Here is a 56,562-nt window from a genome sequence, read left to right on the forward strand (position 1 = left end):
GGTTGCGGCCGGTGCGGCCCGCCCCGGCGTTCGGGGGGCGGGCCGCACCGGGCTCAGCGCTGGTAGATGGCCTCGACGTCGGCCGCGAAGTCCTTCAGCACGACGTTGCGCTTGAGCTTGAGCGAGGGCGTGAGGTGCCCGCTCTCCTCGGAGAAGACGGTGTCGAGCAGGCGGAACTTCTTGACCGCCTCGGCGTGCGAGACGGCGGCGTTGCCGTCGTCCACCGCGGTCTGGACCGCGGCCAGCAGGTCCGCGTCCTCGCGCAGCTCGGCGATGGTGGCGGTGGCCGGCTTGCCGTTCAGCTCCTTCCACTTGGGGAAGAAGTCCTCGTCGATGGTGACCAGGCAGCCGATGAACGGCTTGCGGTCGCCGACCACCATCACCTCGCCGATCAGGGCGTGCGCCCGGATGCGGTCCTCGATCACCGCCGGGGCGACGTTCTTGCCGCCGGCGGTGACGATGATCTCCTTCTTCCGGCCGGTGATGGTGAGGTAGCCCTCGTCGTCCAGCGAGCCGAGGTCGCCGGTGGCGAACCAGCCGTCCCGCAGGGCGTCCGCGGTGGCCTGCGGGTTGTTCCAGTACCCGGTGAAGATCTGCGGGCCCTTCAGGAGCACCTCGCCGTCCTCGGCGATCCGCACGGCCGAGCCGGGCAGCGGCTGGCCGACGGTGCCGATCTTCGGCTTGTCGTTCGGGTTGAACGCGGTGGCCGCGCAGGTCTCGGTCAGGCCGTAGCCCTCCAGGACGGTGAAGCCGATGCCCCGGTAGAAGTGGCCGAGGCGCTCGCCGAGCGGCGCGCCGCCGGAGATCGCGTGGGTGGCCCGTCCGCCGAGGGCGGCGCGCAGCTTGCTGTAGACCAGCTTGTCGAAGACGGCGTGCTTGATCCGCAGGACCAGGCCCGCGCCGCCGGCGTCCAGCGCCCGGCTGTACGCGATCGCGGTGTCGGCGGCCTTGTCGAAGATCTTGCCCTTGCCGTCGGCCTGGGCCTTGGCGCGGGCGGTGTTGTAGACCTTCTCGAAGACTCTGGGCACGCCCAGGATCAGCGTGGGCCGGAACGACGCGAGCTCGGCCGTGACGTCCTTGATGTCCGACACGTGGCCGAGCTTGATGGGCGCGATCGCGGCGGCGATCTCGGCGATCCGGCCGAGCACGTGCGCGAGCGGGAGGAACAGCAGGACGGAGCCCTCGCCGGTCCGGAACAGCGACTCCATACGAGCCGTCACGTTGCCGAGCTCGGCGAGGAAGTTGCCGTGGGTGAGCTGACAGCCCTTGGGGCGGCCGGTGGTGCCCGAGGTGTAGACGATGGTCGCGACCGAGTCGGAGCCGGCCGCCCGGCGGCGCTCGTCGACGGTGGCGTCGGAGACCTGCTGCCCGGCCTCGGCCAGCGCGGCCAGGGCGCCGCCCTCGATCTGCCAGGTGTGCTTCAGCTCCGGCAGACGCTCGCGGACCTGCTCGACCACCTCGGCGTGCCGGTCGGTCTCGGTGAGGACGGCGACCGCGCCGGAGTCGCCGAGGATCCACTCGACCTGCTCGGCGGAGGAGGTCTCGTACACGGGCACGGTGATCGCGCCGGCCGTCCAGATCGCGAAGTCCAGCAGCGTCCACTCGTACCGGGTGCGGGACATGATGCCCACCCGGTCGCCGGGGCCGATGCCGGCGGCGATCAGGCCCTTCGCGGCGGAGTGCACCTCCGCCAGGAACTGGGTGGCGGTCAACTCCTGCCACTGGCCGTCCACCTTACGGCTGAGCACCGCGACGTTCGGGTGCCGCTCGGCGTTCTGGTGCACGAGGTCGGAGAGGTTACCGCCGCTCGGTACCTGGTAGAGGGCCGGAAGGCTGAAGTCGAGCAAGACTGCTCCTCGTTCGCGACGCTGCGGGACGGCAGGACGTTACTGCCCGGTAGGCAGCTTCGACCAGGGGGGTCGGCTCCGGTGTTCGAAGTGTCACACCTTTACCCGGTCCGACCAGGCCGTGACCGGGTCGTTCGAATGGCACCCTACGGCAGCGCCGGGGTGACCGACCGGTAGCCCGTCGCGGCACCGGAGCGCAGGCCCCGGTGCCGCGGCGGGCCCACCGAGCCCCGGGCCGGACGGCGTCCCCGGGCGCGATAGCCTGCTCCGGGCGCACCCGACCGAGCAGGCTCGGCCGGGCCGGCAGCAAGGGACGACGCGGAGGGCCATTCCATGGCGGAGCACACCAGGTCGAGCATCACCATCGACGCGACCCCGGCGACGGTCATGGCCGTGATCGCCGACTTCGCCGCGTACCCGGCCTGGACCGGCGAGGTCAAGGAGATCGAGGTGCTGGAGACCGCCGGGGACGGCCGCGCCTCCCAGGTGCGCCTGCTGCTCGACGCCGGCGCCATCCGCGACGAGCACGTCCTCGCCTACACCTGGGACGACGACCGCGAGGTCAGCTGGACGCTGGTGCGCAGTCAGATGCTCCGCTCGCTGGACGGCTCCTACGCGCTCGCCCCGCTCGGCGGCGGCCGGACCGAGGTCACCTACCAGCTCGCCGTCGACGTCAAGATCCCGATGCTCGGCATGATCAAGCGCAAGGCCGAGAAGGTCATCATCGACCGGGCGCTGGCCGGCCTGAAGAAGCGCGTCGAGGGCTGACGCCCGGAAAGCGGGGCAGGACGGCATGACGGCCACACGCACCATCCTGGTCAGCGGCGACGCCGCGGCGCCCGTGGTGGCCGCCGCCACCGCGCTGCACGCCGCCCGGCAGGGCCGCCGCACCCTGCTGCTGGCCGCCGACGACCCGCACCGCGCCCTCGACGCCGTCCTCGGCACCCGGCTGGAACCCGGACCGGCCGTCTACGAACCGGGGCTGACCGTGGCCCGGATCGACGAGCAGGCCGCCTTCCGGCGCGCGCTCGGCGAGATCGGCGGCAGGCTGGCGCCCGCCCTCGACCTGCTCGGCGCCGAGCCGCTCGACCCCGAGGAGCTCACCGCCCTCCCCGGCACCGCCCGGCTCGCCCTGCTGCGCGCCCTGCCCGCCGCCGAGGCCGACGTCCTGGTGGTGCTCGCCCCTGCGCCCGCCGAGCTGATCGGCACGCTCGCCCTGCCCGAGCAGCTGGAGCGCTACCTGGCCCGGCTCGTGCCCGGGCAGCGTCAGGCCGCCCGGGCGCTGCGCCCGCTGCTGGCCGGCCTCGCCGGTGTCCCGATGCCCGCCGACTGGCTCTACGAGGGCCGGGCCAAGGCGGCCGCCGCGCTCGCCGAGGCCCGCGCCGCGATCACCGCGCCCGGCACCAGCGTCCGCCTGGTGACCGCCGCCGACGGCCACCCCTTCGACGAACTGGGCCGGATCCGGGCCGGGCTGGCCCTGCACGGGCACCGGCCGGACGCCGTGGTGGTGCACGGGGCGCTGCCGGACGCGGCCACCGGCTCGCCCGACCCGTGGCTGGCCGGGCTGGCCCGCCGCCGGCAGGAGGAGCTGGCCGCCCTGGCCGCCGCCGGCGACGTGCCGGTGCTGGTCACCGGCCTCGCCGAGGTCACCCTGGAGGCCGTCGCCGACCGCCTCTACGGCACCGGGCCGGGCCCGGCGCCGCTCGCCGCCGGGCCGTGGCCGGTCGAGGACCGGCTGGCCGAGGAGGGCCTCCTGGTCTGGCACCTCGCCCTGCCCGGTGCCGACCGGGCCGACCTGGACCTGGTGCGCCGCGGGGACGAGCTGGTGGTCGGCCTCGGCGCCCACCGGCGTGTGCTCACCCTGCCGTCGGCGCTGCGCCGCTGCACCGTCGCGGGCGCCGCCCTGCACGACGGGGTGCTCGCCGTCCGTTTCGCGCCGGACCCGGCGCTCTGGCCGCGCGGCTGAGCCGCCCGGACGCCTCCGGGACCGCGTCCCGGGTCGGGTAGCGTCGGGGCCAGTGGCCGCAGGGGCGGCCGGAGCCGAGGAGACGCCCGCGATGAGCACTGCCGACGACCGCACCGAGCAGGCCGCCGAGCACCCCTTCGGCCCGGAGCTGGGCCCGCTGGTGGACGAGGTGCGCCGGTTCGCCACCGCCGCCGGCCGGAAGGCCCAGGAGGCCGGTGCCGAGACCCTGATCTCGCTGGCCGGGCTCGCCGACCGCCTCCGTGAGAACCAGCCCGACGTGTACGGGCACCTGGCCAACGCGGGCAGCGGGCTGGCCGCGGCCGGCGGCGAGCTGCTGGCCGCCTACCGGGCCGCCGTGGCCGGTCACGAGCGCCGCTGGACCGCCGGCGAGAGCGCCCGCAGCGAGCGGATCGACCTCGACACGCCTGACGGACCGTCCGACAAGCAGTGAAGCCCTGATCCCGAAAGAGTGACAGTCTGGCTCCGTGCTGCGACGGAGCGGGTAGGAATGTACGACTTTTGAAGGGGATCAGCGAGGTCGGCCGCAAATTGTCTTCGGTTAATGTATGCGACGGTGTATACGGGGGCCGGGTTGGGCGGTACGGTTCCGTCCAGCGGGAACGAGTGAATAGCTGAGGGACACATGGCTCTGACCATCGGCGTCGACGTCGGCGGGACCAAGATCGCGGCAGGCGTGGTCAACGAGGCGGGCGAGATCCTGGCCCGGACCAGGGTGCCCACCCCGGCCGACCCGCAGTGGGCGGTCGACGCCATCGCGCAGGCCGTCCGCGAGCTCAAGGAGCAGTACCCCGACGTGGTCGCGGCCGGCGTCGGTGCTCCCGGGTTCGTCGACCGCAACCGTTCCACGGTGATCTTCGCCCCCAACATCGACTGGGAGGACGAGCCGCTGCGCACCCGGATCGAGGAGCTCACCGGCCTGGACACCGTGGTCGAGAACGACGCCAACTGCGCCGCCTGGGCCGAGTTCCGCTTCGGCGCGGCCGCCGAGCACGAGGACATGGTGCTGATCACCGTCGGCACCGGCATCGGCGGCGGGATCGTCCTGGACGGCCGGCTGCACCGCGGCCGGTTCGGCGTGGCCGGCGAGATCGGCCACCTCAACATGGTCCCCGACGGCCTCGCCTGCGGCTGCGGCGGCAAGGGCTGCTGGGAGCAGTACGGTTCGGGCCGGGCGCTGCGCCGCTACGGCCGGGAGAAGGCCGCCGCCGACCCGATCCGCGGCCAGCGGATGCTGGAGCTCAACGACGGCGTCGCCGAGACCATCCGCGGCATCCACATCACCCAGGCAGCCGAGGAGGGCGACCCGCTCGCCCTGGAGTGCTACGCCGAGCTGGCCGACTGGCTGGGCCGGGGCATGGCCGACCTCGCCGCGCTCTTCGACCCGGGCGTCTTCGTGCTCGGCGGCGGCGTCTCCGACTCCGGCCGGCTGCTGCTCGACCCGGTCGCCAAGGCCTTCGAGCACTACCTCACCGGCGGGGTGCACCGCCCGCGCGCCGAGGTGGTGCTCGCCTCGATGGGCTCGGCGGCCGGCATCTCCGGCGCGGCCGACCTGGCCCGCACCGCCTGATCCCCACCACGCGCACGCCGGCGGCGGCGCGGCCAGGGCCTGCGGGCCCCGGCCGCCGTCGTGTTCCCCCGCCGCGCGGCGGCGCCGCTGCCGTACGGTCGTCAGCGGAGCACCACCGGACACAGGGGAGGACCGCCATGACCAGTGGACCGGCGAACGCCGGACCGGCCGAGCTGCCGCCGCCCGGGCCGGGGCGGCTGAGGCTGCTCGGCTACAACGTCCGCTCGCTGCGCGACGACCGGCACGCCCTGGTCCGGGTGATCCGGGCCTGCGCGCCGGACGTGGTCTGCGTCCAGGAGTCGCCGCGGTACTGGCGGCCGCAGGGCCAGGCCGCCTGGCTCGCCCGGCGGACCGGCACCGTCGTCCTGGCCGGCGGCGGCCGGACCGCCGCCGGCCCGCTGCTGCTCGGCCGGCCCGGGGTGGAGGTGCTCGCCGTCCACGACCGGCTGCTGCCCAAGACCCGCGGCCTGCACGCCCGCGGCTTCGCCGGCGCCGTCGTCAGGGTGGCCGGCTCGGTGCCGTTCTCCGTCACCGCCTGCCACCTGAGCCTGGACCCGGCGGAGCGGTACGGGCAGTTCGAGCTGCTGCTCGACCAGCTGCGGATCGCCGGACCCGGCGTGGTGGCGGGGGACTTCAACGAGCACCCGGACGGCCCGGGCTGGCGGCTGCTGGCGGGCCGGCTCCAGGACGGGTACGTGGCCGCGCCCTGGGGCGGCGAGTTCACGTCCGTCCCGGAGAACCCCTACCAGCGGATCGACGCCGTCTTCGCCACCCCCGGCGTGCGCGTCCTCGCCTGCGGCGTCCCGCACGGGCTGCCCGGCGTCACCGAGGCCGACCTGCGGGCCGCCACCGACCACTTGCCGGTGCTCGCCGTCCTGGAGCTCCCGACCGGCTGACGAGGGGTCAGACGACCGCGCCGCCGTGCGGGTCCTCGGGCTCGTCCTCGTCGCGGTCCTTCATCCGGACCACCAGGGTCACGAAGCCGCCGAGGAAGGCCGACACCCCGACCCAGGCCGGCCAGCCGGAGACCTCGCGCCAGACCACCGCGTCGAACAGCAGCAGCGCCGGCCCGCCGAGGACGGCCAGCCAGGCGAACTTGGCGGTGACGTCGGCGGCGGGCAGCGGCGGCGGCTCCGGCGGGACGAAGTGGCCCTCGTCGGCCTCCTCGGCCAGCTCGAAGTCGCGCGGGCCGGGGGAGGCGGCCGGCATCACCGGTCTGCCGGAGCGCGGTCGCGGCTGCGGCGCGAGGTCCGAGAGGTCGTCCGGCTCGTCGCGGCGCCCGGCGGCGTCCTTGAAGCCGCCCTTCAGCCCGCCGCGCGCCCGGAGGTCCTCGATCTCCGGCCAGTCCGGGTTGTTGAGGTCGACGGGGTCGTCGAACTGGGCGACCAGCGCGGCGAAGATCTCGTCCTGTTCGGCCTGGCTGCGCTCGGGCGCGCGCCGCACCCGGGGCGGCTCGGCGGCGCCTGCGGCCTCCTTGCGGGCGTCCGCACCGGGGCCGGCGCCCGTGCCGTTCGCCGTGGCGCCGTCGGCCTCGGCGGCGTCGGCCTTCGTGTTCTCCGCGTCCTCGCGGGGCGCCTCGTCCTCGCCGCCCGCCGTGCTGCTCTCGTGCACTTCCGGCCCTTCAGCCTTGGTGATCGTCGGATTCGACCCGGGTGACGCCCGCCGTGTGCGCGGGAGCCAGCCGTCGGATGAAGTCCTGGCTGGCCGCGAATATTTCCGGCGCGTCGTGGTCCAGCGTCGCGACGTGGTAACTGCGCTGGCACAGCCGCTCCGTCACGTCGGTCGAGGATATCCGGGCCAGCACCAGCTCCGAGTTGGCCGCGGAGACGACGTGGTCCTGCGGGCTGCGGAAGAGCAGCACCGGCTGGGTCACCTGCGGCAGCCGCCCCTGGACGTCCTTCCAGAGCCTGGTCAGCGACCAGGCGGCGTGCAGCGGGGTCCGGTCGTAGCCGAGCTCCACCAAGCCCGGCCGGGCGATGTCGTCGGCGATCCCCGGCAGGCTCGGCACCAGGTGACGCAGCACCGGCAGCAGCACGCTCGCGGGGTTGTCGGAGCGCACCGACGGGTTGACCAGCACCAGCCCGGAGACGGCCGGCCCGTGCAGCGCGGCCAGCCGCAGCGCCAGCGAGGAGCCCATCGACAGGGCGAGGACGAAGACCTGCTCGCACTCGGCGGACAGCGCGAGCAGCTCGCGCTCCACCTCGGCGTACCAGTCCTCCCAGCGGGTCACCTGCATGTCCTGCCAACGGGTTCCGTGCCCCGGCAGCAACGGCAGCGTGACGGTGAATCCGGCCGCCGCGAGGTCCTCGGCCCACGGCCGCAGCGACTGCGGCGAGCCGGTGAAGCCGTGGCAGAGCAGTACGCCCACCGGACCGCCCCGGTGGCGGTAGGGTTCGGCACCGGGCAGCGGCGGCATGGCGGGCTCCTTCGCGGGCGGGGACGCTGGAGGACGAGGACGCGGGCCCGACGGGGTCGGCCGGGGTCGGCGCCGGAACGGCAGGCTGCGGGAACCCGATCGTCCCACGGGCCCGCCCGCGTCGTACAGCCCCACCGGACGCCCCGCCGGGGCGGGGCGGGGCGCGGGCGGCCGCCGCGGGGCATTAGGATCGACCGGTCCGCATAACAGGAGGCCCGGGTTGTTCTACCGACTGATGAAGATGATCGTCGCGCCACTGCTTCGGATCTTCTTCCGGCCGTGGATCGAGGGCGAGGAGAACATCCCCGCCGAGGGTGGCGCGATCATCGCGAGCAACCACCTCTCCTTCTCGGACTCCTTCTTCTTCCCCGCGCTGATCAAGCGCCGGGTGACCTTCATCGCCAAGGCCGAGTACTTCAACACGCCCGGCGTGAAGGGCAAGCTGACGGCCGCCTTCTTCAAGGGCGTCGGCCAGCTGCCGGTGGACCGCTCGGGCGTGCGCGGCGCCGGCGAGGCGGCGATCCGCTCCGCGATCGCGGTGCTGGACCGCGGCGAGCTCTTCGGCGTCTACCCGGAGGGCACCCGCTCGCCCGACGGCAAGCTGTACCGCGGCAAGGTCGGCGGCCTGGCCCGCGTCGCGCTGGCCACCGGTGCGCCGGTGATCCCGGTCGCGATGATCGACACCGAGAAGGTGCAGCCGCCCGGCCAGGTGATCCCCAACTTCGGCATCCGCCCGGGCATCCGGATCGGCCGGCCGCTGGACTTCTCCCGCTACCACGGCATGGAGAACGACCGCTTCATCCTCCGTTCGGTGACGGACGAGGTGATGTACGAGATCATGCGGCTCTCCGGCCAGGAGTACGTCGACATCTACGCGACCGCCGCCAAGCGGCAGATCGCCGACGACAAGAAGCGCGCGGACGCCGAGCGCAAGGCGGTCCAGAAGGCCGAACAGGCCGCCGCCAAGGCCGAGAAGGCCGAGGCGGAGAAGGCCCAGAAGGCCCTGGAGCAGGAGCAGAAGGCCGCGGAGCAGGAACAGAAGGACAACGGGCCGGCCTGAGGCCCGCCGCCGGGGGAGGGGCAGGGACGATGACGGACGGGAGTAGGACCGGCGCGGTGGGCGGGGCGGTCGCGGCCGGCGGCATGTCCGTCGAACTGCCGCTCTGGCGCGCCATCTCCTTCTTCCGGGTCCTGGCGCTCTGCTACGCCCTGCTGCGTTTCCTCAACTCGTACCTGGAGTTCCTGCACCCCGTCGCGGGCTGGATCTACCTCGGTGCGCTGACGCTCTGGACGCTGGCCAGCACCCGCGCCTTCGCCGGGCCGCAGCGCTGCACCTGGTACGTGCTCGGCACCGACCTCACGCTCGTCGTCACCGGCATCGTGATGAGCGGCCTCACCGACTCCCCGGCCAGGATCAGCCACGGCGCGCCCACCCTGCCCACCATCTGGGCGGCCGGCACCGTGCTCGGCTTCGCGGGCAAGGGCGGCTGGCGCTGGGCGGCGGCGGCCGGTTCGGTGATCGGGGTGGCCAACATCCTCGGTCACGGCGGTCCGACCGGCGACAACATCCACAACATCGTGCTGCTGATGGTGGCCGGCTGCGCGATCGGCTACGTGATCGAGCTCGCCCGGGCCAGTGAGGCGACGCTCACCCGGGCCCTCCAGGTGGAGGCGGCCACCCGGGAGCGCGAGCGGCTCTCCCGGGACATCCACGACGGCGTGCTCCAGGTGCTGGCGCTGGTCCAGCGCCGGGGCGGCGAGCAGGGCGCGGGCCGCAGCGGCGACTTCGCCGAGCTCGGCCGGCTGGCCGGCGAGCAGGAGCGCGCGCTGCGGGCCCTGATGAGCGGCGGCCCGCTGCCGGCCCAGCGCGCGGCCCTGGAGCCGCAGGACCTGCGAACCCTGCTCGGCCCGTACACGGACGAGCGGATCACGCTCTCCGCCCCCGGCACGCCGGTGCTGCTGCCCGCCCCGGCCGCCGGTGAGCTGGCCGCGGCCGTCGGCGCCGCCGTGGACAACGTCCGCAAGCACGCCGGCTCCGGGGCCCGCGCCTGGATCCTGGTCGAGGACGAGCCGGAGGCCGTGACGGTGAGCATCCGCGACGACGGCCCGGGCTTCGCCCCCGGGCGGCTCGGCGAGGCGGAGCAGGCCGGCCGGCTCGGCGTCTCCCAGTCCATCCGCGGCCGGCTGCTGGACCTCGGCGGCACGGCCGAGCTGTACTCGGTGCCCGGGGAGGGCGTCGAGGTGGAACTCCGCGTCCCGCGTTCCGAGGAAGGCCCCCGATGACCGACCAGCCGATGACCGACCAGCCGACGACCGGCGCGCAGGCCGAGCGGCCGGTGCGCGTCATGGTCGTCGACGACCACCCGATGTGGCGCGACGCCGTCTCCCGCGACCTCGCCGAGGCCGGGCTGGACGTGGTGGCCACCGCCGGCGACGGCGACGAGGCCGTCCGCCGGGCCCGCGCCTGCGCCCCGCAGGTGGTCGTGCTGGACCTCAACCTGCCCGGGCTCTCCGGCGCCGAGGCCTGCCGCCAGGTGGTGGCCCAGGACCCGTCGGTGCGCGTCCTGGTGCTCTCGGCGAGCGGCGAGCACGCGGACGTGCTGGAGGCGGTGAAGTCCGGCGCGACCGGGTACCTGGTGAAGTCGGCCGGCCGGGACGAGCTGCTGGACGCGGTGCGCCGCACCGCCGTCGGCGACGCCGTCTTCACCCCGGGCCTGGCCGGCCTGGTGCTCGGCGAGTTCCGCCGGCTGGCCGCCGAGCCCGCCGCGCCGACCGCCCCCGCCGTCCCGCAGCTGACCGCGCGGGAGACCGAGGTGCTGCGGCTGGTCGCCAAGGGCCTGTCCTACCGGCAGATCGCCGACCGGCTGGTGCTCTCCCACCGCACGGTGCAGAACCACGTCCAGAACACCCTCGGCAAGCTCCAGCTGCACAACCGGGTCGAGCTGGTCCGGTACGCGATCGAGCAGGGGCTGGACGACGAGATCTGAGCGGTGCGCCGCCGCCCGGGCGGCGGCGCACCGGCCGGGGGGCCTCAGCCGCGTACCGCCGCCGCCTCCCGGAGCAGCCCGGCGACGATGTCCACCCCGTCCCGGGTGAGGACCGACTCCGGGTGGAACTGCAGTCCGGCGAAGCCCGGGCCGCGCAGTGCGTGGACGTCGCCGGTCAGCGGGTCGCGGGAGACCCCGACGCCCTCGGCGGCCAGCCGGGCGGCGTCCTCGTCCGAGCAGCGCGCGGTGAACGTGTTGTAGAAGCCGACGGTGCGCTTCGTCCCGAACAGGTCGACGCTCTCCTGCGCGCCCTGGAACGGCACGGCCTTGCGGGCCAGCGGCAGCCCGAGGGCGTCCGAGAGCAGCTGGTGGCTGAGGCAGACGGCGAGCAGCGGCGCGGTGCGGGCGCCGGAGCGGACGGCGGCCAGTGCGTCGGCGACGACCGGGCGGAGCACGGCCATCTTGGGGTCGTCCGCCGCGGCCGGGTCGCCCGGGCCGGGGCCGAGCACCAGCGGGCCGCGGTGGGCGGCGACGCGCTCGCGCAGGCCGGGCTCGTCGAAGCGGGCGACCGTGACCCGGTGGCCGAGCGAGGTCAGCAGGTGGGCGAGCATCGAGGTGAAGGTGTCCTCGCCGTCCACCACCAGGGTCGGCTCGGCCTCGGTGACCCGGGCCGGCTCCTGCATCCGCAGCCAGAACGGGGCCAGGTTGGCGCGCCGGGCGTCCAGCGCCGCCTGGACGCGGTGGTCGTCGGCGAGCCGCGGGCCGGAGCGCTGCGGGTGCCGGCCGGGCGCCGGCCGGGCGCCGATCGCGGTGAGCACCCCGGCGGCCTTGGCGTGCGTCTCGGCCACCTCCGACTCCGGGTCGGAGTGGCGGACCAGGGTCGCGCCGACCCGGACCACCAGCCGGCCGGTGGCCGGGTCGATGTCGGCGGCGCGGATGCAGATCGGGGAGTCCAGCTGCTGGCCGCCGCTGGCGGAGCGGCCGATCAGGGCGAGCGCACCGGCGTAGTAGCCGCGCCCGCCGCGCTCGTACCGGCTGATCACCCGGGTGGCGTTCTGCACCGGGCTGCCGGTGACGGTGGCGGCGAACATCGTCTCCTTCAGCACCTCGCGGACGTCCAGCGAGGTGCGTCCGCGCAGCTCGTACTCGGTGTGCGCGAGGTGGGACATCTCCTTGAGGCGCGGGCCGAGGACCTGGCCGCCGAGGTCGCCGACGGTGCACATCATCTTGAGTTCCTCGTCGACCACCATGGTGAGCTCCTCCAGCTCCTTGGGGTCGTGCAGGAAGTCGATCAGCGAGTCGAGGTCGGCGCCGCCGGCCGGATAGCGGTAGGTGCCGGAGATCGGGTTCATCACGACGGTCCCGCCGCTCTGCCGGACGTGGACCTCGGGGGAGGCGCCGACCAGGACGCGGTCGCCGGTGTGCACCAGGAAGGTCCAGTACGCGCCGCGCTCCTGCTCCAGCAGCCGGCGGAAGAGCGAGAGCGCGAGCTCCGGGGAGAACCGGTCGAGCGTGGCGGTGAAGTCCCGCCGGATCACGAAGTTGGCGCCCTCGCCGCGCCCGATCTCGTCCTCGATCACCCGGCGGACGATGCCGGCGTACTCCTGGTCGTCGATGTCGAACGCACCGCCGGCGAGTGAGACCGGCAACTGCGGCAGTACGGGCATCAGTTCGGACAGCGGGAGGGCGTACTGCGAGGTGACGGAGAGGGCCTGCAGCGGGGTGGCGTCGTCGTGCGCCTCGAAGCCGCGCTCGCGGATCTGCCGGTAGGGGACCAGCGCGAGCAGGTCGTGCACCGGGCCGCCGGCCGGCACGCCCTCGCGGACCGGCAGGTCGGCCAGCCGCTCGTACGCGTCGACGGTGCCCAGCAGGACCTCGACGGTGTCGGGGGCGAGGCGCGGGGTGCGGCGGTGCAGCAGGGCGAAGGCGGGGGCGTCCGGGCCGGTCAGTCGGGCGAGCAGGTCGGTGGCGGTGGTCACGGTGGCGGCTTCCTTCCGGGTGGAGGCGGGGTGCGGTGCTGTGGTTCCGCTCCCGGGAGGGCCGTCTGCTCATACGCCGACGGCCGCCCCGAGGGGCGGCCGTCGTGTTCGCTCAGGAACGCGCGATCTGTGGGCCACCCGAGGGGTCGGCCCACCACCAGGAGAAGGTGTGCGGCGTGTTCATGCGTCGAGAGTAGCGGATGCGGCGGACCGGGTGAGGCCGGTCACGCGATTGTCCGGCATGTGTCTCACCCATCGGGCATCGGTCACAAATCGGTTGTCGCACCCCGTAGCCTTGGCCGTGTGACCGTGACGAATCCCCACCCCTGGCAGTCCCTGCCCGCGGCGCAGCAGCCTGAATGGCCGGACCAAGAGGCTCTGCGCAAGACCCTTGCGGAGCTCGCCTCCTATCCGCCGCTCGTCTTCGCCGGCGAGTGCGACCAGCTGCGCGCCCGGCTCGCTGCCGTGGCGCGTGGTGAGGCGTTCCTGCTGCAGGGCGGCGACTGCGCCGAGGCCTTCGACGGCGTGTCGGCCGAGCACATCCGCAACAAGCTGAAGACCCTGCTCCAGATGGCGGCCGTGCTGACGTACGCCGCCTCCGTGCCCGTGGTGAAGGTCGGCCGCATCGCCGGCCAGTACTCCAAGCCGCGTTCCAAGTCGACCGAGACCCGCGACGGCGTGACCCTTCCGGTCTACCGGGGCGACTCGGTCAACGGCTTCGAGTTCACCCCCGAGTCCCGCATCCCGGACCCGGAGCGCCTGAAGCGGATGTACAACGCGTCCGCCGCGACGCTCAACCTGGTGCGCGCGTTCACCACCGGTGGTTACGCGGACCTGCGTCAGGTGCACGCCTGGAACCAGGACTTCGTGCGCAACTCGCCGGCCGGCCAGCGCTACGAGCAGCTCGCCCGCGAGATCGACAACGCGCTGGCGTTCATGAACGCCTGTGGTGTCGCGCCGGAGGAGTTCAAGACGGTCGAGTTCTTCTCCTCGCACGAGGCGCTGATCCTCGACTACGAGACCGCGCTGACCCGCGTGGACTCGCGCACCGGCGAGCTGTACGACGTCTCCGGCCACATGGTGTGGATCGGCGAGCGCACCCGCCAGCTGGACCACGCGCACATCGAGTTCGCCTCCCGGATCCGCAACCCGATCGGCGTGAAGCTCGGCCCGACCACCTCGGTCGACGAGGCGCTCACCCTGATCGAGAAGCTGGACCCGGAGCGCGAGCCCGGCCGGCTCACCTTCATCACCCGGATGGGCGCGGGCAAGATCCGCGAGCACCTGCCCACCCTGGTGGAGAAGGTCACCGCCTCCGGTGCGCAGCCGGTCTGGATCTGCGACCCGATGCACGGCAACACCTTCGAGGCCTCCAGCGGCCACAAGACCCGCCGCTTCGACGACGTGCTCGACGAGGTCAAGGGCTTCTTCGAGGTGCACCGCGCGCTCGGCACCCACCCGGGCGGCATCCACGTGGAGCTGACCGGCGACGACGTCACCGAGTGCGTCGGCGGCGGCGACGAGGTGCTGGTCGACGACCTGCACCAGCGCTACGAGATGCGACCCGCGGCTCAACCGCAGCCAGTCGCTGGACCTCGCGTTCCTGGTGGCCGAGATGTACCGCGGCGGCCAGTGAGCCGCGGGGCCGCCGCGGCCCCGGCCCGGCCCGGTCGGGCCTGATCGGCGCTGGTCGGCCCTGATGTGACGAAGGCCCCTCCGGATTCGGGATTCCCGAGCCCGGAGGGGCTTTTTCACGCCAGGATTGCCGGGTAAGGTGAGGCTTAGTGAGCTAAGGCAAGCCTTAGTCAAGATCCACTCCGCTGCACCCCCCGGGAGAGACCGCGATGTACGTGTGCATGTGTCATGCGGTCACCGAGGCCCAGGTGAGGAACGAGATCGACGCGGGTGCCAACTCCCCGCGCCAGATCGCCAAGGGGTGCAAGGCCGGAACCGACTGCGGCTCCTGCGTCCGGCGCATCCAGGCCCTGCTGGGCGAGCACGGCGCGCGGCCCTGCCCGACCGCCCGGCTGGCCGCGAAGCTGGGGCTCGCCGACCCGGAGGCCGCGCCGTCGGAGGCCGCACCGTCGGAAGCGGTGCCGCTCGCCCCGGTCGCCCCGCTGCGCGCGGCCTGAGCGCCCGGGCGCCCGGCGGGGTCCGGCGCGCCGGACGGGCTCAGGACTCCGGCTGCTCGATCAGCTGGGCGAGGTAGAGCGCCTCCCCGAGCTTCTCCAGCAGCTCCAGCTGGGTGTCGAGGTAGTCGATGTGGTGCTCCTCGTCCTCCAGGATGGCCTCGAAGATGTTGGCCGAGGTGACGTCGTTCTTGGCGCGCATCACCACGATCCCGCGCTTGAGCCGGTCGATCGCCTCGACCTCGACCTGGCGGTCGGCCTCGAACATCTCCTTGACGGTCTGGCCGATCCGGACGTGGAAGAGCCGCTGGTAGTTGGGCAGCCCGTCCAGGAAGAGGATCCGGTCGGTGAGCACCTCGGCGTGCTTCATCTCGTCGAAGGACTCGTGCCGGGTGTACTTGGCGAGCTTGGTCCAGCCGAAGTTCTCCTGCATCTTGGCGTGCAGGAAGTACTGGTTGATGGCGGTCAGCTCGGCGGTGAGCTGCTCGTTGAGGAATTCGATGACCTCTGCGTCGCCCTTCATGGCGCTGCCTTCCTGCTGTGCGTCGGGGAACCTCGGCCGTGCCCGCGGCTGGAACGCATCCTGGCACCGCGATGGGAAGAAATTCCAGTAAGTTCACACTCACTAGGACATGTGTCGGAATATCTGATTTGGTCGGTTATTGGCCCGTACGGGCGGGCGTACGGCACCGGAAAGGGGCGCGCACCGGGCGTTGTCCGCCGTCTGTCACCATGGAGCCATGGGTCAGCCCGAACAAGAACCGATCCCGCCGTCTGACCCGAGGCTCCCTCCGGGACAGCGCCCGCAACGCGGCTGGCCCGCCCTGCACTACGGACCGGTGCCCCGCTTCAAGCCGCTGGCCTGGGACTTCCAGGTGTTCGGCGCGACCGCCTCGGCGGAGAAGCACAGCTGGGACTTCGCCGGCTTCAACGCCCTGCCGCGCACCACCGTCCGGGCCGACCTGCACTGCGTCACCAAGTTCTCGATGCTCGGCAACGACTGGACGGGCGTGTCGGCCGCGGCCGTACTGGCGCAGGTGCCCCCGGCGCCCGACGTCACCCACGTGATGGTCTGGGCCGAGTACGGCTACAGCGCCAACCTGCGGCTGGCCGACTTCGCCGACCCGCGGACCGTCTTCGCCACCCACCGCAACGGCGAGCCGCTCACTGCCGAGCACGGCTTCCCCGTCCGGCTGGTCGTCCCGCAGCTCTACGCCTGGAAGGGGCCCAAGTGGGTCCGGGCGGTGGAGTACATGCGGGCCGACCGGCGCGGCTTCTGGGAGGAGCGCGGGTATCACAACCTCGCCGACCCCTGGCGGGAACAGCGCTACTCCTACCAGGAGGAGCCGGGCGACGGGCCGCTGCGGTAGCCGTCAGCCCCGGATGTTCTGGTTGAGGTGGAACAGGTTGCCGGGGTCGTACCGCTGCTTCAGCTCCACCAGGCGGTCGTAGTTGCCCCGGTAGTTGGCCTCGATCCGGTGCTGGTCGTCGTGGTCCATGAAGCCGATGTAGCCGGCCTCGTCGGAGTGCGGGGCGAGCGCGGCGTAGTAGTCGCGCACCCAGGTCGTGTTCCGCTCGTTGTCGGCGGGGTCCGGCCAGACGCCGGCGATCACGGTGGCGAAGGTCGCGTCCCGGTGGGAGAAGGCCGTCGCGTCGGCGGGCACGCGGTGGCAGGCGCCGTTGATCGGGTAGAGGTGTACCGCCGAGTTGACCGTCGGCACCCGCGGCCCGTACTCCACGTGCGCGGCGATCGCCCCGTCGGTGAGCTCGGTCGCGAAGACGCCCTTCCAGTACTGCTGGAGCCCGGGCGGCAGCAGCGGGTCGAAGGCGGCGGCGAACGCCGGGTACGGTGCCGGGCCGACACCCTCGGCCACCACCGGCGCCGCGTCCCGCAGCGCGGCGAGCACCTTCTCCGCCTCGGCCGGCGGCCCGGCCCAGCAGGGGACCAGCAGGATGAAGGGGTCGCCGACCCGGTCCTCCGGTACGAACGGCAGCGGTGGGGCGATGTGGAAGCCGGGGAAGAGGCCCAGCTGCTCGGGGGCGTCCTGGATGTACTCGCGGTAGAAGCGCAGCACGTCGGCCGCGTGCTCCAGCTCGTAGACGAACGGCCCGGCGACCACGTCGGCGACCGGACTCAGCCGGTACTCGAAGGACGTCACCGCGCCGAAGTTGCCGCCGCCTCCGCGCAGCGCCCAGAAGAGGTCCGGCTCCTGCTCCGCGCTCACCGTGCGGAACCGGCCGTCGGCGGTGACCACGTCGGCCGAGATCAGGTTGTCGCAGCTCAGGCCCAGTCCGCGGGCCAGGTGGCCGAAGCCGCCGTTGAGGGTCAGCCCGGCGATGCCGGTGGTGGAGATGATCCCCCCGGTGACGCCGAGACCGAAGGCGTACCCCGCGGTGTTGAGGTCGCCCCAGGTGACGCCGCCCTCGCACTGCGCGGTCCGGCGTTCCGGGTCGATCCGCACGCCCCGCCGCGCGGAGAAGTCGATCACCACGCCGTCGTCGCAGGTGCCGAAGCCGGGCGCGCTGTGGGCGCCGCCGCGGACCGCCAGGTCCAGCGTGTTGTCCCGGGCGAAGTCGACGGTGGCCATCACGTCCCCCGCGTTGGCCACCCGGACGATCACGGTCGGCCGGCGGTCCACCATGCCGTTGTAGACCCGGCGCGCCTCGTCGTAGCCCTCGTCCGCAGGGGTGATCACCGCGCCCCGCACACGCTCCCTCAAGCCGTCGACGGTGGGTCCGCCCATGACGACCACATCCTCGGGTACCGGCCGCCGCGCAGCCCCGTCCGGAGGTCCCGGTGCCGCAGCCCTCCCGGCTGTGGCGGGCGGGGCCGGGCAGGCCTGGTTCCACGCTACGCCGGGTGCGCCCCGGGGGCCTGTCCGTCGGACACGCCCCCGGGGCCGGAAAGTCCTCAGAGGAAGGGGAAGTTGACCGTCACCACGGTGTGCTGCGGCCGGCGTTCGCCGGCGGCGGGGGACTGGCTGGAGACCCTTCCGGTGCCGAACAGGTTGACGCCGCTGCTCTGCATCGCGAACCCGGCGGCCTGGAGCGCCTTGGCGGCGTCGTCCTTGGACATCCCGGTGACGTCCGGGACGGCCACCATGCCCCTGCTGACCACCAGCGAGACCGGCGAGTTCTCCGGCAGCTGCTGCCCGGCCGCCGGGGAGGTGCTGATCACCGCACCCTCCGGCACGGTGTCGCTGTACGTCTGGGTGACGTTGCCGCCGGCCAACTGGGCGGCGGCCAGCGCGGCGACGGCCTGGTCGGCGGGCTTGCCGGCCAGCTCCGGCACGGCGATCCGCTTAGGGCCGCGGGAGACGGTGACGGCGACCGCGTCGCTCTTGCGGGCCCGGGCACCGACCCCCGGGTCGGTCGAGATCACCTGACCGGCCGGGACGCTCTCGCTGTACACCTCGCTGAACCGCCCGTGCATGCCCGCGCCGTCCAGGATCCGCTGCGCCTCGGCGCGGTCCTTGCCGAGCACGCCCGGCACCGTCGTGTACAGGGCGCCGGAGAGCGCGTACGTGGTGCCGCCGACCAGCAGCACCAGGGCGGCCAGCACGCAGGCCCAGACCAGCGGCTTGCGGGGGAGGCGGCTCCACGGGCCGGGGCGGCGGGTGCGCGCCGGCGGCGGCTCGTCGTAGGGGCGCGGCTCGGCGAGCAGCTGCTCCATCACGTCCGGCGGGACGTCCAGCACGCTGGTCCGCTCGACCGGCGGCGCGGCGTCCGGGTCGGGGGCCGCCGCGGAGACGGCCCGGGCGGTGACGGCGGGCCGGAGCACCGAGGTCGGCTCGTTGGCCGGGTACTGCGGGGTGTCCAGGGTGGAGGTGGGCGGTTCGGCGTCCAGCTGGGCCGGGGTGAGCGTGCGGCGCACCCGCTGGAGGGCGGCCAGCAGCTCGACCGCGTCGTACGGGCGGGCCTGCGGGTCGCGCGCGCAGGCGCCGGCCACTATGGCGTCCAGCCCGGGGACGACGCTCGGCACGGTGAGCGAGGGCGCGGGGACGTCCTCGTGCAGGTGGCGGTACATCACCTGGACGGGGTTCTCGCCGGTGTGCGGGCGGTGGCCGGTGAGCATCTCGTACAGCAGGATGCCGGCGGCGTAGACGTCCACCCGCTGGTCGGTCTCGTCGCCGGGGCGGATCTGCTCGGGGGCGAGGTAGGAGACGGTGCCGAGGACGGTGCCGGAGGTCGCCGTGGTGGAGGTGGCCGCGCCGTCGGCGGCGTTCAGGACCCGGACCAGTCCGAAGTCGGCGACCTTGACCAGGCCGCCGTCGGTGATCAGCACGTTCTCGGGCTTCACGTCGCGGTGGACGAGCCCGGCCCGGTGGGCGGCGCCGAGCGCGGCGAGCACCGGCTCCAGGACGTCCAGGGCGGCGCGGATGGAGAGCGCGCCGCGGTCGCGCAGCAGGTCGCGCAGGGTCCGGCCGGGGACGTACTCCATGGCGAGGAAGACGGTTTTGCCGTCCGCACCCTGGTCGAAGACGTTGACCACGTTGGGGTGCGCGAGCCGGGCGACGGCCTTGGCCTCGCGGATGAACCGGCCGGTGAAGCCCTCGTCGCCGGCCAGCGAGGGGTGCATCACCTTGAGCGCCACGACCCGGTCGAGCCGGGTGTCGGTGCCGCGGTAGACGGTGGACATCCCGCCGGCGGCGATGCGCTGCCCGACCCGGTACCGGCCGTCGAGCAGGGTACCGATCAGAGGGTCGTGCAATGCCATGTCCGCCTTGTCCACCCGGCGAGTCTAGTGGCGCATACGGGTGAGGGCCCCGGGAGACACCGCTCCCGGGGCCCTCTGTGCCCGGCTTGTGACACGCCCCCCGGGGCTCAGAACGCCGGGTGTTCGCGGGTGTCGAGGTCGGCCCGGCCGGCCATCGCGGAGGAGGCCTCGGCGTGGAAGCGGCGCGGGATGCGGCCGGCCCGGTGGGCGAGCCGGCCGGCCTCGGCGGCGTACCGCATCGCCTCGGCCATCAGCACCGGGTCCTGGGCGCGGGTCACCGCCGAGGCGAGCATGACGGCGGCGCAGCCCAGCTCCATCGCCAGTGCGACGTCCGAGGCGGTGCCGGCGCCCGCGTCCAGGATCACCGGGACGTTCGCGCTCTCCACGATCAGCTGGAAGTTGTGCGGGTTGCGGATGCCCAGGCCGGAGCCGATCGGCGAGCCGAGCGGCATGATCGCCGCACAGCCGGCGTCCTCCAGCTTCCGGGCCAGTACCGGGTCGTCGTTGGTGTAGGGCAGGACGGTGAAGCCGTCGTCGACCAGCGTCTCGGCGGCGTCCAGCAGCTCGATCGGGTCGGGCAGCAGCGTCCGCTCGTCGGCGATGACCTCCAGCTTCACCCAGTCGGTGCCGAGCGCCTCGCGGGCCAGCCGGGCCGTCAGCACGGCCTCCCCGGCGGTGAAGCAGCCGGCCGTGTTGGGCAGGATCCGGATGCCGTTGCGGGTGAGCACGTCCAGGACGGAGCCCTGGGTGGTGGCGTTGACCCGGCGCATCGCCACGGTGGTCAGCTCGGTGCCGGAGACCCGCAGCGCCTGCTCCAGGACCTCCAGGCTGGGGGCGCCGCCGGTGCCCATGATCAGGCGCGAGCCGAAGGTGGTGCCGGCGATGGTGAGCAGGTCGTCAGCCATGGTCAGCCTCCCTGCACGGCGGTGAGGATCTCGATCCGGTCGCCCGCCGAGAGCTGCGTGAGCGGCCACGAACCACGCGGCACCACGGTCTCGTTGAGCGCGGCGGCGACGCCCGAGGAGGACCGGCTGAGGGTGGCCACCACCTCGGCGAGGGTGGTCGCGGCGGGCACCTGGCGGGGCTCGCCGTTGACGGTGAGGGGGATGTCGCTCATGCGGGGACCTTCGTCGTGGAGCCGGTGGGGGCGAAGCGGGTGGGGGAGAACGGCGCGGCGAGGTCCGGCGTCGTGCCGGTGGCCAGGTAGCCGGCGACCAGGTCGGCGGTCACCGGGGTGAGCAGCACGCCGTTGCGGTAGTGGCCGGTGGCGGCGACCAGGCCGGGCAGGGCGGTCGGCCCGAGCAGCGGCGCGTTGTCCGGCGAGCCCGGGCGCAGCCCGGCGGCGGTCTCCACCAGCGGCAGTTCGGTGATGCCGGGGACCAGCTCGTGGGCGTCGCGCAGCAGCTCGTACACGCCGCCGGCGGTGACGGTGGTGTCGTACCCCTGCTCCTCGGTGGTCGCGCCGATCACCAGCTCGCCGTTCTCGCGGGGCACCAGGTAGAGGTGCTGGCCGCGGACCACCGCGCGGACGTTGCGGGACAGGAAGGGCCGGTACGCGGGCGGGACGTGCAGCCGCAGGATCTGGCCCTTGACCGGGCGGATGGCCGGCAGCACTCCCTCGGGCAGCCCGGGCAGCAGGTGGCTCTGCGGCCCGGCGGCCAGCACGACCTGATCGGCGGTCACGGTCCCGCCGGTGGCGAGCCGGGCGCCGGTGGCGCGGCCGCCGTCGACCACCAGAGCGGTGGCCTCGGCGCGGTGCAGCCGGACGCCGGCCCGCTCGCAGGCGAGGACGAGGGCCTTGGCGAGCCGTCGGCCGTCGACCTGGTGGTCGCCGGTGACGTGCAGGCCGCCGCGGACGCCCGGGGCGAGCATCGGTTCGAGCCTGCGGGCCTCGCGGCCGGTGAGCCACCGCGAGTCCAGGCCGAGCCGCTGGTGGAAGGCGTGCAGCTCGCGGAGCTCCTCGCGGTCGTCCGAGTCGAGGGCGATGGCGATCGTGCCGCACTGGCGGTAGCCGGTGTCCTGGCCGCCGCTGGCCTCGGTGAGTTCGGCGGCGAAGGCCGCGTACCGCTCGTTGGAGGCCATGCCGAGGCGCAGCAGCGGCTCCTCGCCGTACTGGAGTTCGGTGACGGGTGCGAGCATGCCGGCCGCGACCTGGGCGGCGCCGCCGCCGGGCCGGGGGTCCGCCACCACGATGTCCTTCAGCCCGTGCTGGGCGGCGCGCCAGGCGACGGCGAGGCCGATGATGCCCCCGCCGATCACCAGCACGCCGGCGTGGGCGTCCGGTGCCGAGCGTGTCAAAGTCGCTGCTCTCCCTTCGCCGGTATGACCCGGATCAGGTTCGGACGGTCGCAGGCCGTGTCAGCCCGCCTCTCAGCCCGGTCCGCCGGGCTCCCGTGATGGTGCCCCCACCTTAACGCCGGGGGTCGGCGCCGCCGAAGGCGTGTACGAGGGGTGGGACGGCGCCCGGCGCCCCCGGCGGGCGCCAGTACAGTGACGGCGTGGCAGAGCTGAGCGGGACGGATCAGGTGGTCGTGGTCGGGGCCGGGCTGGCCGGGGCGCAGTGCGCCTCGGGGCTGCGGCGGGGCGGCTGGCCGGGGCGCATTGTGCTGGTGGGCGACGAGCCGCACGCGCCGTACGACCGGCCGCCGCTCTCCAAGGAGGTGCTGCTCGGCAAGGCCGACGCCACCACCCTGGACATCGACTTCCCGCACCTGGGCATCGAGCTGCTCACCGGCCGCCGCGCCACCGGCCTCACCCCCGGCGTGCTGCACACCGACGGCGGCGACCTGCCGTACGGCGCCCTGGTGATCGCCACCGGAGCCGTCCCGCGCGTCCTGCCCGGCGCCGAGCGCGCGCACCTGCTGCACACCCTGGACGACGCCCTGGCCCTGCGCGCCCTGCTCCGCCCGGGCCTGCGCCTGGTGCTGGTCGGCGCGGGCTGGATCGGCGCCGAGGTGGCCACCGCCGCCCGCGCGGCCGGCTGCGAGGTGACCGTGGTCGAGGCGGGCCCGGCGCCCGTCCCCGGCGCGCTGCCCACCGAGGTCGGCCGGGCGATGGCCGCCTGGTACGCCGAGGCCGGGGTCGAGTTGCGCTGCGGCGCCGCCGTCGAGGCCGTCGAGCCCGGCGCGGTGCTGCTGGCGGACGGCTCGCACCTGCCGGCGGACGAGGTGGTGGTCGGCATCGGCGCCCGCCCGGCGACCGACTGGCTGGCCGGCTCCGGCGTCGGGCTGGACGCGGCCGGCGCCGTCCTGGTGGACGAGGGGCTGCGCACCGGCCTGCCCGGCGTCTACGCGGCCGGCGACTGCGCGAGCTACCCCTCCGCCCGGACGGGCGCCCGGCTGACCGTCCAGCACTGGGACCACGCGCTGCAGTCCGGCGAGGCGGCGGCCGCCGCCGTCCTCGGCGCGGACGTGCCGTACGACCCGGTGCCGTACTTCTGGTCGGAGCAGTTCGGCCGGATGGTGCAGTACGCCGGGCGCCACGGCGACGGCGACGAGCTGCTCTGGCGGGGATCGCCGGCGGACGCCTCCTGGGCGGTGCTCTGGCTGCGCGGCGGTGTGCTGCGCGCCCTGCTCGCCGTCGACCGCCCGCGCGACCTCACCCAGGGCCGCCGGCTGGTCGAGCGCGGCGCGGTGCTGGATCCGGCCCGGGCGGCGGACCCGTCGGTGCCCCTGAAGTCGGCCGTCGCGGGCTGACGGACCGTCCCTTTGGTGCGCGGCGGGCCGCAGAGGTGGCAGTCTGGTGGCGTGAGTGAGATCGAAAGCAAGATTGAAGCCCTGGTCACCGAGTGGATGTACCTGCCCGACATCTCGGAGCAGTGGGGGGTCCGGGTCACCGAGGTGCGTGACCTGGTCAAGAACGGTGGCCTGATCGCCGTCCGGCGCGGCCCGAACAGGTCGCTCCAGGTCCCGGCCGCGTTCATCGACGGTCAGGGGCTGGTCAAGCACCTGTCCGGCACCCTGACCGTGCTGCGCGACTGCGGGTACAACGATGAAGAGATCCTGGAGTGGCTCTTCACCGAGGACCCGTCGCTGCCGGGCAGCCCGATCCAGGCGCTCCAGGAGAACCGCGGCACCGAGGTCAAGCGCCGCGCCCAGGCGATGCTGATCTGATGGCCGCGGACACGCTGCGCCGGCGCCTCGCCGACGCCCGGCTCTACCTGTGCACCGACGCCCGGCGGGAGCAGGGCGACCTCGCCGAGTTCCTGGACGCCGCGCTGTCGGGCGGGGTGGACATCGTCCAGCTCCGTGACAAGGGGCTGGAGGCCAGGCAGGAGCTGGAGGCACTGGAGGTCTTCGCCGACGCCTGCCGCCGGCACGGGAAGCTGCTCTCGGTCAACGACCGCGCCGACGTCGCGCACGCCGCCCGCCCCGAGGTGCTCCACCTCGGCCAGGACGACCTGCCGGTGCCGGCGGCCCGGGCGATCCTGGGCGAGGACGTGCTGATCGGCCGTTCCTGCCACGCCGAGTCCGAGGTGGACGCGGCGGTCGCCGAGCCCGGCGTGGACTACTTCTGCACCGGGCCGGTCTGGCCCACCCCGACCAAGCCCGGCCGGCACGCGCCCGGCCTCGGCCTGGTCTCGTACGCGGCGAAGCAGGTCACCGACCGGCCGTGGTTCGCCATCGGCGGCATCGACCTGGGCAACCTGGACGAGGTGCTGGCGGCCGGGGCGAGCCGGGTCGTGGTGGTGCGCGCCATCACAGCCGCGGACGACCCGCAGGCCGCCGCCGCGGCGCTGTCCCGGCGGCTGCGCCAGGCCTGACGCCGCGCGGGGCCGCCGCCGTTCCCGGACTCGTCTCAGTACTTCCGGACGGTGGCGGCCTCGGCCAGCGCCAGCAGCACCTCGCGGGCCCGCGCGTCGGCCAGCGGCGCGGCCTCCAGCGCGGCCAGCGACTGCCGCATCAGCTCCTCGATGCGGAGCTCCACCAGCTCGGGCGCGCCGCTGCGCTCGACCAGCCCGCGCAGCCGGGCCACCTCCTCGGGCGCGAGGTCCGGCGCGCCGAGCCGCTCGTCCAGGTGGCGGGCGTCGGCGGCCGGCAGCCCGCGCATCGCATGCGCGACCAGCAGGGTCCGCTTGCCCTCGCGCAGGTCGTCCCCGGCGGGCTTGCCGGTGACCGCCGGGTCGCCGAAGACGCCGAGCAGGTCGTCCCGGAGCTGGAACGCCTCGCCCAGCGGCAGGCCGAACGCCCCGTACGCCTCGACCAGTTCCGGCCGCGCGCCCGCGAGCAGCGCGCCGATCTGGAGCGGCCGCTCGATCGTGTACTTGGCCGACTTGTAATGCAGCACCGTCTGCGCCCGGTCCAGTGCGCCCTCGTCGGTGGAGTCGCCGGCGACCGGCTCCAGCACGTCCAGGTACTGGCCGACCATGACCTCGGTGCGCATCAGGTCGAACACCGGCTTGGCGGCCAGCACCGCCGCCGGGTCCAGGCCCGAGCGCAGGAACAGCTCGTCGCACCAGATCAGCAGCAGGTCGCCGAGCAGCACCGCGGCCGAGGTGCCGTACTGCTCGCGGTCGCCGCGCCAGCCGCTGTCGCGGTGCAGGGCCTCGAAGCGGCGGTGCACCGAGGGCAGGCCGCGCCGGGTGTCGCTGCGGTCCATCAGGTCGTCGTGGACCAGCGCGCTCGCCTGGAGCAGCTCCAGGGCGGCCGCCGCGTTGGCGATGCCCTCGCCGGCCGCCGCGCCGCCGGCGCCGCGCCAGCCCCAGTAGCAGAACGCCGGGCGCAGCCGCTTGCCGCCGTCCAGCAGGAAGTCGCGCAGCGCCTCGGCCGCGGGCGCCAGCTGCGGGGAGATCTTCCCGAGCAGGGCCGCCTGGCCGTCCATGAAGCCGGCGAGGGCCGCGTTGACGCGCCCGCGCACGTCCTCCACGTCAATGGGGTTGGCCGGCCGGTTGCTGGACGAGGTCACGATGAGGCTCCGGAGGTTTGGCTGGGGGTGGGGCAAGCGTAGCCGGGCGGCCGGGAACGGCTGTACGGGCGAGGCTGCGGGCCCTCCCGGGAGCGGTCGCGGACGGAAGCGGAATCCCGTCCACCATTTGTCTCAATAAATGGGACCGAGTTGTCCGTGCCCTTCGGCCGACGGTTAACCTGCCAGCATGGCACTCGGAATCGCTTCCACCAGAACTGACCGCGCGCTGACGGTCCGCGAGCTTCTGGCGGCCGGCAAGCGATCCTTCTCCTTCGAGTTCATGCCCCCGCGCACCGAGGTCGGCGAGCAGCGTCTCTGGGACGCCATCCGCCGGCTCGAACCGCTCGACCCCAACTTCGTCTGCATGACGTACGGGGCCGGCGGCTCCTCGCGCGAGCGCACCGTCAACATGGTCGGCCGGATCGCCACCGAGACCACCCTGACGCCGGTCGCCCACCTGACCGCCGTCGACCACTCGGTCGCCGAGCTGCGCAACATCATCGGCCAGTACGCCGACCAGGGCGTGCGCAACGTCCTCGCGGTGCGCGGCGACCCGCCCGGCGACCCGATGGGCGAGTGGGTGAAGCACCCGCAGGGGGTCACCTACGCGTACGAGCTGGTCGAGCTGATCAAGGGCATCGGCGACTTCTGCGTGGGCGTGGCCGCCTCGCCGAACATGCACCCGCGCTCGACCGACTGGGACGAGGACATCCGGCACTTCGTGGCGAAGATCCGCTCCGGGGCCGACTACGCGATCACCCAGATGTTCTTCGAGGTCGACGACTACCTGCGGCTGCGCGACCGGGTCGCGGCGGCCGGCTGCGAGACGCCGATCATCCCGGAGATCATGCCGGTCACCAACGCCAAGCAGCTCGACCGCTTCCCGCAGCTGAGCGGTTCGGCCTTCCCGGCCGAGCTGGAGGCCCGGCTGCGCGCCGCCATCGACGACCCGGCGGCACTGCGCGAGGTCGGCATGGAGCACGCCACCGCGATGTCCGAGCGGCTGCTCGCCGAGGGTGCCCCCGGCCTGCACTTCATCACGCTCAACCACTCGACGGCGACCCTGGAGATCTACCAGAACCTCGGTCTGCACCAGCGCTGAGCTGCGCCGCCGGCCCGGCCGGGCCGGCGGCCGCAACGGCCCGGAAGTGGTCGCCCCGGGCGGGAACGCGATGCGGTACCCGGGCCGTTGAACCGGTACAGTCGCCGCACACGCGCGGCGCGCGCGGGCACGCGACTGGAGGTAGCGGGCGGATGGGCATCGGATACCTGCTGCTGTACGCCGCGTTGGCGGTGGTGGCGCTCTGGCTGGTGGCCGAGCTGCTGCTGCAGAACCGGGCCCCGGTGCACTGGCGCGCCCTCGCCCTGGCCGGCTTCCTCGGAGTGCCCGCCGGGATGGCGGCCGGCTCCGTCGTGGTGATCGGTGCGGGCGCGGCCCTGTTCGCGGTCGGCCAGACCCTCGTCACCCTCTCCGTGAAGCGCGGCTACGCGGCCGGCTGGTCGCTGCGCACCGCCGACGGCGGCCTGCCCGGCCCGCTCGCCAAGGTGCCGCTGCTCGGCGCGCTGACCGGCGGCGCGGCGGTGGCCACCGCGGTGGCGGCCGACCGGATCGGCACGGTCAGCGCGGTCGAGGAGAGCCCCGAGCCGGGGCCCGCGGACGAGGACGTCCCGGCCGTCGAGCAGACCGCGGCCTTCGAGATGCAGGAGATCGCCGCGGACGACGGCGTCTACGCGCCCGCCTACTACGAGCAGCAGCAGCCCCAGCAGGTTCAGCAGGCCCAGCCGGACCCGTACGCCGAGGCCTACCAGGCCGGCTACGACCCCGCCCAGCAGCAGGCCGCCTGGGACCAGAACGCCCAGCAGCAACAGCAGCAGTGGCAGACCCAGCAGCAGCCGGCCTTCGCCTACGACCAGGGCTACGGCGGCTACCAGCAGCAGGCCGTCCAGCCGGACCAGTACGCGGCCTACCAGCAGCAGCCCGACGCCTACGGCACCTACCAGCAGCAGTCCGGCCAGCAGCAGTACGGCTACGACCAGCAGGCCCAGCAGCAACAGCAGCAGTGGCAGCCGCAGCAGGACCAGCAGCAGGGCATCCCGCAGCAGCCGCAGTACGACCAGTACGGCTACCAGCAGCAGAACACCTGGCAGCAGCAGGGCTGAGCCCCCGCGGCCCGGTCGGCCCCCGTGCGGCCGGTCGCCCCGGTCAGGCCGGGCCGATGAGGTTGGCCGCGATGCAGGCCGACATGCCGACCCGGGCCAGCCCGCCACCGGGGTGGGCGGCGCCGCCGACCAGGTAGAGGCCCGGGACGGGGGACTCGTTGGCGTACTGCAGCCAGCGCCCGTCGCCGCCGGCCAGGGCGGGGAGGGTGACGGCACCCATGAACGCACCGGTCTCCCGGCGGGTGTCCTCGGGAGTGCGGACCACCCGCCACAGGACGCGCTCGCGCAGGCCGAGGCCGGCCGCGTCGACGTGGTCCAGCAAGCGGTCCGCGTAGCGCTCGGCCAGGCCGGGCTCCGTCCAGTCGACGTCGCCCTGGGCCGGCACCGTCACGGTCAGCACCACGCTCTCGTGCCCGTCGTCCGGTCGCAGCGACGGATCGTCGGGGCGCAGGACCTCGACCGTCGGGCGCTCGCAGAGGCCGGCGCTGAGCGTCAGGGCGTTCCACTCGGCCGCCGGGTCGGCGGCGTGCACCACGGTGCGGTGCACGGTGCCCTCCGGCCGGGCCCCGCGCAGTGCCAGCAGCACGCGGAACCGCCCCTTGGGCTCCTCGTTCTGCCGCGCCCACTCGTTCGGGTCGCCGTCGCCCGGCCACTCGGCGACGCGCCGGCGGAACAGCTCCCAGGCGTCCATCGAGGAGACCACCAGGTCGGCGTCGATCCGGCCGTCGGCGGTGTCGACGCCCACGGCGCGGCCGTCCTCGACCGCCACGGCGGTGACCTCGGTACCGAAGCGGAAGTCCACCTTGCGCTGCTCGCAGCGCCGGTACACCGCGTCGGCCAGCGCGCGGACGCCGCCCTTGACGTACCAGACGCCGAAGGACTGCTCCATGTACGGCAGCACGGTGGCGCTCGCCGGGGCGGTGTCCGGGTGGAGGCCGTAGCGCAGCGCGTACTCGTTCAGCAGCGCGGTCAGGCCAGGGTGGCCGTCGAGACCGTGGGCGGCCACGCCGGTGAGCGTCCAGGGCGCGGGCCGGAACAGCCGGGACAGCAGGCCCTTGCGGGGCGGCGCCGGGTACGGGTCGGTGTGCAGCGGCGTCGGGTCGGCCGGGAGCGGCTCCTCCAGCAGCGGGCGGCGGGTGGCCTCCCAGACCGTGCGGCCGTGGTTCATCACCTCGGCCCAGCGCGCGCCCGAGCCCGCGCCGAAGGCGGCGTCCAGCGCCTGGACCACGCCGCCGCGGGAGGCGTTGGGCAGCACCAGGTCGGTGCCGTCGGCGAACAGGTGCCGGCTCTCCGGCTCGACCGGGGCCAGCTTGACCAGCTGCTCCAGCGGCTCCTTGCCGGTCTTCAGCGCGAGGTCGCGGTAGACGGCCGGGAGGGTGAGCAGCCCGGGGCCGGTGTCGAAGGCGAAACCGTCGCGTTCGTACCGGCCGACCATGCCCCCGTACGTCGCGCCCGCCTCGCAGACCGTCACCCGGTGTCCGAGGGTCGCGAGCCGGGAGGCTGCCGCGAGCCCGCTCATTCCTGCGCCGATGATGACGATCCGTGCCATGGCCCGATCCTATGGCTGCGCGGAGTACGCCCCCGCCGCCGGCTGTGCCCGGCCCGCCAGGCGGGCCGCCCTGCGCTCGCGGCGGCGGGCGCGGAAGCGGCGGATGCGGTTGACCGCGAACCGGACCAGCAGCAGGCCGGCGATCAGCAGCGCGGCGGCGATCGAGGCGGCCAGCCACGGGTGGAAGATCGCCAGGGTGACCAGGCCGGCCACCGAGAGGTCCTCGGCGAGGCTGACCGCGATGTTGCTGGCCGGCTCGGGCGAGGTGTTGACCGCCATCCGCAGCGAGGCCTTCACCAGATGGCTGACCAGCGCCGTGGTGCCGCCCACCGCGCCGGCGGCGACCTCGGGCAGCGAACCCGGCTCGGCGCTCGCGATCAGCGCGCCCACCGTGGCCCCGGCGATCGGGCGGATCACCGTGTGGACGGCGTCCCAGACGCTGTCCACGTACGGGATCTTGTCGGCCACCGCCTCCAGCAGGAAGAGCACGGCCGCCGCGACCAGTACGTCGGTGCGCTCCAGCGCGGGCGGCACCGAGCCGGCCCCGGCGAACCGGCCCAGCAGGCCGAGCAGCAGCACCACCGCGTACGCGTTGATCCCGCTCGCCAGTCCGCTGGTGAAGATCAGCGGAAGGATGGTCATCCGTTCCTCCTCGGAGTGCCCGCCGGGACCGCCCGGCTCGCCGTACCGTACCGGGACGCCCGCGGACCGCCCTCCGGTTCCCGGCCCGGGCGGACTGAGTACGGATACTCAGAAACACGGTTGAGTACCTGAGCGGATGGCCTCCGACCTGCGCAGACGGGAGAGTGGTGGCACCGGGACGGCGGCGCGTCGGGCGCTGCCGGACCGGTACGGCGGACAGGTGGGGTCCGCGCCGGTCACGGGGGGCCGGCGGACGCCACCGGCGGGTCCGCACCGGAGCCGGTCGTAGGCCGCGCACCGCCGACACGGGGCGGCGGAGCGGGGCCAGGGGGGACCGGCCACCGGGGACTGCGGGGCGCCGCCTACGGGGGGACGGCGCTCCGGCGGGTGCGGGGCGGTGAGCGCGGGCCGGCGGGGGAGCGGCCGGTGAGCACCGCCCGCACGCATGCCCGACGCCCGGACGGACGGGCGACGCCTCCGGGCCGCATTGTCAGTGGCTCCGTTCACGATGGAGACGCACGGACCGTCCGGCCCGTGCACTGCCTCGGAACGGGGGAGACCATGACCGTCAGCCGTCCTGAGCCCGTCACCGCCCGCCTCCACTCCGCCGCCCACCGGCCGACGCCACACCGGTCGGAGGGGCACCAGCCCGGTACCCACGCGCCCGCCGCCGGGGACGTCCACCCGGTGCTGCGCCGGGTCGCCGCCCCGCCCGCCGCGCTCGACCTGCTCGCCGACGCACACCGCACGCTCACCCGGTCCCGCTCCCTGGAGGACCCGCTGGAGCGCTACGCCGCCGCCCACCTCGCCGCGCTGCGCACCGTGGCGGCGGTGCTCGCCGTCCGGGGCCGGCCGGAGAAGAGCCCCCGGCGGCGCCGGGCGATCCGCAGTGCCTGGGAGGTGCTTCCAGAGATGGCGCCCGAGCTCGCCGAGTGGGCGGTCTACTTCGCGGCCGGCGCCCGCCGCCGGGCCGCCGCCGAGGCCGGGATCAGGGGCGCCGCCTCGGCCCGCGACGCCGACGACCTGATCCGCAACTCCGCGCTCTTCCTCCGCCTGGTCGAGCGGCTGCTCGGCCTGCACCCGGTGCGGCCCGCGCCGCGGCTCCCGCCGGACGACGGCGACGCCGGCCGCACCCCCGGTCCCGGGGGTGACCGGGGGCGGGCCTGAGGCTGGCCTGAGGCGGCCGGGCGGTGCGGCCCGGCCGCCCGCAGTGGCCCGTCCGCCGGCCCGGTCTAAGGTGGAGGCATCCTGATCGATCTGCACGTGCCGAGGAGTCCCGCCTTGTACCCGACGCGTCCCCGCAGCGCCCTGCGTACCGCCGTGGTCTGGGAGGTGGTGCGGGCCGCCCTGGAGAAGCGGGCGGCCGAGCTCGACCGGCCGGTGCTGGACGTGGTCGACACCGGCGGCGGCACCGGCAACTTCGCCGTGCCGGTGGCCCGGCTCGGCCACCGTGTCACCGTGGTCGACCCGAGCCCCGACGCGCTGTTCGCGCTGGAGCGCCGGGCCGCCGAGGCCGGTGTGACCGACCTGGTCCGCGCCGTCCAGGGCGACACCCAGACGCTGCCCGAGCTGGTCGCGCCCGGCACCGTCGACGCGGTGCTCTGCCACGGCGTGCTGGAGGTCGTGGACGACCCGGCCGAGGCGCTCGGCAGCCTGGCCGACACCCTGCGCCGCGGCGGTTTCGTCAGCCTGCTGGCCGCCAACCGCAACGGCGCCGTGCTGGCCCGCGCCCTCGGGGGGCACTTCAACGATGCCCGGACGGTACTGGAGGCCGCCGACGGCCGCTGGGGCGACACCGACCCGATGCCGCGCCGCTTCACCGGTGAGGAGCTCGACCGGCTTGCCGTCGACGCCGGGCTGCGGGTGGACTCGGTGCACGGCGTACGGGTCTTCGCCGACCTGGTGCCGGGCGTCCTGGTGGACGCCGAGCCGGGTGCGCTGGACGCGCTGCTCAAGCTGGAGGAGGCGGCCGCCGAGCAGCCCGCCTTCCACGCCGTCGCGACCCAGCTCCACCTGCTGGCCACCCTGGCCTGACCGGGCGGTCCGCCACCGTTCTCCGGCGGGCCTCCTCCCTCTCTCCTCCGAAGCTCCCCAGGTCCCGGCCGATTCCACCCGGTCGGGCACTTGTCCGGGCCCCACCGCGTTGAGCCCAGTGCGGCCGGGGATGGCCCGGAGTGGCCCGGCCCGTGCGTGGCCGACCACCCCGCAACGGGCCCGTGGACCGTATGATCTGGGTAAAGCCGGAAAGCATGACAGCCGGACGCTTGGGGCATATGGACGACACGGGCCCGGGCCCCCGCACAGGCGTCCGACCGCGTGTTCTCAAGGCTGATTGGACTTGCCTCCCCGACCGGGGCGGCGGACCGGTCGCACCCGCGACCGACGAGTAGGAGGACTCCGTGCCGCTCTCGGAGCACGAGCAGCGACTGCTCGACCAGATGGAGCGAGCGCTGTATGCCGAAGATCCCAAATTCGCGTCGGCGCTTGAGGGAACCGGGCTGCGCACCTACACCCGTCGCCGGGTCTATCTGGCCGTCGGCGGCTTCGTGGTGGGTATCGGCCTGTTGATGGGCGGCATGGTCGTCCCCGACCAGATCTGGGTCAGCGTCGTCGGCTTCCTGGTGATGCTGGGGTGCGCGGTCTTCGCCGTGACGGGCTGGCGCCGTGGTCCGGCCGGCCAGGCGTCCGGGCCCCGTCCGGCCGCCGCCCCGCACCGCAAGGCCGGGATGATGGACCGGGTCGAGCAGCGCTGGCAGCGCCGCCGGGACGAGCAGACCGGCGGGTTCTGAGCCTGCGGCACGAAGGCTCCGGGCAACACGCCTCCGGGCACGGGCCTGCGGATCCCACCGCACGAACGCCGAGAGGGCGGGCAGTCGATCCGACTGCCCGCCCTCGGCGTTTCCCACCTCAGGACGCCGTGATCAGGAAGCCGTCCCGTCCGTGCCGCCCCGGCGCCGCAGCCGGTCCCAGAGCCGGCGGACCGGACCGGTGACCGCACCGGCCACCCGGGCCGCCCGCCGGCGCACCGCGAGCCGCACGCCCAGCACCGCGTCGGAGAGCTTCCACCAGAGCTGCGCCGAGGACGGCGGCAGCAGGACCGCCCTGGTCCGCCCGGCCCGGTCCGTGCCGGCCCGCAGGCCGTCCCGGGCGGTCCGGACGTCCGCCGCCAGCGGCGCCGACACCCGGGCGGACCGGGCGTAGAGCACCCGCTCGGTGGCCAGCGCCACCCGGCCTGCGGCGGCCGCCGACGCCTCGTCCAGCTCGGCGGTCTCGGAGATCCGGCGGGCGGCGGCGCGCGGGGTGCGCGACTCGTCCGGCGGGATGCCGAGGTCCCAGGCGGAGTCGATCAGCTCGTCCCAGGCGGCCAGCACCTGCTCGTCGGTCAGCTCCGCCGGGCCGTCACCGCCGGGCCGGCGCCGCCCGCCCGCGCCGAGCCGCCGACGGCGCAGCAGCGTCCGCCAGAGCATCGGGGTGAGCAGCAGCGCGATCACCACCAGGACCGCGGCCAGGGTGGACAGCACCTGCCAGGAGAGCAGCCAGGAGTCCTCCCGGGCGCCGGCGGACCCCTTCTTCTGGTCCCCGCAGTCGCCCGTCCGGCGCAGCTTCGGGTCGCAGTCGCTGCTGCGGGAGGGCACCGCGACCGGCGCGGTGCTCTGTGCGGCGGCGGTGGGCGCGGTGGTCGGCGCGCTGGTGGGCGCGGCGACCGGCTCGGTGTAGCGGGGAGCCACCCCGACGCCCTTGGTGGGCTCGAAGCGGGTCCAGCCGAAGCCCTCGAAGTACAGCTCGGGCCACGCGTGGTACATCAGCCCGTTGACCGAGTACCGGTCGCCGCCCTTGGCGTTGCCCGGCGTGAAGCCGACCGCGACGCGGGAGGGGATGCCCAGGGTGCGGGCCATCGCCGCCATGGTGGAGGCGAAGTGCACGCAGAAGCCCTTGCGGTTGCGCAGGAACTCCACGATCGCGTCGTTGCCGGTGCCGGACTTGATCTGGGTGGTGTAGGTGAAGTCGGGGCCGGTGAACCAGTCCTGGAGCGCCAGCGCCTTGTCGTACGCGGTGGGCGCCCTGCTGGTGACCGCCTGGGCCTGCTGCCGGACGACGGACGGCAGGTCCCCGGGCAGGTCGGTGTAGTGCCCGGCGATCTGCGGCCGGGCGGGCAGCGCCTGGCGCAGGTCCTCGGCGGTGGGCCGGACGTCGTACGCGGTGACCTGGTAGTGCAGGCCCTTGATCGCCTTCTCCTTGCCGCCGGCCGGCTGGACGGTGCCGGTGAGGGTGTCCACCCTCCAGCTGCCGGGGTTCGGGACGGTGGCGCTCTTGGCCGGGTAGGGCATCGGCAGCCAGGCGGAGTCCAGGTTGTTGGTGACCTGGAAGTCGCCCGGGACCGTCGGGACGCCGAGGTCGCGCAGCCCCTCCGGGGGTGCGAAGGTGCCCTTGAAGTCGGTCGTGCCGGGGCTGCCGAGCTTCCATGCGGCGCCGTCGAACACGTCCAGCGAACCGGTGCGCAGGTAGGCGGTGTCCGCGAGGCTGCTGTCCATCCGGTAGGTGAGCAGCTCGATGTCGCTGGGCTTGGTCAGCGCGGACTCCAGGGTGACCAGCGGGTCGAGGCTGGTGACGCCCCCGGCGCCGGTGCCGGCGGCGGTGCCCTTGGGGCCGGTGTGGATCAGGCCGCCGTCCCAGCGCGGCAGGAACGCCGGCACCAGCAGCGCCAGTGCCAGCGCCAGGACGCCGACGCGCTGGCCGCTGAGGCTGAGCGTGCCGCCCTCGCCGCCGCGCGAGGTGCCGCGGAAGACCCGGCCCCAGCGGGAGACGCGGTCCTGGCCCTCGGCGAAGAGCAGTACCAGGTAGCCGGTGGAGGCGAGCCCGAACCAGACCCAGCTGCCCCGGTCGCCCGCCAGTCCGTTTCCGACGGAGTAGAGCGCCAGCAGCGGCAGTCCGGCCAGCGCCGAGCGCCGGTAGGTCACCGCGACGGTGTCCACGGCGATGGCGATCAGCCCGACGGAGGAGACCAGGATCAGCCGCAGGCCCGGGTTGGGCGGGGCCGGGATGGCGTACTCCCGGATGTCGTCCAGCCCGTGGCCGAGGACCTGGCCGAGGGTGCGCACCGACTCGGGGCCGGGCACCATGCCGCCGAAGCGGTTGGTGGCGCTCGCGAAGCCGACCAGCAGCAGGACGAACAGGACGAGCAGCTGTCCGAGCGGCACCGTCCAGCGGTAGAAGGGCGTCCGGCGCAGGCCCGCGCCGGACGCGGCGACCGCGAGGACCACCAGCAGGGCGTAGACGATCCAGCTCTTGCCGGTGAGCAGCGGGGCCAGGCAGAGCGAGGCCAGGGCGGTTGCCAGCGCCGAGTACACGGTCAGTTTGGCCCGGGTGGTCACGCGCCGGCCTCTTCTCGGTAGGGGGAGGACGACCCGGCCGCGTCGGCGGCCTGCCACAGGTCGGGGACGGAATCACCGGCGCGGACCGGCAGGACCGTCCAGCCGGCCTCGCGCAGCTGCCGGACGCGGGCGCGGAACTCGTCGCCGCCGGTGTCCGGGGCGAGCATCCGCAGGCCGCTCCAGGTGCCGGAGTCGAGCAGGAAGACCACGGCGCCGCCGGTGCGGTTGCGCAGCCGGGCCAGCCGGGCGGTCTGCGCCTCGTCGAGGTCGCCGAGGACGGCGACCAGCAGGCCCTCGCCGGCGGTCCGCAGCGGCTCCTCGGCACGGGAGAGCCCGCCGCCGTCGGAGAGGTCGACCACCGCGAGCGCGTCCAGGATCAGGCCGGAGGCGTCGGCCGCGGTGTTGCCGCCGCCGGCGTCCGGGCCGGGGACGCAGTGGCCGGTGTCGGTGAGCAGCCGGGTCTGGTAGCCGCGCTCCAGGAGGTGCACGGCGACCGAGGCGGCGCAGCCGACCGCCCACTCGAAGGAGGAGGCGGGGCCGCTGCCGCGGTGGCCGGTCTCCCGGGTGTCGAGCAGCACGGTGGCGCGGGCCTTCTGCGGCTGCTCCTCGCGGCGGACCATCAGCTCGCCGTACCGGGCGGTGGACTTCCAGTGCACCCGGCGCAGGTCGTCGCCGTGCCGGTACTCGCGCAGGATGACGTCGTCGTCCCCGGCCAGGGCCAGGGTGCGGGTGCGGCTCTCGCCCTGGCCGACCCACTCGCCGCTGAGCCGCACCTGCGGCAGGGCCTGGACCTGCGGCACCACGGTGAGCACGTCGGAGGCGGAGAACGAGCGGTTCAGCTCGCACATCCCGAACGGGTCGGAGAGCCGCAGCTGGAGCGGCCCGAGCGGGTAGCGGCCGCGCAGGTCGGAGCGGACCCGGTAGGACACCTCGCGGTTGCCGCGCGGCTCGATCCGGTCCAGCACGAACCGCGGGCGCGGCCCGAGTACGTACGGGACCTTGTCCTCCAGCAGCAGCAGGCCGGTGGGCACCCGGGAGACGTTGTCCACCCGCAGGTGGACCCGGGCCTCCTGACCGGCCACGGCCCGGCGGGGGGAGAGCCGCCGGCCGCTGGCCACCCGGTAGCGGGTGTTGGCCAGCAGCACCGCGGCGGCCAGCGGCAGGGCCGCGAGCAGCACGCCGACGCGCAGCAGGGCGTCCTGGTCCAGCACGTAGGAGCAGACCACCGCGGTGACCCCGGCGGCGAGGAAGGAGCGGCCCCGGGTGGTGAGGCCGCGCAGGCCGGCGCGCAGGCCCGACGGTGCGTCGGACGGCCCCACCTCAGCCCCTCCGGACGGCCGGGCCGCCCTGCGGGCGCGGCAGCGGCAGACGGGCGACGAGGTCGGCCACGATCTGCTCGGACGTGCGGCGGCTGAGCTGGGTCTCGGCGGTCGGCATCAGACGGTGGGCGAGCACCGGGACGGCCAGCCGCTGGATGTCGTCCGGGGTGACGTAGTCGCGCCCGTCCAGCGCGGCGGCGGCACGGGCGGCCCGCACCAGGTGCAGGGTGGCGCGCGGCGAGGCGCCCAGGCGCAGCTCGTGGCTGGTGCGGGTGGCGCCGACCAGGTCGACGGCGTAGCGGCGGACCGGGTCGGCGATGTGGACGGTGCGCACCAGCTCGACCAGCTTGAGGATGTCGGCGGCGTGCGCGACCGGCTGGAGGTCCTCCAGCGGGCTGGCGCCGGCGTGCACGTCGAGCATGGCGAGCTCGGCCTCGGGGCTCGGGTAGCCCATCGAGATCCGGGCCATGAAGCGGTCCCGCTGGGCCTCCGGGAGGGCGTAGGTGCCCTCCATCTCGACCGGGTTCTGGGTGGCCACCACCATGAACGGCGAGGGCAGCTCGTAGCTGGTGCCGTCGATGGTGACCTGGCGCTCCTCCATCGACTCCAGCAGCGCGGACTGGGTCTTCGGCGAGGCGCGGTTGATCTCGTCGCCGACCACGATCTGGGCGAAGATCGCGCCCGGGCGGAACTCGAAGTCGCGCTGGTGCTGGTCGAAGATGTTGGTGCCGGTGACGTCCGAGGGCAGCAGGTCGGGCGTGAACTGGATGCGCCGCACGGTGCAGTCGACGGACCGGGCCAGCGCCTTGGCCAGCATGGTCTTGCCGACGCCGGGCACGTCCTCCAGCAGCAGGTGGCCCTCGGCGAGCAGCACGGTCAGGGCGATCCGGACGGCCTCGGGCTTGCCCTCGATCACGCTCTCGATGTTGGCCCGCACCCGGTCCACGACGGCGGCGAGCTCCGGCAGGCCGACCGGGTGGTGGTAGCCGGGCGTCGGCTGATCGCCTTCCGTACGACCTTCGAGACCGGCCTGATCGTTGTAGCTCGTCACCCGTACGCTCCCTGGCACGCTGCGCCCACCTCACCCCGAGGCCGGCCCCCACCCCTGCTTGACGCGGCCCCTCCAGGAGCGGTTCCGTGCGGGAGCCGGTGCCGGGGACGGCCTGCGGCCTGGCCGCCCCAGGTGGTTCGGGGTCAGACCGGCAGGCGCATTCTCCCCCGGCCGGTGGCCAGAAGTCACCATCCGGCGGGGAAGCGCCGGGGGAAGGGGGGAGGGATGCACCGGGGAGGCGGCACCCGGGTGCGACGGGAACGCCGCGGCGTGGCCCGGACGGCGCTGGCCGGGCCGGCGGCGGTGCCGGGGAGCGGGGACGGGGTCAGGAGATCTCGCGGAGCAGTCCGGTGTGGACGTCGAAGACGAAGCCGCGCACGTCGTCGGTGTGCAGCAGGAACGGCGAGGTGCGCACCCGCTGCATGGACTGCCGGACGTCGCCGTCCAGGTCGACGAAGGCCTCCACCGCCCACTGCGGGCGCTGGCCGACCTCCAGCTCCAGCTCGCGCCGGAAGTCCTCGGTGAGGCCGAGCAGGCCGCAGCCGGTGTGGTGGATCAGCGCGACCGAGCGGGTGCCGAGGGCGCGCTGGCTGATGGTGAGCGAGCGGATGGTGTCGTCGGTCACGACGCCGCCGGCGTTGCGGATGACGTGGGCGTCGCCCAGTTCGAGGCCGAGCGCCGCGAACAGGTCGAGGCGCGCGTCCATGCAGGCGACCACGGCGATCTGCTGGACGGGGCGGGCGTCCATGCCGCCGTCGCGGAAGGTCACCGCGTACTCGCGGTTGGAGGCGACGAAGCGGTCGATGATGGTCGGGTGGGTGGTGTCGGCAGCGGCGGTCGGCGTGGGCCGGTCGGGGGTCACTGTCATACCGGAGACGTTAGTGCGATTCTCCCGTCCGTGGTGGGGTCAGTGGCTACAGAGCGGGCGGCTGTGATCGAGTGCATATCCACAACCCGACGGCCCCGGTGGCCGTTCCGTCCGGATATGTCCGCCCCGTGCGGGTGCCGGGAGAGCCGGGCCCGGGTACCGGGACGACGGGGCGGGGGCGCCGGGAGGGCTGCGGGGGCACTGCCGGGACGGACGGGGCGCGCGGGCCGCCGCGCGACCCCGGGAGACGGTGCCGGCCGGCCGCCGGGAAGGCCGCGACCTGCGGTGATCCGTTCCGCCGCCCGGGTGGTGCGCCGGAGCGGGCCATTGACTGGCGGGGTCCGCGCGATAGAGTTGCGGCGCAGTGGAGCACACCCGCCGGAGCCCGTCAACCGGGCCTTTCCGGCCGGTGCGGCGGCCGACGCGGCCCGTGGCCTCCACCCGCTCCGTGCCACCTGGCGCACCTTCCCCGGTGCCGGGCGGTCACGACCTTCCCCAGAGCGGGCGGGGACCACGGGCCGCGTCCCGGCCCGGGCGGCTCCCCCCAGGCGCCGGTTCCGGTGCGCAGTGGGCCAAAATGGTCGGAGCTCCCGGACATCGGGCTGCTCCGCACCGAGGAAGGGCGCCACCGCGCATGACCACCAATGATCCGGCCCCCAAGCACGTCCCCGTGATGCTGCAGCGGTGCATGGACGCGCTGGCCCCGGCCATCTCGCAGCCGGGGGCCGTGGTGGTGGACGCCACCCTCGGCCTCGGCGGGCACAGCGAGGCCCTGCTGACCCAGTTCCCGGAGGTCCGGCTGGTCGCGGTGGACCGCGACCCGGCGGCGCTGAAGCTCTCCGGTGAGCGGCTCGCCCGGTTCGGCGACCGGGCGACCCTGGTGCACGCCGTCTACGACGAGATCCCCGAGGTGCTGGAGCGCCTCGGCATCCCCGAGGTGCAGGGCGTCCTGTTCGACCTCGGCGTCTCCTCGATGCAGCTGGACGAGGCCGAGCGCGGCTTCGCCTACTCCCAGGACGCCCCGCTCGACATGCGGATGGACCAGACCCGGGGCCTGAGCGCGGCCGAGGTGCTGAACACCTACACCCACGGCCAGCTGGCCCGGATCCTCAAGGTCTACGGCGAGGAGCGGTTCGCCGGGAAGATCGCCTCGGTGATCGTGCGCGAGCGCGAGAAGGAACCGTTCACCACCAGTGCGCGTCTGGTCGAGTTGGTGCGCAACGCCATCCCGGCCGCCACCCGCCGCACCGGCGGGAACCCGGCCAAGCGCACCTTCCAGGCGCTGCGGATCGAGGTCAACGGCGAGCTGGAGGTCCTGGACCGGGCGATCCCGGGCGCACTGGACGCCCTGGCGCTGGGCGGTCGGATCGTCGTGATGTCCTACCAGTCGCTGGAGGACCGCCTGGTCAAGCAGTACCTCGCCGCCGGGGCGACCAGCACCGCCCCGCCGGGGCTGCCGTTCGTCCCCGAGGAGCACCAGCCCTGGCTGAAGCTGATCACCCGCGGTGCCGAGCTGGCCACCGAGGCGGAGATCGAGGAGAACCGGCGCGCCGCGCCCGTGCGGCTGCGGGTGGCGGAGAGGATCAGGGACCGAAGCACCCGGGGCTGACCAGGCCGGGGCGGTCCGAAGGGCGGAGGAGACAGCGTGGGGCCGGTGGCCGGAGGCGGGGCGGGGAGCGCGGTGCTCCCCGGGCAGGGCGGCAGGGCGCGGATCACGGTCCGCCCCGGGCGGCGCCCGGTACGGGGGCGGACGCCGTTCGCGGTCCTGGTGGTGGTCCTGCTCGCGGCCGGGCTGCTCGGCCTGCTGGCGCTGAACACCGCGCTCAACGAGGGCTCCTTCGAACTCTCCAGGCTCCAGCGGCAGACCACCGTGTTCACCGACGAGCAGCAGGGCCTCCAGCACCAGATCGACCAGAACTCCGCGCCGGACGCGCTGGCGCGCCGGGCCGCCGAGCTGGGCATGGTGCCGGCCGGCGGGATGGCCTTCCTGGACGTCCCGAACGGGGGCAAGGTGCTCGGCACGCCCGCTCCGGCGCAGGACGGCCAGCCGGTGAAACGGTCCACCGCGGAGCCGTGGCCGGGGAAGCCGCAGCCCTCGCCGAGCGCCCAGCCGAGCGCCGCCGCGCCCACGGCCCCCGCGGCCGGCGGCGACACCACCGTCCAGATCAACCCCGCCGTCCCCGCGCCGCGGCCGACGCCGACCGCGACCGGGGGTGCGGGCCGATGAGCCAACGGAACGAGCGGACCGGGCAGGGGGCGTGCGACGCGCCCGCCGGGCGCAGCGAGGTGGGGGCATGAGCACGCCACGACAGCCGTCAGGCGGAGGCGGCGGCACCGGCCGCCCCAGGCCCGCCGCCAAGGGCGCCGCGCCGCGCCAGGCCGCGCGCGGCCAGTCCGGCAAGGCGCAGCCCGGCAGGCAGCAGCCGGCGCGCTCGCAGCAGCCCGCCAAGCCGCAGCCCGCGCGCTCGCAGCAGCCGCCCAAGGCCCAGCCGGGGAAGGCACCGGCGGCGAAGGCCCAGCCCGCGAAGGCCCAGCCCCCGAAGCAGCCGTCCACCGGCCGGGCGGCCCGCAGCCGGCAGGGCGAGGCCCCCCGGACGCCGCAGCAGCGCCGCCCGGCCGCCCGCCCGCCGGTCCACGGCCAGGCGTCCGGCCGGCCGCGCCCGAAATCCCGCCCCCCGCAGCGCCCGCAGTCCAAGGCGATCCGGCTGGCCGATCAGCGTCGCCGGCTCCGGGTGGTCACCGTGGCGCTCTCCCTGGTGTTCTCGGTCTTCGCCGGCCGCCTGGTCCAGCTCCAGCTGCTGGACTCCGACGCGCTGGCCGCCGACGCCAACACCAACCGCTACCTGGACATCCCGATCACCGCCGAACGCGGCTCGATAACGTCCGCCGACGGCGTGGCCCTGGCCACCACCGTCGACGCGTACGACATCACCGCCGACCCGGCGATGTTCACCCCGGGCGCGGCCGGCATCCCGGACGCGCCCGAGCAGGCGGCCGCGCTGCTCGCACCGATCCTCGGCCTGCCCAAGGAGAGGATCGCCGCCGACCTGCACACCCCCAAGAGCCGCTACAAGCGGCTCGCCGCCCAGCAGACCCCGGACGTCAAGAACCAGATCGGCGACCTCAAGTCGACCCTGGAGAAGCAGGCCAACTCCCGGTCCTGCGTGGCCCAGCGGCGCCTGCTGAACAAGCCCGTGGACGAGGGCGGGCGGACCAGGCTGGACAACGAGTGCTTCAACCCGCTGGCCGGGGTCTTCAACCGGGACACCCAGAAGCGGGTCTACCCCTCGGACGGGCTGGCCGCCAACCTCGTCGGCTTCGTCAACGCCGAGGGTGAGGGCGCCGGCGGCCTGGAGTCGCAGTACCAGAAGGTGCTGACCGGCAAGGAGGGCCACAGCAGCTACGCCCAGTCCGGCGGCCGGCTGGTGCCCACCGCCGGGGGCTCGCTGGACCCGGCCGTGCCCGGCACCGACCTGCGGCTGACCATCAACCGGGACATCCAGTGGGCCGCCCAGCGCGCCATCACCGACCAGGTCGCCAACGCCGGGGCGGAGAAGGGCTACGTCGTCGTCCAGGACGTGAAGACGGGCCAGGTGCTGGCGATGGCCACCTCGCCCGGCTTCAACCCCAACGACCTGAGCACGGCCAAGTCCTCCCAGCTCGGGAACCCGGCCCTGCAGGACGCCTACGAGCCCGGCTCCACCGCCAAGCTGATGACCATGGCCGCCGTGCTGGACACCGGCAAGGCCACCTGGGACACCAAGGTGACGGTGCCGGGCCGGCTCCAGCGCGCGGACGTCAACTTCCAGGACGACGTCGACCACGACACCTGGTACCTGACCCTCGCCGGGGTGCTCGCCAAGTCCTCCAACATCGGCACCATCGAGGCCTTCGAGACGCTCGGCGCCGACCAGCCGGAGGCCAACCGGGTGCTCGACGGCTACCTGCACAAGTTCGGTGTCGCCCAGCCCTCGGGCCTCGGCTTCCCCGGCGAGACCGCCGGGAAGCTGAAGAAGCCGGAGGACCTGGTGGCCTCGGAGAAGTACAACATCACCTTCGGCCAGGGCCCGATGACCCTCAACGCCCTGCAAGCCACCTCGGTCTACTCCACCATCGCCAACGGGGGCGTCCGGGTGGCGCCGAGCGTCGTCCAGGGCACCACCTCGCCGGACGGCAAGTACACCCCGGCCGCACCCGGAGCACAGACCCGGGTGGTCAGCGAGCAGACGGCCAAGACCCTCACCGAGATGCTGGAGTCGGTGGTCACCGACGAGCAGGGCACCGGCGGCAAGGCCGCGGTCCCCGGCTACCGGGTGGCCGGCAAGACCGGTACCGCCAACCGGGCGGCGGCGAACGGAAAGGGCTACGACGGCTACACCGCGTCCTTCATCGGGTTCGCGCCCGCCGACGCACCCCGGGTCACCGTCTCCTGCGTGATCCAGAAACCGGTCAACGGCCACTTCGGCGGCCAGCTCTGCGGTCCGGTGTTCAAACAGGTGATGGAGTTCACCCTGAAGACCCTGCAGGTCCCGCCGAGCGGCAGCGAGGCACCCAACCTGCCCGTCGACTGGAAGCCGTGATCGACCATGAGCAACCAGCAGGCCGGGCGGGACGACGGCACGGCACGGGCCCGGTTTGGCCCTGGGCACCCTTCGGCGGATAGCCTTCCCGCCGTGCCGAAACCCGATCAAACCACCGTGACTCCGCCCCGCCCCGCCCGGGCCCAGGCCCAGCCGCTCGCCGGGCTGGCCCGTCTGCTCGGCCTCGCGCCGGTCGAGGGGGGACCGGTCACCGGTGTCACCCACGACTCCCGCGCGGTGCGCCCGGGCGATGTGTACGTGGCCTTCCCGGGCGCCAACCACCACGGCGCGGCCTTCGCAGCCCAGGCCGCCGCGGCGGGCGCGGTGGCGATGCTCACCGACCCGGCCGGCGCCGAGCTGGCGGCCGGCACCGGCCTGCCGCTGCTGGTGGTCGACCGGCCGCGGGCCCGGATGGGCGAGCTGGCCGCCGCCGTCTACGGCCGGCCCTCCGAGCGGCTGCTGATGATCGGGCTGACCGGGACCAACGGCAAGACCACCACCTCCTACCTGGTCGAGGGCGGCCTGCGCGGCGCCGGGCGCAACCCCGGCGTGATCGGCACCGTCGAGATGCGGGTCGGCAGCGAGCGGATCAAGAGCGAGCGGACCACCCCCGAGGCCACCGACCTGCACGCGATCCTCGCCGTGATGGGCGAGGCCGGCGCGGACGCGGTGACCATGGAGGTCTCCAGCCACGCGCTGGTCTTCGGCCGCACCGACGGCGTGGTCTACGACGTGGCGCTGTTCAACAACCTCACCCCCGAGCACCTCGACTTCCACCCGGACATGGAGGACTACTTCCAGGCGAAGGCCCGGCTCTTCCAGCCCGGCAAGTCCCGCCTCGGGGTGGCCAACCTGGACGACCAGTACGGGCGCCGGCTGGTCGCCGAGGCAGAGATCCCGATCACCTCCTTCTCCGCCACCGGCGCGCCCGAGGCCGACTGGCGGGCGGTCGACGTCCAGCTCGGCCCGGTCGGCTCGACCTTCCGGGTGCTCGGGCCCGACGGCGCCGAGGCCGACGCGGCCGTCCCGCTGCCCGGCCCGTTCAACGTGGCCAACGCGCTGGCCGCGATCACCCTGCTGGTCACCGCCGGGCTGCCGTTGGAGCAGGCCGTCGCCGGGATCGCCGCGGTGCCCGGTGTGCCGGGCCGGCTGGAGCGGGTCGACGCCGGGCAGCCGTACGTCGCGGTGGTCGACTACGCCCACAAGCCGGACGCCCTGGAGGCCGTCCTCGGCTCGCTGCGCGAGGTCACCAAGGGCCGGCTGCACGTGGTGGTCGGCTGCGGCGGGGACCGCGACCCGCACAAGCGCGCCCCGATGGGCGCCATCGCCGCCCGCCTGGCCGACACCGCCCTGCTGACGAGCGACAACCCGCGCAGCGAGGACCCGCTGGCGATCCTCGCCACCATGCTGACCGGCGCCGCCTCGGTGCCGGAGTCCGAGCGCGGCGCCGTCCTGGTGGTGCCCGACCGTGCCGAGGCGATCCACCTCGCGGTGGCGCGCGCCCAGGCCGGGGACACCGTGCTGGTGGCCGGCAAGGGCCACGAGCTCGGCCAGTACGTACGAGACGAGATCCGCCCCTTCGACGACCGGGAGGTGCTGCGCGAATCCATCACGCAGACCACGGCCGCCCGGGGCGACCGAGGAGTAGAGCAGCAGTGATCGCACTGACCCTCGCCGAGGTGGCCGCAGCAGTCGGGGGCACCCTGGACGGCGCCGACCCCGGCACCCAGGTGACCGGTCCGGTCGAGGTCGACTCGCGGAAGGTGCGCCCCGGCGGCCTCTTCGCGGCCTTCGTCGGCGAGCACGTGGACGGCCACGAGTACGCGACCACCGCGGTCGCGGCGGGCGCCGTCGCGGTGCTCGCCTCCCGCCCGGTCGGCGTTCCCGCCGTCCTGGTCGACAGCGTGGTGGACGCGCTCGGCAAGCTGGCCCGCGCCGTGGTCGCCCGGGCCGAGGCCACCACCGTGGTCGCGCTGACCGGCTCGGCCGGCAAGACCAGCACCAAGGACCTGATCGCCCAGCTGCTCCAGCGCCGCGGCGAGACCGTCTACCCGCCCGGGTCGCTCAACAACGAGATCGGCCACCCGATGACCGCGCTGCGGGTCGAGGCCGGCACCCGGCACCTGGTGATGGAGATGGGCGCCCGGCACAAGGGCGACATCGAGTACCTCACCTCGATCACCCCGCCCCGGATCGGCCTGGTGCTGAACGTCGGCACCGCGCACGTCGGCGAGTTCGGCTCGAAGGAGGCGATCGCCGAGGCCAAGGGCGAGCTGGTCGAGTCGCTGCCGGCGGACGGTGCGGCGATCCTCAACGCCGACGACCCGCTGGTGCGCGCGATGGCCTCCCGGACGAAGGCGAGGGTGGTCCTCTTCGGGGAGTCGAAGGAGGCCCACGTCCGGGCACAGGATGTTCGCCTGGACTCCACCGGACGGCCATCGTTCACGCTGACCACCCCAGCCGGTTCCGCACCGGTGAACCTGCGCCTGTACGGTGAGCACCACGTCTCGAACGCCCTCGCCGCCGCTGCGGTGGCGGTGGAGCTCGGGATGTCCGTCGACGACACCGCCGAAGCACTGAGCGAGGCGGGTGCGCTGTCCCGCTGGCGCATGGAGGTCGTCGACCGGGCCGATGGTGTCACCGTCGTCAACGACGCCTACAACGCGAACCCCGACTCGATGCGGGCCGCGCTGCGGGCGCTGGTCTCGATGGGGGGCCGCGGCCCGGAGCGCCGCCGGACCTGGGCGGTGCTCGGCGAGATGCGGGAGCTCGGCGAGGAGAGCCTGGCCGAGCACGACGCCATCGGGCGGCTCGCGGTACGGCTGGACGTCACCAAGCTGGTGGCGGTCGGCGGTCGCGAGGCGGCCTGCATGGAACTGGGCGCGAGGAACGAAGGTTCGTGGGGTGAGGAGTCGGTGCTGGTGTCCGACGCGGACGCGGCGGTCGAGCTGCTGCGCAGTCAGCTGCTGCCGGGGGATGTGGTCCTGGTGAAGGCCTCCCGCTCGGTGGGGCTGGAGAAGGTTGCCGAGGCGCTGCTCGCGGACGGTGCGGCCGCCTGATGAAGCAGATCCTCTTCTCCGGCATGATCGGCCTGGTCCTGTCGTTGCTCGGCACCCCGGCCCTGATCAAGCTGCTCGCCAAGCGCGGCTACGGCCAGTACATCCGCGACGACGGCCCCAAGGCGCACCACAGCAAGAAGGGCACGCCCACCATGGGCGGCATCGCCTTCATCCTGGCGACGGTCATCGCCTACTTCGCCACCAAGGCGATAACGGGCGAGACCCCGACCGCCTCCGGGCTGCTGGTGCTCTTCCTGACGGTGGGTCTGGGCCTGGTCGGCTTCCTCGACGACTACATCAAGGTCGTCAAGCGCCGCTCGCTCGGCCTGCGGGCGAAGGCCAAGCTCGTCGGCCAGTCCGCCGTCGCCCTCGTCTTCGCGGGGCTGGCGATGCAGTTCGCCGACGACCGCGGTCTCACCCCGGCCTCCCAGCACCTGTCGTTCGTCCGGGACTTCAAGTGGTCCATCGGGCCGGTGCTGTTCGTGATCTTCGCCTACTTCATGATCGCCGCGATGTCGAACGGCGTGAACCTGACGGACGGTCTGGACGGTCTGGCGACCGGCGCCTCGGTGATGGTCTTCGGCGCCTACACCTTCATCGGCGTCTGGGAGTACGGCCAGAGCTGCGCCTACGCCATCTCGGCCACCGCCAACTGCTACGACGTGCGCGACCCGCTGGACCTCGCGGTGGTCGCCGCCGCCCTGATGGGCTCCTGCTTCGGCTTCCTCTGGTGGAACACCTCGCCCGCCAAGATCTTCATGGGTGACACCGGCTCGCTCGCCCTCGGCGGCGCCCTGGCCGGCCTGGCGATCTGCTCCCGCACCGAGCTGCTGCTCGCGCTGCTCGGCGGCCTCTACGTGATCATCACCCTCTCGGTGATCATCCAGGTCGGCTCCTTCCGGATGACCGGCAAGCGCGTCTTCAAGATGGCCCCGCTCCAGCACCACTTCGAACTCAAGGGCTGGACCGAGGTCCTGATCGTGGTCCGCTTCTGGATCATCCAGGGCCTCTGCGTGGCCGTCGGCCTCGGCCTCTTCTACGCGGGATGGGTGACCGGATGACCAACCCCGACTGGGCCGCACTGCCGGTCACCGTCGCCGGCCTCGGCGTCTCCGGGATCAGCGCCGCCCGCGTGCTGCACGGCCTCGGTGCCCACGTCACCGTCGTGGACGGCGGTTCGAGCGAGGGCCTGAAGGCCCGCGCCGCCGAGCTGACGGCCCAGGGCATCACCGTGCGCCTCGGCGACGGCGACAGCCTGCCCGAGGGCACCCGGCTGATCGTCACCTCGCCCGGCTGGCCGCCCAGCAGCCCGCTGTTCGCCGCCGCCGACGCGGCCGGCATCGAGGTCTGGGGTGACGTCGAACTCGCCTGGCGGCTGCGCAGGCCGCTGCCGGCCACCGGCGAACCCGCCCCCTGGCTGGCCGTCACCGGCACCAACGGCAAGACCACCACCGTCCAGATGCTCGCCTCGATCCTCACCGCCGCCGGCCGGCGCACCGCCGCCGTCGGCAACGTCGGGGTCTCGGTGCTGGACGCGGTGCTCGCCGACGAGCCGTACGACGTGCTCGCGGTCGAACTCTCCAGCTACCAGCTGCACTGGGCGCCCTCGCTGCGCCCGTACTCGGCGGCCGTCCTCAACCTGGCGCCGGACCACCTGGACTGGCACGGCTCGATGGAGGCGTACGCCGCCGACAAGGGCCGGATCTACGAGGGCAACGTCGTCGCCTGCGTCTACAACCTGGCCGACCCGGCCACCGAGGCGCTGGTCCGCGAGGCCGATGTCGAGGAGGGGTGCCGGGCGGTCGGCTTCGGCCTCGGGGCGCCCGGCCTGTCGAACTTCGGCGTGGTCGACGGCCTGCTGGTGGACCGCGCCTTCGTGGCGGACCGGGCCAAGAGCGCCGCCGAGCTGGGCTCCGTCGAGGACGTCAACCCGCCGGCGCCGCACAACATCGCCAACGCGCTCGCCGCCGCCGCCCTCGCCCGGGCGTACGGGGTCGACCCCAAGGCCGTCCGCGAGGGCCTGCGGGCCTTCCGTCCGGACGCCCACCGGATCGCCGAGGTCGGCGTGGTCGACGGCGTCACGTACATCGACGACTCCAAGGCCACCAACACGCACGCCGCGGCGGCCTCGCTGGCCGCGTACCGGCCGATCGTCTGGATCGCCGGCGGCCTGGCCAAGGGCGCCACCTTCGACGACCTCGTCCAGGGCGCGGCCGAGCGGCTGCGCGGCGCGGTGCTGATCGGCGAGGACCGCGCGCTGGTCCGGGAGGCCCTGGCGCGACACGCGCCGGATGTCCCGGTCATCGAGGCCGCCGAGGGCCAGACTGGCGCGGTGGCGATGACGGAGGTGGTCCGCGCGGCCGCGTCGCTCGCCCAATCGGGTGACACGGTGCTGCTGGCCCCGGCCTGCGCCTCGATGGACATGTTCACCAACTACGGCGAGCGCGGCGACCTCTTCGCGGCGGCGGTCCGGGGGCTGGCGGGCAGCTGACGGCCCCCGGCCGAGCGGACCCCGGGGCCGCGGCCGGGAGGCGGGCGGGGCGAAGACGGAGGAGAGCAGGGCGTGGTGGCGGGGCAGGGCAGGGCGGGCGGTACCGGTGCGCCGGAGAAGGGCCCGGCCGATCCCTGGCGGGTGATCTCGGCCACCACGACCGCCTACAAGTCGGCCGGGCCGGTGGCCCGTGTGCAGGCCTTCCGGGCCCGTTTGCGGTACACGCTGGACCGGCCGCTGACGCCCTATCTGCTGATCATCGGCTCGACGCTGCTGCTGGTGGTGCTCGGCCTGCTGATGGTCTTCTCCGCCTCGCAGATCCTCGCCCTGGGCCAGCACCGCTCGGCACAGTTCTACTTCCTCAAACAGCTGGTCGCGGCCATGCTCGGCCTCGTCCTGCTGATCGGCTTCGCGTCCGTCCCGGTCGCGGTGCTGCGGGTGATCGTCTACCCGGTGATGCTCGGGGTGATCGGCGCGCTGGCGCTGGTCGCCATCCCCGGCGTCGGGGTGGAGGTCAACGGCAACCGGAACTGGCTGGACCTGGGCTTCTTCCAGTTCCAGCCGTCCGAGTTCGCCAAACTCGCGCTGGTGCTCTGGGGCGCCGACCTGCTCGCCCGCAAGCAGCGCAACGGCACCCTCGACCAGTGGAAGCACCTGCTCGTGCCGCTGGTGCCCGGCGCCCTGCTGCTGCTCGCGATGATCATGCTCGGCGGTGACATGGGCACCTCGATGATCCTGGTGGCCATGCTGTTCGGCCTGCTCTGGATGGTCGGCGCCCCGCTGCGGCTGTTCGTGGCCACCCTCGGCGTCGCCGTCGTGGTGTGCACCGCCCTGGTGGTGACCGTCCCGCACCGGGCCGAACGGCTCTCCTGCATCGGCGTCACCAAGCTCGACCCGGCCGGCGCCTGTTTCCAGGCCCTGCACGGGGTCTATTCGTTCGGGCTCGGCGGTCTCTTCGGCTCCGGACTCGGCGCCGGCGTCGAGAAATGGGGCCAGCTCCCGGAGGCGCACACCGACTTCATCTTCGCCGCGACGGGCGAGGAACTGGGCCTGGTGGGGACGCTGTCGGTGATCGGTCTCTTTGCGGCACTAGGCTACGCGGGTATCCGTGTGGCCATCGGTACGAAGGACCCCTTCGTCAGGTACGCCGCGGGAGCCGCCACCACGTGGATCATGGCGCAGGCCGTGATCAACCTCGGGTCGGCGCTGGGACTGCTGCCCATCGCGGGCGTCCCGCTCCCGCTGTTCTCCTACGGCGGTTCCGCCATGCTGTCGGCCATGTCCGCGATCGGTGTGCTGCTCTGCCTCGCACGCAGCACCTCGGGCGCGAAGGCGGCCCTGGCCGCCCGGAGCAAGAACTCCCGGATCAGGAGACGACTGGCCCGGGTGCTGCCACGACGACGAACCACAGCGCGCCCGGCCCCGGTGCCGGCGCGCAGGGAGCGGTGAATTTCGGTGCATGTCGTACTCGCCGGCGGGGGGACCGCCGGTCACATCGAGCCGGCCCTCGCCCTCGCGGACGCCCTCCGCAGGCACGACCCGTCCATCGGGATCACCGCCCTGGGCACCGAACGCGGCCTGGAGACCCGGCTGGTACCCGAGCGCGGCTACCAGCTGGAGCTGATCCCGGCCGTCCCGCTGCCGCGCAAGCCCACCCCCGAGCTGATCACCGTCCCGGGCCGGCTGCGCGGCACCGTCCGGGCCGCCCAGGAGATCATCGAGCGGGTCAACGCGGACGTGGTGGTCGGCTTCGGCGGCTACGTCGCGATGCCGGCCTACCTGGCCGCCAAGCGGGCCGGTGTGCCGATCGTGGTGCACGAGGCCAACGCCCGGCCCGGCCTGGCCAACAAGATCGGCGCCCGGTACAGCGACTTCGTCGCCGTCTCCACGCCGGACAGCAAGCTGCGCGACTCCCGGTACATCGGCATCCCGCTGCGCCGGACCATCGCCACGCTGGACCGTAACGCGGCCCGCCCGGAGGCCCGGCACTACTTCGGCCTCGACCAGCGGCTGCCCACCCTGCTGGTCTCCGGCGGTTCGCAGGGCGCCCGCCGCCTCAACGAGACCGTCACCGCGATCGCGCCGCGGCTCCAGCAGTACGGCGTGCAGATCCTGCACGCGGTCGGCCCGAAGAACGAGCTGCCGCAGGTGGACGACATCCCCGGGATGCCGCCGTACCGCCCGGTGCCGTACGTCGACCGGATGGACCTCGCGTACGCCGCCGCCGACCTGATGCTCTGCCGGGCCGGCGCCATGACGGTGGCCGAGCTGGCCGCGGTCGGCCTGCCCGCCGCCTTCGTCCCGCTGCCGATCGGCAACGGCGAGCAGCGGCTGAACGCCCAGCCGATGGTCAAGGCCGGCGGCGGCCTGCTGGTCGACGACGCGGAGCTGACCCCGGACTGGGTGCTGCAGAACGTGCTGCCGGTCCTCACCGACCCGCAGAAGCTCTGGGACATGAGCCGGTCCGCCGCCGAGTTCGGCCGCCGGGACGCCGACGAGCTGCTGGTCGGCATGGTGTACGAGGCGATCGAGGCAGCCCGGGGCGGCCGCCGTCGTGGCTGACGGCCGGCTCGCCGACCCCCTGGACGACGAGCTGGAGACCGGGGAGTACGCTCCCCGGCTCCGGCTCTCCCGGCGGGGCGTCGTGGTGCTGGGTGCGCTCGGCGCCCTGGTACTCGGCGGGCTGGCCTGGCTGGTGTTCCTCTCGTCGGTGCTGGACGTGCGCAGCGTCTCGGTGCAGGGCGTGCAGGACGACAAGCTGACGGCCGACCAGGTCCGCGCGGCGATCGGCACGGTCGGCGACGGCCCGCTGGCCCGGGTGGACCTGGCCGGCGTCGAGCGGCGGGTGAAGGCGATCCCGCGGGTGGCCGGGGCCGAGGTCTGGCGCGGCTGGCCGCACACCCTCCAGGTGAAGATCGTCCAGCGCAGGCCGGTCGCCGCCGTCAAGGAGGAGGACGGCCGGTTCACCCAGGTCGACGCGGGGGGCGTGAGCTTCGCCACCGAGGCGGCCGCCCCCGAGGGGGTGCCGGTGGTGGAGCTGCGGCTCGGTCAGCCGGCCCGGGACGCGGACCAGGTGATCTCCAGGCCGCAGCTGGTGCAGGGCGCGGTGGCGGTGGCCGCCGGCCTGCCCGACGAGGTCCGGCAGCGGGCCGGGTCGGTGCTGGTGCACTCCTACGACGACATCCAGTTGCAGCTCAGCGGGGGTGCGACGGTGCGCTGGGGGAGTCCGGAGCAGACCGATCGCAAGGCCCGGGTCCTGGTGGCGCTGCTGCATCAGAAGGGTACGAACTTCGATGTCAGCGCTCCGGAGGCGCCGGCGGTGTCCGGATGATCCGGTAGGTTCTCTGTCTGGGGGAGGGGTTGACGCGGGTTTCGTGTCGGCCTGACCCTTGGTGGTCACCCCGGTTTCATAAGCCGGTTGATGATCACATAGGCTCAAAAGAAAAAGGGAAGCTCGGCGTGTTCGTTGAAACACGTGCCCGGGGCCACCTAGTGTCCTGTGTCACCAGACTGTGCTTCCTGGTGATGTGACGGGGGCACAGGACTAACCCTAAAGGTCAAGTTTAGGGTTGGGGTCGGCGGTCGGCATTTCAGACATTCAGTCAGAAACCAGGCTCCCTACCCATCGACATCCGTCGGAACGGCACCCCACCGGGAGCCGGGCCGACCCGGAAATTCGAGGCGAGAGGCCTTCGACGTGGCAGCACCGCAGAACTACCTCGCAGTCATCAAGGTCGTCGGTATCGGCGGCGGTGGTGTCAACGCCATCAACCGGATGATCGAGGTCGGTCTCAAGGGCGTCGAGTTCATCGCGATCAACACCGATGCGCAGGCCCTCCTGATGAGCGACGCCGACGTCAAGCTCGATGTGGGCCGTGAACTCACCCGGGGCCTCGGCGCCGGCGCCAACCCCGAGGTCGGCCGCAAGGCCGCCGAGGACCACCGTGAGGAGATCGAGGAGGTCCTCAAGGGGGCCGACATGGTCTTCGTGACGGCCGGCGAGGGCGGTGGTACCGGCACGGGCGGCGCGCCGGTCGTCGCCAACATCGCCCGCTCGCTCGGCGCGCTGACCATCGGCGTGGTCACCCGCCCGTTCACCTTCGAGGGCCGCCGCCGGGCGAACCAGGCGGAGGACGGCATCGCCGGCCTGCGCGAAGAGGTCGACACCCTGATCGTGATCCCCAACGACCGGCTGCTGTCCATCTCGGACCGCCAGGTCAGCGTGCTGGACGCGTTCCGCTCCGCCGACCAGGTGCTGCTCTCGGGCGTCCAGGGCATCACCGACCTGATCACCACCCCGGGTCTGATCAACCTCGACTTCGCCGACGTCAAGTCCGTGATGTCCGACGCCGGCTCGGCGCTGATGGGCATCGGTTCGGCCCGCGGGGAGGACCGCGCCAAGGCGGCCGCCGTGATGGCGATCTCCTCGCCGCTGCTGGAGGCCTCGATCGACGGCGCCCGCGGTGTCCTGCTCTCCATCTCCGGTGGCTCCGACCTCGGCCTGTTCGAGATCAACGAGTCCGCCCAGCTGGTCAGCGAGGCCGCGCACCCCGAGGCCAACATCATCTTCGGTGCGGTCATCGACGACGCGCTCGGCGACGAGGTCCGCGTCACCGTGATCGCCGCGGGCTTCGACGGCGGCCAGCCGCCGGCCATCGTCCGCGACCCGGTGGTCAAGGCCGGCCAGGCGGCCGCGACGCCGGCCCCCGCCCCCGAGCGTCCGGCGGGCCGGCCCTCGTACGGGAGCATCGGCTCGGTGGCGGCCCGCCCGGAGGGTGAGACGGCCGGCGCGCCGCGGCCGTCCGAGGCCCCGGCCACCGCGACCGCCGCCCCGGTGCCGCCGCAGGTGCAGCCCGCGCGGCAGCCGTTCGTGGAGAGCCCCGCCGAGGAGCTCGACGTCCCGGACTTCCTTAAGTGATCGATCGCACGTCCCGCAACGGTGCTCACTTCGCCTTCACCACCCGGTGGGGCGGGGTGAGCACTTCGCCGTACGGGGAGCTGAACCTCGGCGGTGCGGTGGGGGACGACCCGGCCGCCGTCCGGGAGAACCGGGCGATCACGGCCCGCTGGCTGGGCCTCGACCCGGCGGACGTGGTCTGGATGAACCAGGTCCACGGTGCGGAGGTCGCCGTGGTGACGGAGCGCCAGCCGGCCGGGGAGGCCCCGGCCGTGGACGCGGTGGTCACCGACCGGCCGCTGGCGCTGGCGGTGCTGACCGCCGACTGCACCCCGGTCCTGCTGGCCGACCCGGTGGCGGGCGTGGCGGGGGCGGCCCACGCGGGCCGGCCCGGGCTCGCCGCGGGCGTGGTGCCGGCGGTGATCGCGGCCATGGTCGGACTGGGCGCCGAGCCGGGGCGGATCACCGCCGCGATCGGGCCCGCGGTCTGCGGCCGCTGCTACGAGGTGCCGGCCGCACTGCGCGCCGAGGTCGCCGGGCTGGTGCCGGCCGCGTACGCCGAGACGTCCTGGGGCACGCCGGCCCTGGACCTGCCGGAGGGAGTGGCGGCCCAGCTGGCCGCTGCGGGAGTCACCGAGTTGGTGCGATCATCGGTCTGCACCCTCGAATCTTCCGATCACTACTCCTACCGCCGCGAGCAGCGCACGGGCCGGCTCGCGAGCTACGTCTGGTTGGGCTCTGACATCTCATGACGAACGACATCTACGGACCGTTCCCGGGCAGCCCCGAGTTCCTCGACGCCCTGACGGAGGGCCAGCGGGCCAGGTACGAGCAGCTCGGCACCAACCTCGACGTCGTCGAGCGGCGGATCTCCGACGCCTGTGCGGCGGCCGGGCGGGCGCGTGACGAGGTGAAGCTGGTCGTCGTCACCAAGACGTACCCGGCCGAGGACACCGCGCTGCTGGCCGCGCTGGGCGTCACCGACGTCGCGGAGAACCGCGACCAGGACGCCGCCCCCAAGGCGGAGCAGTGCGGAAACCTTCCGCTGGTCTGGCACTTCGTCGGCCAGCTGCAGACCAACAAGGTCCGCTCGGTGGTCCGGTACGCGAACCACGTGCACTCGGTCGACCGGCTGCGGCTGGTCGGGTCGCTCTCCGCGGCGGTGGGGGCGTCCGGGCGGCCGGAGCTGGGCTGCCTGGTGCAGGTCGCGCTGGAGAAGGAGCACGGCGAGGGGGAGGGCCGGGCCGGGGTCGGTCCGGCGGAGGTCGAGGCGCTGGCCGAGGCGATCGCCGACGCGCCCGGGCTGCGGCTGGACGGTGTGATGACCGTCGCCCCGCTCGCCGGACCGCTCGCCGCAGACCCGGCCCGGGCGTTCGGGCGGCTGGCGGAAATCGCAACCGCCGTACGGGCGGCCCATCCTGCTGCCACCATGGTCTCCGCAGGAATGAGCGGCGACCTGGAGCAGGCCGTTGCCGCCGGGGCGACACATGTGCGCGTCGGAACGGCGGTACTCGGAGTGCGGTCACCCCTCGGGTAACGTCACCGGGTAGTAGATCAGACTGCAGGACAAAATAGGACAGAAACTAGCAGCTTTCCAGAGCGCTAGCCAACCGTGGATCGCAGCTCCGCGGCCCCCACCCACGACTTCTGACCGGCCGTCGGTCTGACGGGCGGTCGTGGGCGGACCGCGGAATCCGCAGGCGGGGCCGTACGGCCTGGCCGCCGGTGAGGAGCGGGTCCACCACAAGCGGAGGAGACAGGAGCATGGCCGGCGCAATGCGCAAGATGGCGGTCTACCTCGGCCTCGTGGAGGACGAGACGTACGACGGTCAGGGGTACGACCCCGACGACGACTACGACGCGGACCCCGAGCCGATCCGCGCCGGGCGGACGGAGGACATTCCCCGGCCCGCCGCTCCGGTGCCCGCCCCGGTCTCCTCGATCACGCCGCAGCCCGTACCGGCCGCGGTCCCGATCCGGCAGGAGACTCCGAGGATGGCCCCAGTGTCGTCCATCACACCCGAACGCCGCCACAACCTGGAGAAGAGCGCCCCGGTGATCATGCCCAAGGTAGTGAACGAACGAGAGCCCTACCGCATCACCACGCTGCACCCCCGGACCTACAACGAGGCCCGTACCATCGGGGAACAGTTCCGTGGCGGGACGCCGGTGATCATGAATCTGACCGAGATGGACGACACCGACGCGAAGCGCCTCGTAGACTTCGCCGCTGGACTCGTCTTCGGTCTGCACGGCAGTATCGAGCGCGTGACACAGAAGGTGTTCCTGCTGTCGCCTGCTAACGTCGATGTCACGGCGGAGGACAAGGCTCGGATCGCCGAGGGTGGGTTCTTCAACCAGAGCTGACCCGGCCACGACTTTACGTGTGGATCTGATCGACAGTGAGTTAACGACAGGCAGCAGGGCCCAAGGGCCGGGATCACAGGGGAGAGGGAAGCGCGATGGGGATCGTGTGGGCGGTGCTCTACTATGCGCTGACCGTCTTCCTGGTGTTCCTGCTTGTGCGGCTGGTGATGGACTGGGTGTTCCAGTTCGCGCGTTCGTGGCGGCCCGGCAAGGCCATGGTCCTGGTCCTGGAGGCCACGTACACTGTCACGGATCCGCCGCTCAAGCTTCTTCGGCGGTTCATCCCGCCGTTGCGTCTCGGGGGCGTGGCGCTCGACCTGTCCTTCTTCGTACTGATGATCATTGTGTATGTCCTGATCTCGCTTGTGCGGCCCTAGTCGTAGGTGAGCGATGCGACAGGATGCCGGTGTGCCGACGATCACGTTGAGGTGAAGAGATGCCATTGACCCCCGAGGACGTTCGGAACAAGCAGTTCACGACCGTCCGCCTGCGCGAAGGCTATGACGAGGACGAGGTCGATGCCTTCCTCGACGAGGTCGAGGCGGAGCTGACCCGCCTTCTCCGCGAGAACGAGGACCTGCGCGCCAAGCTGGCCGCCGCGACCCGTGCCGCCGCGCAGAACCAGGCCAACATGCGCAAGGAGCCGCCGCAGGACTCGCGTCCCGGCGCCCCCG

General features: G+C 73.8%; 51 protein-coding genes, 1 pseudogene and 1 riboswitch (1 of these 53 cut by a window edge). Of the genes and pseudogenes, 35 read left to right on the plus strand and 17 right to left on the minus strand.

The features are described from left to right. Positions 1-53: 53 nt before the first annotated feature. Positions 54-1,847: a long-chain fatty acid--CoA ligase gene (locus tag C2142_RS27825; protein WP_148645483.1), complete on the minus strand. Its 1,794-nt coding sequence runs from the start codon at positions 1,845-1,847 to the stop codon at positions 54-56. Between the two features lie 333 nt (positions 1,848-2,180). On the opposite strand from C2142_RS27825, the gene C2142_RS27830 reads away from it, so the two are divergent. The 5 genes from C2142_RS27830 (at position 2,181) to C2142_RS27850 (ending at position 6,297) form a co-directional block, all read left to right on the plus strand. Further along, complete coding sequence (locus C2142_RS27830) at positions 2,181-2,615, plus strand: SRPBCC family protein (protein ID WP_148645484.1); 435 nt, start codon at positions 2,181-2,183, stop codon at positions 2,613-2,615. A gap of 25 nt (positions 2,616-2,640) precedes the next feature. Further along, a complete protein-coding gene (locus C2142_RS27835; RefSeq protein ID WP_148645485.1) occupies positions 2,641-3,813 on the plus strand; it encodes an ArsA-related P-loop ATPase in 1,173 nt (390 codons plus the stop codon). Between the two features lie 91 nt (positions 3,814-3,904). Next, the gene (locus tag C2142_RS41710; RefSeq protein ID WP_148645486.1) at positions 3,905-4,264 is read left to right on the plus strand and encodes a DUF5304 family protein; all 360 of its coding nucleotides are present in this window, start codon (positions 3,905-3,907) and stop codon (positions 4,262-4,264) included. A 192-nt stretch (positions 4,265-4,456) separates the two neighbouring features. Continuing rightward, entirely contained in the window at positions 4,457-5,401 is a 945-nt protein-coding gene (locus C2142_RS27845; RefSeq protein WP_148645487.1) for an ROK family glucokinase, read from the plus strand. A 137-nt stretch (positions 5,402-5,538) separates the two neighbouring features. Continuing rightward, positions 5,539-6,297 (plus strand): endonuclease/exonuclease/phosphatase family protein, encoded by a 759-nt coding sequence (locus C2142_RS27850; protein ID WP_148645488.1) that lies wholly within the window; start codon positions 5,539-5,541, stop codon positions 6,295-6,297. 7 nt (positions 6,298-6,304) lie between these two features. Here C2142_RS27850 and C2142_RS27855 read toward each other — a convergent pair whose 3' ends face one another. Both C2142_RS27855 and C2142_RS27860 read right to left on the minus strand, forming a co-directional pair. After that, positions 6,305-7,012 carry a hypothetical protein gene (locus C2142_RS27855; RefSeq protein ID WP_241002815.1) on the minus strand — a complete coding sequence of 236 codons (708 nt, stop codon included), beginning with the start codon at positions 7,010-7,012 and terminating at the stop codon, positions 6,305-6,307. Positions 7,013-7,022: 10 nt separating this feature from the next. Further along, positions 7,023-7,817 carry an alpha/beta fold hydrolase gene (locus C2142_RS27860; protein WP_148645489.1) on the minus strand — a complete coding sequence of 265 codons (795 nt, stop codon included), beginning with the start codon at positions 7,815-7,817 and terminating at the stop codon, positions 7,023-7,025. A 235-nt stretch (positions 7,818-8,052) separates the two neighbouring features. On the opposite strand from C2142_RS27860, the gene C2142_RS27865 reads away from it, so the two are divergent. Genes C2142_RS27865 through C2142_RS27875 form a run of 3 tightly spaced genes read left to right on the plus strand, consistent with a single transcriptional unit; the run spans position 8,053 to position 10,804 of the window. Beyond that, positions 8,053-8,877: a lysophospholipid acyltransferase family protein gene (locus tag C2142_RS27865; protein WP_174315783.1), complete on the plus strand. Its 825-nt coding sequence runs from the start codon at positions 8,053-8,055 to the stop codon at positions 8,875-8,877. A gap of 29 nt (positions 8,878-8,906) precedes the next feature. Next, on the plus strand, positions 8,907-10,100 hold the full coding sequence (locus tag C2142_RS27870) for a DUF5931 domain-containing protein (RefSeq protein ID WP_241002816.1): 1,194 nt from the start codon (positions 8,907-8,909) through the stop codon (positions 10,098-10,100). An 11-nt stretch (positions 10,101-10,111) separates the two neighbouring features. Further along, complete coding sequence (locus C2142_RS27875; RefSeq protein WP_148645963.1) at positions 10,112-10,804, plus strand: response regulator transcription factor; 693 nt, start codon at positions 10,112-10,114, stop codon at positions 10,802-10,804. Positions 10,805-10,848: 44 nt separating this feature from the next. On the opposite strand, the gene C2142_RS27880 is transcribed toward C2142_RS27875, so the two are convergent. Then, positions 10,849-12,783: an anthranilate synthase family protein gene (locus C2142_RS27880; RefSeq protein ID WP_148645491.1), complete on the minus strand. Its 1,935-nt coding sequence runs from the start codon at positions 12,781-12,783 to the stop codon at positions 10,849-10,851. Between the two features lie 303 nt (positions 12,784-13,086). Between C2142_RS27880 and C2142_RS27885 the strand changes: the two are divergent. Both C2142_RS27885 and C2142_RS27890 read left to right on the plus strand, forming a co-directional pair. Continuing rightward, positions 13,087-14,419 (plus strand): annotated as a pseudogene (locus C2142_RS27885) (3-deoxy-7-phosphoheptulonate synthase class II). A gap of 208 nt (positions 14,420-14,627) precedes the next feature. Next, on the plus strand, positions 14,628-14,915 hold the full coding sequence (locus C2142_RS27890) for a (2Fe-2S)-binding protein (RefSeq protein WP_148645492.1): 288 nt from the start codon (positions 14,628-14,630) through the stop codon (positions 14,913-14,915). A 40-nt stretch (positions 14,916-14,955) separates the two neighbouring features. Here C2142_RS27890 and bfr read toward each other — a convergent pair whose 3' ends face one another. Further along, positions 14,956-15,435 carry a bacterioferritin gene (gene bfr, locus C2142_RS27895; RefSeq protein WP_148645493.1) on the minus strand — a complete coding sequence of 160 codons (480 nt, stop codon included), beginning with the start codon at positions 15,433-15,435 and terminating at the stop codon, positions 14,956-14,958. 217 nt (positions 15,436-15,652) lie between these two features. Between bfr and C2142_RS27900 the strand changes: the two genes are divergently transcribed. Continuing rightward, positions 15,653-16,282 (plus strand): sulfite oxidase-like oxidoreductase, encoded by a 630-nt coding sequence (locus C2142_RS27900; protein WP_148645494.1) that lies wholly within the window; start codon positions 15,653-15,655, stop codon positions 16,280-16,282. A 3-nt stretch (positions 16,283-16,285) separates the two neighbouring features. On the opposite strand, the gene C2142_RS27905 is transcribed toward C2142_RS27900, so the two are convergent. The 5 genes from C2142_RS27905 to thiO all read right to left on the minus strand — a co-directional run bounded on the left by C2142_RS27905 (position 16,286) and on the right by thiO (position 21,927). After that, positions 16,286-17,632, minus strand: a complete 1,347-nt coding sequence (locus C2142_RS27905; protein ID WP_346766398.1) for an FAD-binding oxidoreductase — start codon at positions 17,630-17,632, stop codon at positions 16,286-16,288. Positions 17,633-17,823: 191 nt separating this feature from the next. Continuing rightward, positions 17,824-19,644 carry a Stk1 family PASTA domain-containing Ser/Thr kinase gene (pknB, locus tag C2142_RS27910; RefSeq protein ID WP_148645496.1) on the minus strand — a complete coding sequence of 607 codons (1,821 nt, stop codon included), beginning with the start codon at positions 19,642-19,644 and terminating at the stop codon, positions 17,824-17,826. Positions 19,645-19,736: 92 nt separating this feature from the next. Then, positions 19,737-20,534 (minus strand): thiazole synthase, encoded by a 798-nt coding sequence (locus C2142_RS27915; protein ID WP_148645497.1) that lies wholly within the window; start codon positions 20,532-20,534, stop codon positions 19,737-19,739. Between the two features lie 2 nt (positions 20,535-20,536). Further along, the gene (gene thiS / locus C2142_RS27920; RefSeq protein WP_174315756.1) at positions 20,537-20,746 is read right to left on the minus strand and encodes a sulfur carrier protein ThiS; all 210 of its coding nucleotides are present in this window, start codon (positions 20,744-20,746) and stop codon (positions 20,537-20,539) included. Continuing rightward, the gene (gene thiO, locus C2142_RS27925; protein WP_241002817.1) at positions 20,743-21,927 is read right to left on the minus strand and encodes a glycine oxidase ThiO; all 1,185 of its coding nucleotides are present in this window, start codon (positions 21,925-21,927) and stop codon (positions 20,743-20,745) included. Before thiO ends, thiS begins: the two co-directional genes overlap by 4 nt. Beyond that, positions 21,922-22,034: riboswitch (TPP riboswitch) on the minus strand. (Overlaps the previous gene by 6 nt.) Positions 22,035-22,127: 93 nt before the next feature. On the opposite strand from thiO, the gene C2142_RS27930 reads away from it, so the two are divergent. The 3 genes from C2142_RS27930 to thiE are packed head-to-tail and all read left to right on the plus strand — an operon-like array spanning position 22,128 to position 24,391. Continuing rightward, positions 22,128-23,324, plus strand: a complete 1,197-nt coding sequence (locus tag C2142_RS27930; RefSeq protein WP_148645498.1) for an FAD-dependent oxidoreductase — start codon at positions 22,128-22,130, stop codon at positions 23,322-23,324. 51 nt (positions 23,325-23,375) lie between these two features. Beyond that, positions 23,376-23,741, plus strand: coding sequence for an Rv2175c family DNA-binding protein (locus C2142_RS27935; protein ID WP_148645499.1), 366 nt, complete (start codon positions 23,376-23,378; stop codon positions 23,739-23,741). After that, complete coding sequence (gene thiE / locus C2142_RS27940; RefSeq protein ID WP_148645500.1) at positions 23,741-24,391, plus strand: thiamine phosphate synthase; 651 nt, start codon at positions 23,741-23,743, stop codon at positions 24,389-24,391. The genes C2142_RS27935 and thiE overlap by 1 nt, the downstream gene beginning before the upstream one ends. 35 nt (positions 24,392-24,426) lie before the next feature. Here thiE and C2142_RS27945 read toward each other — a convergent pair whose 3' ends face one another. After that, the gene (locus tag C2142_RS27945) at positions 24,427-25,533 is read right to left on the minus strand and encodes a polyprenyl synthetase family protein (protein ID WP_241002818.1); all 1,107 of its coding nucleotides are present in this window, start codon (positions 25,531-25,533) and stop codon (positions 24,427-24,429) included. Positions 25,534-25,720: 187 nt separating this feature from the next. Here C2142_RS27945 and metF point away from each other — a divergent pair, with 187 nt between their 5' ends. Both metF and C2142_RS27955 read left to right on the plus strand, forming a co-directional pair. Next, complete coding sequence (gene metF, locus C2142_RS27950) at positions 25,721-26,635, plus strand: methylenetetrahydrofolate reductase [NAD(P)H] (protein WP_148645501.1); 915 nt, start codon at positions 25,721-25,723, stop codon at positions 26,633-26,635. Between the two features lie 152 nt (positions 26,636-26,787). Continuing rightward, positions 26,788-27,693 carry a hypothetical protein gene (locus C2142_RS27955; protein WP_148645502.1) on the plus strand — a complete coding sequence of 302 codons (906 nt, stop codon included), beginning with the start codon at positions 26,788-26,790 and terminating at the stop codon, positions 27,691-27,693. A 43-nt stretch (positions 27,694-27,736) separates the two neighbouring features. Here the strand turns inward: C2142_RS27955 and C2142_RS27960 are convergent, their stop codons facing one another. Beyond that, positions 27,737-29,242 (minus strand): NAD(P)/FAD-dependent oxidoreductase, encoded by a 1,506-nt coding sequence (locus C2142_RS27960; protein WP_148645503.1) that lies wholly within the window; start codon positions 29,240-29,242, stop codon positions 27,737-27,739. A gap of 9 nt (positions 29,243-29,251) precedes the next feature. Then, positions 29,252-29,884, minus strand: a complete 633-nt coding sequence (locus tag C2142_RS27965) for a DUF4126 domain-containing protein (RefSeq protein ID WP_148645504.1) — start codon at positions 29,882-29,884, stop codon at positions 29,252-29,254. 561 nt (positions 29,885-30,445) lie between these two features. On the opposite strand from C2142_RS27965, the gene C2142_RS27970 reads away from it, so the two are divergent. From C2142_RS27970 to C2142_RS27980, 3 genes are all read left to right on the plus strand, one after another. Continuing rightward, a complete protein-coding gene (locus tag C2142_RS27970; RefSeq protein ID WP_162002557.1) occupies positions 30,446-31,051 on the plus strand; it encodes an SAV_6107 family HEPN domain-containing protein in 606 nt (201 codons plus the stop codon). 114 nt (positions 31,052-31,165) lie between these two features. Then, entirely contained in the window at positions 31,166-31,918 is a 753-nt protein-coding gene (locus C2142_RS27975) for a methyltransferase domain-containing protein (RefSeq protein ID WP_148645505.1), read from the plus strand. 365 nt (positions 31,919-32,283) lie between these two features. Then, on the plus strand, positions 32,284-32,673 hold the full coding sequence (locus C2142_RS27980) for a DUF3040 domain-containing protein (RefSeq protein ID WP_148645506.1): 390 nt from the start codon (positions 32,284-32,286) through the stop codon (positions 32,671-32,673). A gap of 132 nt (positions 32,674-32,805) precedes the next feature. On the opposite strand, the gene C2142_RS27985 is transcribed toward C2142_RS27980, so the two are convergent. The 4 genes from C2142_RS27985 to C2142_RS28000 all read right to left on the minus strand — a co-directional run bounded on the left by C2142_RS27985 (position 32,806) and on the right by C2142_RS28000 (position 38,494). Continuing rightward, positions 32,806-35,256, minus strand: a complete 2,451-nt coding sequence (locus C2142_RS27985; RefSeq protein WP_148645507.1) for a DUF3488 and transglutaminase-like domain-containing protein — start codon at positions 35,254-35,256, stop codon at positions 32,806-32,808. Then, positions 35,253-36,575: a DUF58 domain-containing protein gene (locus C2142_RS27990; protein WP_241002819.1), complete on the minus strand. Its 1,323-nt coding sequence runs from the start codon at positions 36,573-36,575 to the stop codon at positions 35,253-35,255. Before C2142_RS27990 ends, C2142_RS27985 begins: the two co-directional genes overlap by 4 nt. Position 36,576: 1 nt before the next feature. Then, complete coding sequence (locus tag C2142_RS27995) at positions 36,577-37,542, minus strand: MoxR family ATPase (protein WP_148645968.1); 966 nt, start codon at positions 37,540-37,542, stop codon at positions 36,577-36,579. Between the two features lie 409 nt (positions 37,543-37,951). Further along, positions 37,952-38,494: a carbonic anhydrase gene (locus tag C2142_RS28000; RefSeq protein WP_148645508.1), complete on the minus strand. Its 543-nt coding sequence runs from the start codon at positions 38,492-38,494 to the stop codon at positions 37,952-37,954. 634 nt (positions 38,495-39,128) lie between these two features. On the opposite strand from C2142_RS28000, the gene rsmH reads away from it, so the two are divergent. The 16 genes from rsmH to C2142_RS28080 form a co-directional block, all read left to right on the plus strand. Continuing rightward, on the plus strand, positions 39,129-40,103 hold the full coding sequence (gene rsmH, locus C2142_RS28005; RefSeq protein ID WP_148645509.1) for a 16S rRNA (cytosine(1402)-N(4))-methyltransferase RsmH: 975 nt from the start codon (positions 39,129-39,131) through the stop codon (positions 40,101-40,103). Positions 40,104-40,139: 36 nt separating this feature from the next. Further along, positions 40,140-40,721, plus strand: a complete 582-nt coding sequence (locus C2142_RS28010) for a cell division protein FtsL (RefSeq protein WP_241002820.1) — start codon at positions 40,140-40,142, stop codon at positions 40,719-40,721. 67 nt (positions 40,722-40,788) lie between these two features. Then, on the plus strand, positions 40,789-43,074 hold the full coding sequence (locus tag C2142_RS28015; RefSeq protein WP_148645510.1) for a penicillin-binding protein 2: 2,286 nt from the start codon (positions 40,789-40,791) through the stop codon (positions 43,072-43,074). Positions 43,075-43,167: 93 nt separating this feature from the next. After that, on the plus strand, positions 43,168-44,733 hold the full coding sequence (locus tag C2142_RS28020) for a UDP-N-acetylmuramoyl-L-alanyl-D-glutamate--2,6-diaminopimelate ligase (protein WP_148645511.1): 1,566 nt from the start codon (positions 43,168-43,170) through the stop codon (positions 44,731-44,733). Beyond that, on the plus strand, positions 44,730-46,133 hold the full coding sequence (murF, locus tag C2142_RS28025; protein ID WP_148645512.1) for a UDP-N-acetylmuramoyl-tripeptide--D-alanyl-D-alanine ligase: 1,404 nt from the start codon (positions 44,730-44,732) through the stop codon (positions 46,131-46,133). The genes C2142_RS28020 and murF overlap by 4 nt, the downstream gene beginning before the upstream one ends. Further along, on the plus strand, positions 46,133-47,194 hold the full coding sequence (mraY, locus tag C2142_RS28030) for a phospho-N-acetylmuramoyl-pentapeptide-transferase (protein ID WP_174315758.1): 1,062 nt from the start codon (positions 46,133-46,135) through the stop codon (positions 47,192-47,194). Before murF ends, mraY begins: the two co-directional genes overlap by 1 nt. Continuing rightward, positions 47,191-48,624 carry a UDP-N-acetylmuramoyl-L-alanine--D-glutamate ligase gene (gene murD / locus C2142_RS28035; RefSeq protein ID WP_148645514.1) on the plus strand — a complete coding sequence of 478 codons (1,434 nt, stop codon included), beginning with the start codon at positions 47,191-47,193 and terminating at the stop codon, positions 48,622-48,624. The genes mraY and murD overlap by 4 nt, the downstream gene beginning before the upstream one ends. Positions 48,625-48,765: 141 nt before the next feature. After that, the gene (gene ftsW / locus C2142_RS28040) at positions 48,766-50,073 is read left to right on the plus strand and encodes a putative lipid II flippase FtsW (RefSeq protein ID WP_148645970.1); all 1,308 of its coding nucleotides are present in this window, start codon (positions 48,766-48,768) and stop codon (positions 50,071-50,073) included. 6 nt (positions 50,074-50,079) lie between these two features. Then, a complete protein-coding gene (murG, locus tag C2142_RS28045) occupies positions 50,080-51,186 on the plus strand; it encodes an undecaprenyldiphospho-muramoylpentapeptide beta-N-acetylglucosaminyltransferase (RefSeq protein ID WP_148645515.1) in 1,107 nt (368 codons plus the stop codon). Continuing rightward, positions 51,179-51,955, plus strand: coding sequence for an FtsQ-type POTRA domain-containing protein (locus C2142_RS28050; protein ID WP_148645516.1), 777 nt, complete (start codon positions 51,179-51,181; stop codon positions 51,953-51,955). The genes murG and C2142_RS28050 overlap by 8 nt, the downstream gene beginning before the upstream one ends. A gap of 366 nt (positions 51,956-52,321) precedes the next feature. Continuing rightward, positions 52,322-53,542, plus strand: coding sequence for a cell division protein FtsZ (ftsZ, locus tag C2142_RS28055; RefSeq protein ID WP_148645517.1), 1,221 nt, complete (start codon positions 52,322-52,324; stop codon positions 53,540-53,542). Beyond that, positions 53,539-54,273, plus strand: coding sequence for a peptidoglycan editing factor PgeF (gene pgeF / locus C2142_RS28060; RefSeq protein ID WP_174315759.1), 735 nt, complete (start codon positions 53,539-53,541; stop codon positions 54,271-54,273). Before ftsZ ends, pgeF begins: the two co-directional genes overlap by 4 nt. Next, positions 54,270-55,058, plus strand: a complete 789-nt coding sequence (locus C2142_RS28065) for a YggS family pyridoxal phosphate-dependent enzyme (protein ID WP_148645518.1) — start codon at positions 54,270-54,272, stop codon at positions 55,056-55,058. Before pgeF ends, C2142_RS28065 begins: the two co-directional genes overlap by 4 nt. Before the next feature lie 227 nt (positions 55,059-55,285). Next, the gene (gene sepF / locus C2142_RS28070; RefSeq protein WP_148645519.1) at positions 55,286-55,888 is read left to right on the plus strand and encodes a cell division protein SepF; all 603 of its coding nucleotides are present in this window, start codon (positions 55,286-55,288) and stop codon (positions 55,886-55,888) included. A 95-nt stretch (positions 55,889-55,983) separates the two neighbouring features. Beyond that, the gene (locus C2142_RS28075) at positions 55,984-56,265 is read left to right on the plus strand and encodes a YggT family protein (RefSeq protein WP_148645520.1); all 282 of its coding nucleotides are present in this window, start codon (positions 55,984-55,986) and stop codon (positions 56,263-56,265) included. Positions 56,266-56,324: 59 nt separating this feature from the next. Then, a protein-coding gene (locus C2142_RS28080; RefSeq protein WP_148645521.1) for a DivIVA domain-containing protein crosses the window boundary here: on the plus strand, positions 56,325-56,562 show its beginning. The gene runs 1,100 nt beyond the window's last position; 238 of the gene's 1,338 nt are visible here — the first part of the coding sequence; it begins with the start codon at positions 56,325-56,327; the stop codon falls past the right edge of the window.

Origin of the sequence: Streptomyces sp. CB01881 (assembly GCF_002953255.1) — a bacterium.
Taxonomy (GTDB): domain Bacteria; phylum Actinomycetota; class Actinomycetes; order Streptomycetales; family Streptomycetaceae; genus Kitasatospora.

What these genes read in the sequence shown, in the direction of transcription:
- C2142_RS28065 (WP_148645518.1), top strand. Translation starts at nt 54,270, where the DNA reads ATGACGAACGACATCTACGGACCGTTCCCGGGCAGCCCCGAGTTCCTC.
- C2142_RS27900 (WP_148645494.1), top strand. Translation starts at nt 15,653, where the DNA reads ATGGGTCAGCCCGAACAAGAACCGATCCCGCCGTCTGACCCGAGGCTC.
- C2142_RS27960 (WP_148645503.1), bottom strand. Translation starts at nt 29,242, where the DNA reads ATGGCACGGATCGTCATCATCGGCGCAGGAATGAGCGGGCTCGCGGCA.
- C2142_RS27875 (WP_148645963.1), top strand. Translation starts at nt 10,112, where the DNA reads ATGACCGACCAGCCGACGACCGGCGCGCAGGCCGAGCGGCCGGTGCGC.
- C2142_RS27845 (WP_148645487.1), top strand. Translation starts at nt 4,457, where the DNA reads ATGGCTCTGACCATCGGCGTCGACGTCGGCGGGACCAAGATCGCGGCA.
- C2142_RS27870 (WP_241002816.1), top strand. Translation starts at nt 8,907, where the DNA reads ATGACGGACGGGAGTAGGACCGGCGCGGTGGGCGGGGCGGTCGCGGCC.
- C2142_RS27865 (WP_174315783.1), top strand. Translation starts at nt 8,053, where the DNA reads ATGAAGATGATCGTCGCGCCACTGCTTCGGATCTTCTTCCGGCCGTGG.
- C2142_RS27835 (WP_148645485.1), top strand. Translation starts at nt 2,641, where the DNA reads ATGACGGCCACACGCACCATCCTGGTCAGCGGCGACGCCGCGGCGCCC.
- C2142_RS27830 (WP_148645484.1), top strand. Translation starts at nt 2,181, where the DNA reads ATGGCGGAGCACACCAGGTCGAGCATCACCATCGACGCGACCCCGGCG.
- C2142_RS27915 (WP_148645497.1), bottom strand. Translation starts at nt 20,534, where the DNA reads ATGGCTGACGACCTGCTCACCATCGCCGGCACCACCTTCGGCTCGCGC.
- rsmH (WP_148645509.1), top strand. Translation starts at nt 39,129, where the DNA reads ATGACCACCAATGATCCGGCCCCCAAGCACGTCCCCGTGATGCTGCAG.
- C2142_RS27850 (WP_148645488.1), top strand. Translation starts at nt 5,539, where the DNA reads ATGACCAGTGGACCGGCGAACGCCGGACCGGCCGAGCTGCCGCCGCCC.
- C2142_RS28000 (WP_148645508.1), bottom strand. Translation starts at nt 38,494, where the DNA reads ATGACAGTGACCCCCGACCGGCCCACGCCGACCGCCGCTGCCGACACC.
- C2142_RS27970 (WP_162002557.1), top strand. Translation starts at nt 30,446, where the DNA reads ATGACCGTCAGCCGTCCTGAGCCCGTCACCGCCCGCCTCCACTCCGCC.
- mraY (WP_174315758.1), top strand. Translation starts at nt 46,133, where the DNA reads ATGAAGCAGATCCTCTTCTCCGGCATGATCGGCCTGGTCCTGTCGTTG.
- thiS (WP_174315756.1), bottom strand. Translation starts at nt 20,746, where the DNA reads ATGAGCGACATCCCCCTCACCGTCAACGGCGAGCCCCGCCAGGTGCCC.
- metF (WP_148645501.1), top strand. Translation starts at nt 25,721, where the DNA reads ATGGCACTCGGAATCGCTTCCACCAGAACTGACCGCGCGCTGACGGTC.
- thiE (WP_148645500.1), top strand. Translation starts at nt 23,741, where the DNA reads ATGGCCGCGGACACGCTGCGCCGGCGCCTCGCCGACGCCCGGCTCTAC.
- sepF (WP_148645519.1), top strand. Translation starts at nt 55,286, where the DNA reads ATGGCCGGCGCAATGCGCAAGATGGCGGTCTACCTCGGCCTCGTGGAG.
- C2142_RS27955 (WP_148645502.1), top strand. Translation starts at nt 26,788, where the DNA reads ATGGGCATCGGATACCTGCTGCTGTACGCCGCGTTGGCGGTGGTGGCG.
- bfr (WP_148645493.1), bottom strand. Translation starts at nt 15,435, where the DNA reads ATGAAGGGCGACGCAGAGGTCATCGAATTCCTCAACGAGCAGCTCACC.
- C2142_RS41710 (WP_148645486.1), top strand. Translation starts at nt 3,905, where the DNA reads ATGAGCACTGCCGACGACCGCACCGAGCAGGCCGCCGAGCACCCCTTC.
- C2142_RS27860 (WP_148645489.1), bottom strand. Translation starts at nt 7,817, where the DNA reads ATGCCGCCGCTGCCCGGTGCCGAACCCTACCGCCACCGGGGCGGTCCG.
- C2142_RS27890 (WP_148645492.1), top strand. Translation starts at nt 14,628, where the DNA reads ATGTACGTGTGCATGTGTCATGCGGTCACCGAGGCCCAGGTGAGGAAC.
- C2142_RS28075 (WP_148645520.1), top strand. Translation starts at nt 55,984, where the DNA reads ATGGGGATCGTGTGGGCGGTGCTCTACTATGCGCTGACCGTCTTCCTG.
- murD (WP_148645514.1), top strand. Translation starts at nt 47,191, where the DNA reads ATGACCAACCCCGACTGGGCCGCACTGCCGGTCACCGTCGCCGGCCTC.
- C2142_RS28015 (WP_148645510.1), top strand. Translation starts at nt 40,789, where the DNA reads ATGAGCACGCCACGACAGCCGTCAGGCGGAGGCGGCGGCACCGGCCGC.
- C2142_RS27965 (WP_148645504.1), bottom strand. Translation starts at nt 29,884, where the DNA reads ATGACCATCCTTCCGCTGATCTTCACCAGCGGACTGGCGAGCGGGATC.